The sequence below is a fragment of the Micromonospora sp. NPDC002717 genome (assembly GCF_040295705.1).
In the GTDB taxonomy this organism is placed as follows: domain Bacteria; phylum Actinomycetota; class Actinomycetes; order Mycobacteriales; family Micromonosporaceae; genus Micromonospora.
The window spans coordinates 110,815-165,466 of record NZ_JBEOVW010000009.1; the positions used below are offsets into that span (position 1 = coordinate 110,815).

Sequence of the window (54,652 nt, forward strand, 5' to 3'; positions counted from 1 at the left end):
CGACGCCGTCGTCGTCGCCGCCAAGGCCCCCTGACCCGCCTGGGCGGGTCAGACCTTGGCGAGGCGTTCGAGGGCGCCGCGGGCGACCTCCGGCCGGGTGGTGTACCAGAACGGCGGCAGCGAGCGGCGCAGGAAGGCTCCGTAGCCCCGCGCGGTCTCCAGCCGCGAGTCGAGCACCGCGACCACGCCCTTGTCGCCGGTCGACCGGATCAGCCGCCCCACCCCCTGCGCCAGCCGGACCGCGGCGATCGGCACGCTCACCGCGGCGAAACCGGACCCGCCGTTGGCGTCGACCGCGGCGGCCCGGGCCGCCGCGAGCGGCTCGTCCGGCCGGGGGAAGGGCAGCCGGTCGATGACCACCAACTGGCAGGAGTCGCCGGGCACGTCGACGCCCTGCCACAGCGACATCACCCCGAACAGGCAGCTCGCCTTCTCCTCCCGGAACCGGCGCACCAGCAGCGGCAGCGCCTCCTCACCCTGGAGCAGGACGGGCAGGTCGGTCCGCGCGCGCAGCAGCTCCGCCGCCTGCTGCGCGGCCCGTCGCGAGGAGAAGAGGCCGAGCGTACGCCCGCCGAGCGCGGTGACCAGCGCGAGCAGTTCCTCGCCGGCCGCGTCGGGCAGCCCGGAGACGCTGGGCCGGGGCAGGTGCGCGGCGACGTAGAGGATGCCCTGCCGCGCGTAGTCGAACGGCGAGCCGACGTCGAGCGAGCGCCACCCGGGCCCCGACGTCGCCGGCAGCCCCGGCGTGCCGGTCGCCTCGCCGCCACCCGTGGCCCCGACCGGGCCGGCCCCGGCGGCCGACGTGACCCCGGCGCGCCCCGCCGCGTCGGTGCGGCCGGCGGCGCGGGCGGCCAGGGCCGCGGCGGCCGGTGACGGCGGGTCGGCCGGGGGCGCCTCCAGCCCGAGCGCCCGGGCCACCGTGTCGAACCGGCCGCCGAGCGTCAGGGTCGCCGAGGTGGCGACGACCGTGCGCTCGTCGTACAGGTGGGTGGCGAGGGTGCCGGCGACCGACAGCGGCGCGACCACCAGCGCCCGGCGGCCGGTGTTGTCGTTCTTCTCCACCCAGGCCACGTCGTGGTCGGCCTCTTCCAGCAGCCGCTGGGCGGTGGCGGAGAGTTCGTCGAGCACCGCCTTGGCCTGCTGCTTGCGCACGGGATCGGGGTCGTCGGCCTTGATCTCGCCGATGCCGTCGAGCGCCGCCCGGGTGGCCGCGTCGAGCAGGGTGCACGCCTCGCGCAGCGCGGCCGGCAAGCCGGAGGTGATCCGCCCGGCCGGCGCCTCCGCCAGCCCGACCGCCAGGGCGTCGCCGGCCGCGGTGAGCGACTCGGCGGTCTCCGGGCGCAGCAGTGGGCGGGCCCGCTTCGCGGAGCGGTCGATCAGCTCCGGCACCAGCTCGGCCTGGGCGGCCGAGGAGACGCGGTCGGCCAGCTCGTGCGCCTCGTCCACGATGAGCAGCTTGTGCGGCGGCACGATGTGCCGGCCGGCGAGCATGTCCACGGCCAGCAGGCTGTGGTTGGTGACGACGATGTCGGCCTCGCGGGCCCGGGCGCGGGAGGCCTCGGCGAAGCACTCCGCGCCGAACGGGCAGCGGGCCGCGCCGACGCACTCCCGGGCCGGCATGGAGACCAGCCGCCACGCCTGGTCGTCGACGCCCGGGTCCAGCTCGTCCCGGTCGCCGGTGTCGGTCTTCTCCGCCCAGTCGCGCAGCCGCTGGATCTGCTTGCCGAGCCGCCCCGCCTCGCCGAGCCACTTCGTGCCGCCGCCGGGGCGCTCCGCCGGGGCGTCGAAGAGCGTGTCCTCCGGCTCGTCCTCGGTGGAGTTGTCCAGCCGGGCCAGGCAGAGGTAGTGGTGCCGCCCCTTGAGCACGGCGAAGGTGGGCCGGCGGCCGAGCACCGGCTCCACGGCGTCGGCGAGCCGGGGCAGGTCGTGGTCGACCAGTTGGGACTGCAACGCCAGGGTGGCCGTGGAGACCACCACCGGGCCGTCCACGGTCAGCGCCGGGGTGAGGTAGGCCAGCGACTTGCCGGTGCCCGTGCCGGCCTGCACGAGCAGGTGCTCGCGCGCCTGCACGCACTCCTCGATGGCGGTGGCCATCTGCTGCTGGCCCGGGCGCGCGGCGCCGCCGGGCACCGCGCCGACCGCGGCGGCGAGCAGCTCCGCCCCGCTCGGCCGGGAGCCCCGCCGGCGGCCTCCGGTGCGGGGCGAGGGGGCAGCGGAACCGGTGGCGAGGCGCGGAGTCACCGTGCGACGGTACCCGCCGGCGCCGACACCGGCTGCGCCGATCCGGGCGTGGCGTCGTCACGGTACGGAATCCCACGGGCCGAGTCCGGTAATTTCCGTGCGGCGACCGATGGGCGGTATCGGTTAGGGTGCGACTCATGCCGAGCGACGTGGTCCGCGTGATCTACCGCAAGTACGACGGCAGCGCCCACCGCGACTACCCGGCCCGCCGGTTGGCCGAGGACGACCTCGGCGTCTGGCTCGGCGTCACCGAGGGCACGAAGTCGGTCTACCACGGCCGCCCGTCGGTCGAGCAGATCCCGTTCGTGCTCCTGGTGCCCCACCAGGGCTGGTGGACCGGCATGTTCAACCCGCCGCCGCGCACCAGCGAGGTCTACTGCGACATCGCCAGCCCGGCCCGCTGGGAGGACGACCACACCGTCCACCTGATCGACCTGGATCTGGACGTGGTGCGCCGCCGGGCCACCGGCGCGGTCGAGCTGCGCGACGAGGACGAGTTCGCCGAGCACCGGGCCCGCTTCGGCTACCCGGACGACGTGGTGGCGGAGGCCGAGGCGGCGGCCCGGTGGCTCCTCGGCGCGCTCGGCGACGGCACCGAGCCGTTCGCCACGTCGTACCGGAAGTGGCTCGCCCTGGTGGTCTGAGCCGGCGCGGTCGCCGCGGCCGGGCGCGCCCGAGCGCCGCCACCGACACGGCGGCCCACGGGGCACCGACGCGGCGCCTGGATGTCGCCGCCGCAGCGCCGGGGGGTCACCAGCGTGGCGGCCAGCCGTCGTCGGCCCCCAGCGGCGGCACGTCGCGCAGCTTCTCGGGGTTGAGCTGGTGGAAGATCCCGGTCACCCGGCCGCCGTCCACGGCCAGGGCGGCGACCACCCGCAGCGGCCGGCCGTCGGAGTGCACCGTCTCCATCTGCATCCCCAGCGTGCCGTCGACGAGCACCGGGCGGGCGCGCAGCGTGGCGCCGTAGCGGCCGGCCCGGCCGAAGAGGCCCAGGACGAACCGGGCCACGGCGTCGACGCCGACCACCGGGCGGCGGGCCGCCGGGAAGTGGCCGCCGCTGTCGCCGATGAGGACCACGCCCGGGGCGAGCACCCGCACCAGCGCGTCCAGGTCGCCCGACTCGACGGCGGCGACGAACGCGGCGACGACCCGGCGCTGCTCGGCCGGGTCGGCGGTGTCCCGGGGCGCGTCGGGCGCCTGCACCGCCCGGCGGGCCCGGGAGGCGAGCTGGCGGGCGGCGGCGTCGGTCGTGCCGAGCGCCTCGGCGATCCGGGGGAAGGGCACGGCGAAGACGTCGTGCAGCACGAAGGCGACCCGCTGCTCCGGCGTGAGCCGTTCCAGTACCACCATGAGCGCCGTGCCGACCTGGTCGGTGCGGACCGCGCGCTCCGCCGGGTCGGGCGCGAAGCCGTCGGTGCGCGGGCCCTGGTCGAGCGGGGTCACCACGGGCTCCGGCAGCCACTGGCCGGGGTACGCCTCCCGCCGCACCCGCGCCGAGCGCAGCACGTCCAGGCAGATCCGGGCGCAGGCGGTGGTCAGCCAGGCGCCGAGGTGCCGGATCTCGGCGCGGGCCGCCGGGTCGGCGAGCGCGGCGGCGTACCGTAGCCAGGTCTCCTGCACGGCGTCCTCGGCCTCGCCGCGGCTGCCGAGCATCCGGTACGCGACCGCCAGCAGCCGCCCCCGCTCGGCCTCGAACTCCGTCGCCAGATCCCGCACCCGAACCTCCCAGCACCGGCCTTCGCCCATTCTCCCGCCGCCCCGACCCACCCGCCGTCCCGCCCTGACGGGCGGACGGGGCGGGGGCTGGTACGTGCTGCCGGCGGACCGCTGGTGGTACCGCGACCGGGCGGTCGCGCACCTGCTCAGGGAGACGTTCGGCACCCCTCCATCGGGGGTATCCGCCTGCCGGTTTCGACGTCCGGCGGGAACGGGAGCGGCTGCTGGGATCTGAGGGAAACGTCGTAGGTGAACGACAGGTGAACGACCGATGAATGTGGCCTGACCAGGGGGAGGCCGCGGAATTCCCGCTTCCGTCGTTTCCTAGCATTCCCAGTCGGGCATCCCTCCGGGCGGCCGTACCCTTCCACCGACACGACGAGGTCCGTGCTGTGAAGTTTTCCTTCCGCCCGAACGAGGGCGCCTTCTACGAGCTCTTCACCAGGGCCGCGCAGAACCTGGTGAAGGGCACCGAACTGCTCAACGAGCTGGCCCTGCCCGGTGTGGAGGTGCAGTCGGTCAGCGAGCGGCTCACCGAGGTGGAGCACGACAGCGACCAGATCACCCACGAGCTCTACAAGAAGATCAACTCCACCTTCATCACGCCGTTCGACCGGGAGGACATCTACCGGCTCGGCTCGCTGCTGGACGACGTGATGGACCACCTCGAGGCGGTCGGCAACCTGCTCTACCTCTACGGGCTCACCAAGATCCCGTCGCTGCCCCGGGAGATGCACGAGCTGATCAACGTCCTCGACGCGCAGGCGAAGCTGACCGCCGAGGCCATGCCGCGGCTGAAGTCGATGAAGGACCTCGAGGACTACTGGATCGAGTGCAACCGGCTCGAGAACGACGGCGACCAGGCGTACCGGATGCTGCTGGTCCGCCTCTTCTCCGGCGAGTACGACGCACTGACCGTGCTGAAGATGAAGGAGGTCGCCGACGAGCTGGAGGCCGCCTGCGACTCCTTCGAGCACGTGGCGAACACCGTCGAGACCATCGCGGTCAAGGAGTCCTGATCCTGTGAGCCCCGAACTCATCGCCGTGCTGGCGGTGATCGCGGTGGCGTTGGCGTTCGACTACACCAACGGCTTCCACGACGCCGCCAACGCGATCGCGACCAGCATCTCCACCCGGGCGCTCACACCCCGGGTGGCCCTGGCCATGGCGGCGGTCGGCAACTTCATCGGCGCCCACTTCGGCGCCGAGGTGGCCAAGACCGTCGGCAGCGGCCTAGTGAAACTACCCACCGGGCAGGCCAGCCTCGGCATCGTCTTCGCCGGCGTGATCGGCGCGATCGTGTGGAACCTGATCACCTGGTACTTCGGCCTGCCGTCGTCCTCGTCGCACGCGCTGATCGGCGGACTGGTCGGCTCGACCGTCGCCGCGTCCGGCACCGTGCTCTGGAGCGGCATCGGGGAGAGCGTGATCATCCCGATGGTCCTCTCGCCGATGGTCGGCTTCCTGCTCGGTTACATCGTCATGATCGCCGTGCAGTGGATCTTCCGGAAGGGGCACCCCGGCAAGCTCAACCGAGGCTTCCGCTGGGCGCAGACCGCGTCGGCCGCCGCGATGTCGGTCGGCCACGGCATGCAGGACGCCGCCAAGACCATCGGCATCGTGGTGCTCGCCCTCTACGTGGGCGGCTACCAGGACGACCCGAGCTTCATCCCGGAGTGGGCGTTCTGGACCTCGGCGGCCGTGCTGGCCGCGGGCACGTACGCCGGTGGGTGGCGGATCATCCGGACGCTCGGCCGGAAGATCATCGACCTGAAGCCGCCGGAGGGTTTCGCGGCCGAGACCGTGGCCAGCTCGGTGCTCTACTTCAACGCGCTGGTCCTCGGCGCCCCGATCTCGACCACCCACACGATCACCTCGGCGATCATGGGTGTCGGCGCCACCAAGCGGCTCTCCGCCGTGCGGTGGGGCGTGGCCGGCAACATCGTCGGCGCGTGGATCCTCACGTTCCCGGCCGCCGGCTCGATCGGCGCCCTGATGTACTTCCTGGCCCGCCCGCTCTTCAGCTGACGGCCGACCCGGAGGGCCCTCGCCGACCGGCGGGGGCCCTCCGCGCGTCCGGGGGCGTCAGGAGTAGTCGACGCCGATCCGGGCGCGGATCCCGTCGAGCAGGGCCATCACCTCCAGGGTGGCCGAGTGCGGGACCAGGGGGCTCTCCGGCAGGCCCTCGGCCAGGCAGCGCTGGACCTCGGCGGCCTCGTACTGGTAGCCGCCGCCGACCAGCTCGCCGGTGATCGTCTCCGGCTCGGCGCCGGCCCGGTGCAGGGTCACCGAACCCGGGCGGAAGAACGGCTCCGGCAGGTCGATCCGGCCGGTGGTGCCGGTGACCGAGGCGACCAGCGGGGTCGCCCCGACCATGCCGCAGCTCAGCGTGGCGACGGCGCCCGAGTCGTACCCGAGGACGACGCCGGTGTTCTCGTCGACCCCCTCGGGGCTCAGCTTCGCCCAGGCCCGGACGTGGTCGGGCACCCCGAGCAGCAGGTGGGCCAGGCTGACCGGGTAGACGCCGAGGTCGAGCAGGGCGCCGCCGCCGAGGGTGCGGGCGCGCATCCGGTGCTCGGGCGGGAACGGCCCGGCCACCCCGAAGTCGGCCCGCACGCCGGTCACCGTGCCGATCGCGCCGTCCGCCACCAACTCGCCGAGGCGGCGTACGAGCGGGTTGGTCCGCATCCACATCGCCTCCATCAGGAAGACCCCGGCCGCCCGCGCGGTCTCGACCAACTCGGCGCTGGTCGTCAGGTCGAGCGTGAACGGCTTCTCCAGCAGCACCGCCCGGCCGGCCGCGAGACAGGTCAGGGCCGCCTCGTGGTGCGCGGCGTGCGGGGTGGCGACGTAGACGACGTCCAGGTCGTCGTCCGCGGCGAGTTCCGCCCAGGAGGCGTACGCCCGAGGCACGCCGTGGCGGCGCGCGAACCGCTCCGCGCTCTCGGCGGTCCGCGAGCCGACCGCCGTCAGCTCGGCGCCCGGCACCAGCCGGAGGTCCTCGGCGAAGCGGGCGGCGATGTGGCCGGTGGCCAGGATGCCCCAACGAGTCATGGCGGCCACGCTAGTGCGGATCACCGGACCGCAGAGCGGGCGATCCACCGGTCGGGAACTAGGCTCGGCGCATGACGATCCACGCCGACGGCTTCCCCGCACCCCCGGCGCTGGTGGAGCACGCCCGCCGGTTCCGCGCCGAGGGTGGCGTCCCGGCGGCGCCCCGGGTCGCGGCCACCGTGCTGCTGCTGCGCCCGGCCGGCGACGACTTCGAGGTGTACCTGATCCGGCGGGTCGCCGCGATGGCCTTCGGCGGGATGTACGCCTTCCCCGGCGGTGGGGTCGACCCCTCGGACTCGCAGGCGCACCTGGACTGGGCCGGCCCGACGCCGGCCGGCTGGGCCGAGCGGCTGGGGCTGACCCCGGCGGCCGCCCAGGCGGTGGTCTGCGCCGCTGCCCGCGAGGTGTTCGAGGAGGCCGGGGTCCTGCTCGCCGGCCCCGACGCCGGGACCGTCGTGGGCGACGTGAGCGGCGACGACTGGGAGGCCGACCGGGTGGCGCTGGAGCAGCGCCGGGCCGGCTTCGCGGACCTGCTCGCCCGGCGCGGGCTCACCCTCCGGTCGGACCTGCTGCTGCCGTGGAGCCGGTGGATCACGCCGGAGTTCGAGCCGCGCCGCTTCGACACGTACTTCTTCGTGGCCCTCCTGCCCGAGGGGCAGCGGACCCGGGACGTCTCCGGCGAGGCCGACCACACCCTGTGGATCCGCCCGGCGGACGCCCTGGCCCGGGCGGAGGCGGGCGAGCTGACCATGCTGCCGCCGACCCTGGTGACCCTGGCCCAGGTGGCGGCCGGCGGCGACCTGGCCGGCGTCGCCGCGGCGGCGGCGACCCGGGACGCCGCCACCCCGGTCACCCCGCGCCTCGACCTGCCCGACGACGGCGAACCCCGCTTCGTGCTGGCCTGACCGCCGTACCCGCGCCGCCGTCTGCCGGCGCTGCCGTGCGCCCCGGTCGGGGACCGTCGGGGCGGGAGTCGGCCGACGGCTGACGCGGTCGGGAGCCGGGCCACAGACGCCGACGGCGCCCCGCCCGGGACGGGGGACGGGACGCCGGTGGGCGGGGACGGGGCCGGCTCAGCCGAAGCGGCCGGTGATGTAGTCCTCGGTCTTCTTCACCCCGGGGTTGCTGAAGATCTTCTGCGTGTTGTCGTACTCGATCAGCCGGCCCGGGTCGCCGGTCTTCTCGATGGAGAAGAAGGCGGTCCGGTCCGAGACGCGGGCGGCCTGCTGCATGTTGTGCGTGACGATGATGATGGTGAACTTGTCCTTGAGCTGGAACATCAGGTCCTCGATGGCCAGCGTGGAGATCGGGTCGAGCGCCGAGCAGGGCTCGTCCATCAGCACCACCTGCGGCTCGACCGCGATGGTCCGGGCGATGCAGAGCCGCTGCTGCTGACCGCCGGAGAGGCCGGCGCCGGGCTTGCCGAGCCGGTCCTTCACCTCGTCCCAGAGGTTGGCCGAGCGGAGTGCCTTCTCGGCCGCCTCGTCCAGGATCGACTTCTTGCGGACCCCGTTGAGCCGCAGGCCGGCCACCACGTTCTCGAAGATGCTCATGGTGGGGAACGGGTTCGGCCGCTGGAAGACCATGCCGATCATGCGGCGGACGGCGGTGACGTCGACGTCCCGGTCGTAGATGTCCTGGTCGTCGATGGTGAGGCTGCCCTCGACCCGGGCGCCGGGAAGCACCTCGTGCATCCGGTTGATCGACCGGAGGAAGGTGGACTTACCGCAGCCGGACGGGCCGATCAGGGCGGTCACCGTCTTCGGCTCGACGGTCAGGTTGATGTTCTCGATCGCCTTGAAGCCGCCGTAGTAGGCGGTCACGTTCGAGGCTTCGATGCGCTTGGCCATGGTGGTGGTACCTCCGGGGTTCATCGGCCGAGCCGGTTGCGGCGGGCCAGCAGCTTCGCCGCGACGGTCAGGATCAGCACGAGGGCGACCAGGGTGAGTGCCGCGGTCCACGCCCGCGCCGGCGCGTACCGGGACGCGTCGCCCGCCTGCTGGTAGACGAAGAGGGCCAGCGACGACTGGTTGTTCTCGAACGGGTTGAAGTTGATCGCCGCGCCGCCGCCGGCGACGAGCAGCACCGGGGCGGTCTCGCCGGCCGCGCGGGCGATGGCGAGCATGACGCCGGTGACGATGCCCGGCAGCGCGGTGGGCAGCACGACCCGCAGGATGGTCTTCCACTTCGGCACGCCGAGGGCGTACGCCCCCTCGCGCAGCGGCGCCGGGACGAGACGCAGCATCTCCTCGGTGGAGCGGACCACGGTGGGCAGCATCAGCACGCTCAGCGCGAGCGCGGCGGCGAAGCCGGAGAAGCTCGGCCGGCCGTCGTTGAACCACGGCGAGACGATCAGCACCCAGAACGCCAGCACGAACAGGCCGGCGACGATCGACGGGATGCCCGTCATGACGTCCACGAAGAACCGGATCGCGAAGGCGAACCGGCCCCGGCCGTACTCGACGACGTAGATGGCGCAGAGGATGCCGAGCGGGACGGTGATCAGGGCGGCGATGCCGACCTGCTGCAACGTGCCGACGATCGCGTGGTACGCCCCGCCGTTCGGGTCGCGGGCGCCGATGTTGTTCATCGAGGTGAGGAAGAAGTCGCCGTCCAGCCGCTCGGCGCCCTTGCTGACCAGCGTCCAGACCACCGAGGCCAGCGGCAGGACGGCCAGCACGAAGGCGGAGTGGATCAGCGCGCTCCAGGTGCGGTTGCGCGCCGACCGGCGCCCCTCGACCGCGTTCGCCGCCGCGAAGAGGCCGACCAGGTAGAGCACCGCGCCGAGCACCACGACCAGTACCGGGCCGCCGATGCCGGCGCCGTACACGACCGCGGCGGCGACCAGCAGCGCAGCCGCCGCGACGGCCGGCGCGGCGTACTTCGGCAGCCGCCGGGCCTTCAGGGTGGGCGGCTGGGCCGGTGGGCGGGTGCGGTGCGACGTGACTGTGGTGGTCATGCCGCCACTCCGCTTCGCTCCGTGGCGCCATGAGGCACCGATGCGCTGTGACGATGGTTCGCTCGCTGACGCTCGCTCATGCGGCCGACTCCGTGAACTCCCGGCGGCGGTGGATGATCGCCCGCGCCGTGATGTTGACGATCAGCGTGATGGCGAAGAGCACCAGACCGGAGGCGATCAGCGCGCCCCGACCCGTGTCGTTCGCCTCGCCGAACGTGTTGGCGATGTTGGCGGCGATGGTGTTGCCGCCGCTCTCGATGAGGTTGAACGAGATGTTGAAGGTGATGCCGAGGGTCATCGCCAGGGCGATGGTCTCGCCGAGCGCCCGGCCCAGCCCGAGCATCACCGCGGCGACGATGCCGGGGCGGCCGTACGGCAGCACCGCGGTGCGGATCATCTCCCAGCGGGTGGCGCCGAGGGCGAGGGCGGCCTCCTCGTTGGCGGTCGGGGTCTGCAGGAACACCTCGCGGGAGAGCGACGTGATGATCGGCAGCACCATGATCGCCAGGACCAGCGCGCCCAGCATGATGGACTTCCCGAACGGGCCGTCGCCGCCGAAGATCGGGATCCACCCGAAGTACGTGTTCAGCCAGGTGGAGAAGTCCCGGACCGGGTTGATGAAGACGTCCCGGCCCCAGAGACCGAAGACCACGCTCGGCACCGCGGCCAGCAGGTCGATCAGGAAGCCCAGCGTGGTGCCGAGCCGGCGCGGCGCGTAGTGGGACAGGTAGAGCGCGATCCCCAGGGCCACCGGCACCGCCATCAGCAGGGCCAGGGCGGAGCTGAGCACGGTGCCGAAGGCGAGCGCCCCGATGCCGAACTTCGGTTCCGCGTCGTTCGGGAACCAGCCCTCGAAGGTCCAGAAGCCCTCGGTGTTGGCCCGCAGCGCCGGCACGGCCTTGGCGATCAGGAAGACCGCGATCGCGGCGATGATGACCAGGACGGCGACGCCGGCGGCCAGGGTGAGGCCACGGAAGGCCCGCTCTGCGCCGAACGCCCGGGCCCGGGGCAGCGCGCCGCCGCCGCCCAGCCCGGCTCCGCCCGGGATGCGGGTGCTGACTGGTGGCTCGGCCAGACGCGCCGAGGCACCGGCGGGCCGCTCGTGACCTTCGGTCACGCGGGTCCCGCCGGTGCCGGCGTCGGCCGAGCGCTGAGGGGTTTCACCCATCTGCTCGCTCGCTTCGAGTTGAGGTGGTGGTGGTGATGGTGTCGGTGAGGCGGGTCAGGCGAGGTTCTTGACCGCGGCCTCGACCTTGGTGCGGACCGACTCGGGCAGCGGGGCGTAGCCCAGTGCGGTGAGGTCGGCCTGGCCGGCGGTGCTGGCGGCGTGGCCGAGGAAGCCCTTGACCAGCGGCAGCTTGTCGGCGGGCAGGCCCTTCGAGCAGACGATCTCGTAGGTCACCAGGACGATCGGGTAGGCCCCGGCCTCCTTGGTGTTGTAGTCGATCTTCATCTTGAGGTCGTCGCCCTGGCCGACCACCTCGGCGCCGGCGATGGTCTTACCGGCCGACTCGGCGGTCAGCTCGGCGAACTCGCCGGCACCGTTGCCGATCTTGGCGGTCTTCAGGCCACCGTTCTCGGCGTACGACCACTCGACGTAGCCGATGGTGCCGTCCTGGTTCTTGATGGCGCTGGCCATGCCGTCCGACTTGGCCGCACCGGTGCCGCCCGGGGCCTTCCACTCCTTGGCCTTGCCGAAGGTCCAGTCGGACGCGGCGGTCTTGGAGAGGAAGTCGGTGAAGTTGTCGGTGGTGCCGGAGGAGTCCGAGCGGTGCACCGCGTTGATGGCGGTCGACGGCAGCGTGGCGCCCGGGTTGTCGGCCTTGATGGCCGGGTCGTCCCACTTGGTCACCTTGCCGGCGAAGATCTTCGCCAGGGTGGCCGGCTTGAGCTGGAGGTTGTCCACGCCGTTGACGTTGTAGGCGATGGCGACCGGGCCGATGACCATCGGCAGGTTGATCGCGGCGCCGCCGACGCACTTGGCGTTGGCCTGCGGCTGCTCCTCCTCCTTGAGGGCGGAGTCCGAGCCGGCGAAGTCGGCGGTGCCGGCGATGAAGGCCTGGATGCCGGCGCCCGAGCCGGACGGCTCGTAGTTGATCTTCGCACCGGAGCACTTCTGCTGGTACGCCTTGATCCACTCGTCCATGGCGTTCTTCTGCGCCGACGAGCCCTGGGCGTTCAGCGTGCCGGTGGCGCAGTCGGCGGCGGCGGCCGACCCGGAGGCGGAGGCGCTGCTCGCGGGCTCGTTGTTGTCCGAGCCGCATGCGCTGAGAGCGAGCGTCGCGGTAAGAGCGAGGCAGGCGAGAGTGCCGTGCCGCTGGAGCTTCACCTGAGGGGTTTCCCTTCACGTCTGACTTCGCACCCGGATTGGGGGCCCGGGGTGCCGGCGCTGACCGGCTGGTCCAAAAGTTAGGAGTGCCAGGTAGCCGGTTCGCCGGTCGCACATGAACGCGAGGTGAACAGGTGCGGCAGTGCAGGTGACCGCTCGCTGAGGGTGAGTTGTCCGTTAAGTGAACTCGGATGCCCCTGTCGGACGTATGGGCATTTTTCCGGTAGGCCGTTATCTGGCCGACGCGCTGCCGTTATCCGCCGGTGACCCGCCGGCCCGGCCGTGTCGGCCCGGCCGGGTCGGCCCGGGGCCGTCGCCGGGGCGGCGGACCCGGGCCGGTGTCGGTCAGGCCGACTGGTAGTTCACGTGCGCGGACCAGCGGGCGAAGCCGAGCCGCTCGTAGAGGGCCACCGCGGCGGTGTTCGACTCGTCGACGTAGAGCATGACCCGGTCCAGGCCCCGTCGGTCCCGCAGGTACGCCAGGCCGGCCGCCGTCAGCGCCCGACCCAGTCCGCCCCGGTGCGTCGCCGGGTCCACCCCGAGGACGTAGACCTCGCCGATCCGGGCCGAGCCGGGGCGCTCGTGGACCTTCGTCCAGTGGAAGCCGACCAGCCGGCCGGTGGCCTCCTCGACGGCGAGCATGAAGCCGTCCGGGTCGAACCACGGCTCGGCGAGGCGCACCCGCAGGTCGGCGGGGGACCAGCGGCCCTGTTCGGGGTGCTCGGCGAAGGCCCGCGCGTTGAGGGCGAGCCAGGCGGCGTCGTCGTCGCCCGGCCGGAACGCGCGCAGCGTCACCCCGTCCGGCAGTCGGGGCTCGGGGATCGGCGCGGTCAGCGGCCGGCGCAGTTGCCAGAGCACCCGTGCACGGCGCAGGCCCAGGTCGACGGCGAGCGCGGCGGCGGACGGGTGGTCGCCGTGCGCCCAGACCCGCAGCGGGCCGCCGGCCGCCGCCAGCACGCCCCGGGCCAGCGCCCGTCCCGTCCCGCGCCGCCGGTACGCCGGGTGCACCGCCAACTCCACGCCGGTCCCGGCCTCGCCGTCGGTGGTGTCCAGGTGGGCGTACCCGGTCAGCGTCCCGTCGGCGGCCTGGGCGGTCAGGTGCACCGCGGCGGCGTCCGGGTCCCGCAGCCGGAGCAGGACGTGCTCGTCGAACGGGTCCGCCCCGTCGGCGTCGCCGGCGGCCCCCGCGAGGGCCAGCACGTCGGCGATCTGCGCGGGGCTGAGGCGGTCGGTCCGGGTCACCTGCTGGCTGGTCGGTGCGGCGCTGCTCATGTCGTCACCGTAGTCCGGTCGGCCGCCGGTCCCGCCGTCCTTCAGTCGGCCCGCCGGGCGGTGTAGCAGGGGTCACGTCGGCGGGCCGGGCGGGCGACCACGGGCGGTTCGCCGCGCCTCACGTCGCGCCGTTGGGCAGCGCCGCCAGCTTGAACCGGCTGGTCAGGGCCGGCAGGATCTCGTACAGCGCGTCCACTGTGCCCTGCCGGTCGCCGCCGGCGTCGTGCAGCAGCACGACCGAGCCGGGTTCGACGTTGGTGAGGACCATCCCGGCGATCCGGCTGGCCCCCGGCGTCTCCCAGTCCGCCGGGTCGACCGTCCAGTGCAGTGAGGTCATCCCGAGTTCCCGGGCCACGGACACCACCGAGTCGGTCCAGGCGCCGCCGGGTTGGCGGTAGTACGCGATCGGGGCGTTGGGCACCGCCGCCCGGATCGCCTCGCTGGTGCGCAGCAGGTCCGCCCGGATGGTCTCCGGCGACTGCTGGCCGAGGGTGACGTCGTGGTTCCAACTGTGGTTGCACAGGGTGTGCCCGTCGGCCACTATCGCCCGGATCAGGTCGGGGTGGCTCTGCGCGTTCTCGCCCACCACGCAGAAGGTGGCCCGGACGTGGTGCTCGCGGAGCAGGGCGAGCACCTGCGGGGTGTACTGCGGGTCCGGCCCGTCGTCGAAGGTCAGCGCGACCTGCGACGTGCCGCTGGTGGTCTGCGTTCCGTACGGCCCGTCGGTCGCGGTCGGGGTGCCGCTCGGGTCGGCTACCGCGGGCCCGGTGCTCCGGTCGTCGCCGGGCGTGGGCCGGTCGGGGTCGTCCGTCGGCGCCTGGTCGGCGTAGTGCTGGCCGGTGCTGGTCACGTCGGAGGCGGGCCGGTCGGGGATCAGGCTGCGGCCGAGCGCGTACGCCGTGCCGAGCAGGGCGATCACGATCAGCGCGACGATGCCGACGGTGCGCGCGGTGGAGGGGTCCCGGATCGTCGTGCCCGTCCGTGCCGAACCGTCGCCCCCGTGGTCGATGTGCACGCCGCCGCCCCCCTTTGTCAGCAAACCTGAGGGCCAGATTAGAACCGACAAGTCGGGCCAAAAGGGGCGTATGCGAAAGAGTCCCGGAAAGGGGGATCAGGGTCAGACGGGCAGCGGGGAGTGCTCCGACTCCGGCAGCGACCGGGACGGCGGCACGACGAACTTGTAGCCCACCTGCCGCACCGTGCCGATCATCGACTCGTACTCGGAGCCGAGCTTCGCCCGCAGCCGCCGGACGTGCACGTCGACCGTGCGGGTGCCGCCGAAGTAGTCGTAGCCCCAGACCTCCCGCAGGAGCTGGTCCCGGGTGAACACCCGGCCGGGGTGCTGCGCCAGGAACTTCAGCAGCTCGAACTCCTTGTAGGTCAGGTCGAGCGGCCGGCCCTTCAGCTTCGCGGCGTACGTGTCCGGGTCGATGGTGAGCTCGCCGGCGCGGATCGAGCCGCCGGCGCCGGACGTCGCGTTGCTCGGCCGGCCGACCGCCAGCCGCAGCCGGGCCTCCACCTCGGCCGGGCCCGCCGAGGCGAGGATGACGTCGTCGACGCCCCAGTCCGCGTTGAGCGCGATCAGCCCGGCCTCGGTGACCACCGCGACCAGCGGCACGCCGAGCCCGGTGGCGTGCAGCATCCGGCAGGTGGCCCGGGCCTCGCTCAGCTCGGAGCGGGCGTCGACCAGCACCGCGTCCGGGCTGGGGCCGGCCACCAGGGTGCGGACGTCGCGCGGCGCGGTGCGGACCGAGTGCGGCAGCAGGTCGAGTGCCGGCAGCACGGCGGATGCTTCGCCGGCGCGTGCGGTCACCAGCAGCAGGATCTCCACGATCACCTCCGTCCCGGCGGCCGTCGGCCGCGCGCGACCAGCGCTTTCCGCAGGGGGTGTGGCGCTGATGAACTTGCGTGGGTCCCGGCGTCGCTGACGGGCGGGTAGCGGCTTGAGCGTAACTGATGGCCCCGGCGTCACCTCCGCGTCCTTTCCCGTTTGCCCGGCTTGCCCATGATCGCGCCTCAGGTTTTAACGTTGCCGAAACCGTGACCTCCGCGCCGGCCGGCCGGTCTGGCACGATCGGGGCGTGTTTCCCTCCAGCTCGCCCGAGACCGGCCGCGACCCGTGGTCCGACGGGCCCCGCCCGGGGCCGTCGGGCCCGTCCCGTGGCCAGCCGCCGGCGCCGCGCACCGGGCCGGCCCCAGACGACGACGGCGCCCGCCGCGAGCGCGGCGGGCCGCGTCGCGCCCGTCGCGGTGGCGAGCCGCCGCGCCGGCCCGACGACGAGGCGGACGCCGAGCCGGACGAGGAGGTGATCGAGCCGGTCGAGGTGCGCCGACCGCTCGCGCTGGCCGTCGCCGGGTTCGCGGTCCTGCTCGGCATCGGCCTGGTGCTCGGGGCGCAGACCTCCGGCCCGGGCCACCGGCTGCCGTTCGCGGGCATCGTCCTCGGCGTGCAACTGCTCTTCGTGCTGGCCTGGACGATGGCCATGCGGCCGCCGGCGCTGCTGCTGGTCGCCCTGGTCAGCGTGGCCGCCGCGGTCGCGGCCGACGCCGCCGCCGTGCAGACGGACGTCGCCGGGCTGGCGCCGCTGGGCTACGTCGCGGCGGGCGCCTTCCTCCTCGGGGTGCTCGGCCAGCTCGTCCGGCGGGTCGACCGCGTGCGGGTGACCGACTCCCTGGGCGGCACCCTGCTGATCGTGGTGGGCGTCGTCGCCTTCGCCACCCTGATCACGCTCAGCCGGATCCCGGCCGGCACCCAGGCCATCACCGTCTGTCTCACCGCCAGCGGGGTCGCGCTCACCGTCGCCCGGCTCACCGACGCGGTGGCGCCCTGGCCGCGGCTGGCGCCGCAGGTGCCCCGGGGCGCGGCCGGCGTGGTCGGCGGCGCCATGGTCGGCACGCTGGTCAGCGCCGCCCTCGGCAGTTACCTGGTGGCACCCTTCACCCCGACCAGGGCCGCGATCATCGGGCTGGTCGCGGCCGTCGCCGCCGTGCTGGCCGACCTCGCCGTGGGGTACGCGGAGGCGGGCCGGCTGATGGCGGGGGAGCCGCCGACCATGTGGGTGGCCCGGCACATGCAGGGGCCGCTCGGCGGCTTCGCCCTCGCCGCGCCGGCCGCGTACGCCATGTGCAAGCTGGTCCTCTGACGCGCGGTTGAGGATTTCCCCGTCCGGGTAACCACCGAAAGGCCGCTTCGCGGCACCCCGGGCACTCACGACAGGAGGCGGCGTGGCGCAGGATCACACGTACGAGGAGCGGCCCCGTCGACGCGGGCGCAAGGTGCTCGTCACCCTCGTCGTCCTGCTCCTGGTCCTCGGCGGCCTGCTCGTCGTGGCCGACCGGGTCGCGGCCGGGGTGGCCGAGCGCGCCATCGCCGACCAGGTCCGGCAGGAGGTCGCCAAGCAGGGGGCGCAGTCCTCGGCGCCGGAGGTCGAGGTCGGCGGCTTCCCGTTCCTCACCCAGGTGCTCGACGGCCGGTACGAGCGCATCTCCATCGGGCTGCGCGACGTGCAGGGCTCGGTGCAGGGTGACGTGGTCGCGCTGCCGAAGCTCGACGTGGACGCCCGCAACGTCCGCGCGTCGCTGGACACGATCCGCTCCGGGCAGGGTGACGTGGTCGCCGAGACGGTCGACGGCACCGGCACCATCAGCTACGACAGCCTCGCCAAGCTGCTCGACCGGCCCGGGTTGACCCTCGGCGAGCAGGGCGGCCGGCTCGCCGTCACCGCCCCGGTCGACATCCTCGGCCAGCGGCTCACCGTGACCGGCACCGCCGACATCACCGTCGGCAAGGAGGGGCAGGTGGCGCTGCGCTTCAACGACCTGAACGCCGAGGGGCTGCCGAACGTGCCGCTGGCCCGGACGATGCTCAACAACTACGCCAGGAGCATCTCGGTCGACGTGCCCCTGCCCGAGCTGCCGTTCCAGCTCGCCGTCCGGGAGGTCCGGCCGCTGCCCGAGGGGCTGGCGGTGACCGCGGACGCGAAGAACGTGCCGATCAACTCCGCCGTCGGCTGAGCCGCCGGCGGTCCGCCGGTCGGCGCGAGCGCGGAGGCGACGCGACCGGGGGTGACGGGCCGGTGGCGCGGCGGCGCGTCCCGGATGCTGGTCGGGCCGGTGGCGTCATCGGGCGTGGCTGGTAGGCTCCCTGCTCATGGGGACGCTCCTCACCAAACGGCGCGCGGTCGACCTGTGCCGCGTGGCCACCTGCCTGTGTCGCCCCGTCATCTGACGGCGGGGCTGTCCTCGGCTGCCTGACGCAGCCAGTGGCACTCAGGGTCCGCGTACCCCCGGTGCTCTCCCACCGAACGCCCGGCAGCGGCGCCGTCGCACGAACCCGTGATCCGTTTCCTCGCTATGGGTCCCGCGCGTGGTGCGACAGTTATGTTCATCGATCTCCGCGCGCTGGCTCACCATCCATCCTCACCAGGGAGTGATCTGATGAGTCGCGACACCGCACTCGTCTCGGCCGAGTGGGCCGAGAAGAACATCGACGCCCCGGGCGTCGTCTTCGTCGAGGTCGACGAGGACACCTCGGCCTACGACACCGGCCACATCGCCGGCGCGATCAAGCTGGACTGGAAGACCGACCTGCAGGACCAGGTGCGCCGGGACTTCGTCAACAAGAGCCAGTTCGAGGCCCTGCTCTCCGAGCGCGGCATCGGCAACGACGACACCGTCATCCTCTACGGCGGCAACAACAACTGGTTCGCCGCGTACGCCTACTGGTACTTCAAGCTCTACGGCCACCGCGACGTGAAGCTGCTCGACGGCGGTCGCAAGAAGTGGGAGCTGGACGCCCGCCCGCTGGTGACCGACGCGGTGACCCGCCCGGCGACGCAGTACGTGGCGCAGGAGCCGGACACCTCCATCCGGGCCTTCCGCGACGAGGTCGTGGCCGCGATCGGCACCAAGAACCTGGTCGACGTGCGCAGCCCCGACGAGTTCGCGGGCCGGCTGCTCGCCCCCGCCCACCTGCCGCAGGAGCAGGCGCAGCGGGCCGGGCACATCCCCACCGCGATCAGCGTGCCGTGGTCGAAGGCGGCCAACGAGGACGGCACCTTCAAGTCCGACGACGAGCTGCGCAGGATCTACGCCGCCGCCGGGCTGGACGACAGCAGGGAGACCATCGCGTACTGCCGGATCGGCGAGCGCTCCTCGCACAGCTGGTTCGTGCTCCAGGAGCTGCTCGGGCACCGCAACGTGAAGAACTACGACGGATCCTGGACCGAGTACGGCTCGCTGGTCGGCGTGCCGGTCGCGCTCGGCGACGAGCCCGGGGAGGCCTGAGCCATGACCGCACCCACCGCTGCCGGCTGCGCCGCTCCCGACCAGGCCGCCCCGCTGCCCGCGAGCCTCGACCTGGAGAAGGAGACCGTGATCACCGGCGTCGTCCGGTCCGACGCGGGCGAGGCCGTGCCGGGCGCGTACGTCCGGCTGCTCGACTCGACCGGTGAGTTCACCGCCGAGGTGGTGACGTCGCCGGCCGGCCAGTTCCGGTTCTTCGCCGCGCCGGGGACCTGGACCCTGCGGGCGCTCTCCCGGCACGGCAACGGCGACACCGCCGTGACCGCCGGCCGGGGCATCAACGAGGTCGCCGTCACCGTCGCCTCCTGACCCACGCTCTGATCGGCCCGTGGCCCGCCCCCTCGCCGAGGGGGCGGGCCACGACCGTCTCCGGGTGCGTTCCACCGGCGTGACACGATGGCGTCGTGAACGGTGTCGTAGCGACGGGGCAGGCCCCGCCCACCGGTCCCGACCGGCCGGCGTCCCGGCGGTGGCTGCCCTGGCTGCTCGCCGCCACCGTGGCCTGGGCGGTGCTGCTGACGGTGCTCACCTGGGCGTCGGTGCGGGACGACCCGCCGACCGTCCGGGAGCAGCGCAGTCTGGCCGAGGCCGGCCCGGTCGTCGACCGCGCGGTCGGCGAGTTGGTCGCGGCGGCCGGCGACACCGCCGTGCTGACCCCGCCCGAGATCGAGCGGGGCTGCCGGGTCACCCCGTTCGCCGACGGCGCCACCCTGACCCGTGGGGTGGACGTGTTCGTCCCCGCCGGCCAGGAGCGGGCACTGCTGGAGCGGGTCGCGGAGCGGCTCCCGGGGCACTGGCGGGCCGGGGTCCGGGTGACCTCGGATGTCGGCCCGCGGCTGCGCGCCGACGCGGGCGAGTTCGTCACCGTCGAGGGCACGGTCGCCGGGGACGGCCGGGTCCGGCTGGCGGCCGACACGGGCTGCCGGCCGGTCGGCGACGGCTACGCCGCGCCGGCGACCGGCGCCACCGGCGCGGAGACCGAGGCCCTGGCGGCGGCGCTGCGGGCCCTCAGCGGCCCGGCCGGAGCGGCCCCCGAGGTGGTCGTCGCGCCCTGCCCCGCCGGCGGCGCCGCCCGCACCGCTCGCGCCGAGGTCGTCCCGGCCCCGCCGTCCCCGGCCGCCGCGCTCGCCTCCGTCGCCCGTGTCCCGCTGCTGAACACCTCCCAGGCGTACGCCTACCGGAGCGGCGGCGTCATGGTCGTCGCCGGTCTCTCGGGTGACCGGGTCGCCCTCTCCGCCACCACCGGTTGTCCGGCCTGAGGCCGGCGGTCAGTGGCCGGGGGCGTGGTCGTGCGGGGAGCGGCTGCGCCCGAGCGCGTCGACGTGCCCCCAGCGGCCGGGGATGTCGAGCAGCTCGACCCGGCCCATCCCCTCGGGCACGGCGGGATCGATGATCAGGTGCTCGCCCTGCGGCTCCAGCCCCAGCATCACCCGTAGCAGCAGCAGCGGGGTACCCGCCGACCAGGCCTGCGGGCTGCACGCGGTCGGGTACTCCACCGGGTACTCGGTGAGGCTCCGCTCGTAGCCGGCGAAGGCCTCCGGCAGCCGCCCCCCGAAGAACCGGGACGCGGCAAGCATCGCCTCGCAGATCTGGCTGGCCTCCCGGCGGAACCCGTACCGCCACAGGCCCCAGGCGATGATCGAGTTGTCGAACGGCCACACCGTCCCCACGTGGTAGCCGACGGGGTTGTACCGCCCCTGGTCGTCGGCGAGGGTCCGGACGCCCCAGCCGGAGAAGAGCCGCGGGCCCAGCAGGTGCTCGGCGACCCGGCCGGCCCGCGACTCGTCCACGATGCCGCTCCACAGCAGGTGCCCCATGTTGGAGCTGAGCGCGTCCACGTGCCGGCCGTCGGCGTCGAGGGCGAGCGCGTAGAACTCCCGCTCCGGGATCCAGAAGTCCCGGTTGAACCGCATCTTCAGCTCGGCCGCCTCCCGCTCCAGCCGGTCGGCGTACGCGGGGTCGCCCCAGAACGTCCGGGCCAGCCGCGCGCCGCGGATCTTCGCGTCGTACGCGTACCCCTGGAGTTCGCAGGTGGCGCGGGGGAAGCCGGGCAGCCGGCCGTCGTGGTAGGAGATCGAGTCCCAGGAGTCCTTCCAGCACTGGTTCTGCAGCCCCGTCTGCGGGTTGCGCGTCTGGTACCACAGGTATCCGGTCCCGAGCAGGTCGCCATACGTGTCGATCCAGGCGAGCGCGGCGCGGGTCTGGGCCTCCAGCTGCCGCACCAGCCCGGCGTCACCGGTCCACCGCTCGTACTCGTCGAGCAGGATGACGAACAGCGGCGTGGAGTCCGCCGACCCGTAGTACGGCGAGTGGGGCTGCTCCTCGAAACCCGCCGTCTCGCCGTAGCGCAGCTCGTGCAGGACCTTGCCCGGCTCCTCGTCCCGGAAGTCGTCGATCCGGTGACCCTGGAGGCCGGCCAGCATCAAGATCGTCGCCGGGATCAGCTCCGGCAGGAAGGGCACCACCTGGAGCGAGGTGATGATGCTGTCCCGACCGAACAGGGTCATGAACCACGGGAGCCCGGCGGCCATCAGCCGCACGCCGAGGGTGATCGACTCGTAGCGCAGCGCCGCCAGGTCGGCCACGCTCTGCCGGTACGCCCCGGCCAGCGGCTGGCAGTCGCAGCCGAGCTTCGGCGCCCGGGCGATCAGCTCGTCGTGCTCGGCCCGGATCGCGGCCGAGGTGCGACTGCCGCCGTACAGCGGCAGGTTGGCCCGGATGTCCTCGCCGCGCGCCCCGTAGATGACGGTGGCCACCTTCAGCCGGGTGCGCCACTCGCCGTGCGGGCCGAGGCGGATCCGGAAGGTCATACCGGACACCTCGACGTGCGCGGGCGCGCTGGAGCTGATCACCGTCTCGCGGTGGAAGTTCTCCCGGCGGTAGGTGAGGCGCAGCTCGCCGTCGCCGACGGTGGCGGTGCTGTGACCGTGCTTCTGCCGGACGTGCTTGATCTCGAACAGGTCCGCGAAGTCGGCGCCCATGTCCAACCGGACGGTGAACTCCGTCTCCTTCCCGGCGTGGTTGAGCAGCGTCAGTTCCTCCTCGAAGCTGGCGCCGATGGACCGGCGCCGGATCACCGACACCTTTGCGTCCAGGTAGTGGGTCGGCTCGCCGGGGACGAGGAAGAAGCGGGTGCGGAAGGACTCCGCGTCGTCGACGCTGAGCGCGTGCAGCCGCTCGCCGTCGAGGGTCAGCACCCAGGTGGAGAGGAACCGGGTGTCGAAGGAGAAGAGCCCCGTCGGGAAGTCGAGGGACTGCTCGATGTCGCCGTGCCGGTCGCTGACCAGGAAGGTGTTGCCGTCCAGGATGCTGACCGACTCCCTCACCGCAGCCGTCCGGCCTGCTCGCGGGCGACCTGGCGGGGATCCCGGGTGCCGGGCGGGTCGGGGAAGAACCGGCGGAACGCCAGGAAGAGCACGACGTCGCCGCTGAAGCTGCTCTCGTTGCGCAGCACGCTCGAGATCGCCTGGGCCCGGCCGGTGACGAGCCGGTCGAACAATTCCTCGCTCGTGTACCAGATCGCGTCGGCCGGCCCCCGGTTGCGGCTGACGTCGATCGCGCCCGGCTGAAGCCGGACCAGCCAGTGCGCCGTCTGGTTGCCCCGGGCGAGGTCGATCTGCATCGTCCCGCTGACCGGACTGCGCAGCACCTGCGGGGCGCGCGCCGGCAGCGATTCGAAGAACCGCTCCGTCGCCTCGGTCACATTCCGAATCGTAGGCATTCGCCCGAAGTGTCGGGACGGTATCGAGGGGCGAGGGTCAGTAGACCAGCGCCTGCGCCCCCTCGGCCATCGCCTCCTCGACGAAGACCGCCGCGCCGGCGATGCGGACGCCCGGCAGCACGTCGTCCGGGCCGATGTCCCGACGGGCGGCGCACTGGGTGCAGGCGGTCACCGTGCCGGTCGTGAGGATCACGTGCAGCAGCTCGGCCAGCGGGGCCGAGTGTGGCAGCTCGAACTCCTGCGCCCGGCCGGGCAGCGCGAACCAGGTCGACTCCCCGGTCAACCAGAGCGACACGTGCACCCCGGCGGCGGCCGCGGTGGCGGCGACGGTGAAGGCCTGGGCGCACCGCTCGGGGGCATCCGCGCCGGCGGTGGCCTTGACGACGAGAGTGCGGGCCATGGGGCCCAGCATAGGATGGTCGCGATGGTTACCGAGATCGGGTTCGTCAGCCTGCTGGTCGCCGGCCTGGGCGCGCTCGCCGGTGGCCTGGTCTACCTTGCCGTACGCATATCGAGAGGACGTTGGTGAGCGCGAGGAGTGAGCCGGTCCTGCGAGCCCCGCAGCCGCGAACGAAGGTGACACGGTGAGCGCGAGGAGTGAGCCGGTCCTGCGAGCCCCGCAGCCGCGAACGAGGAGAGGCGGAGTGAACCGGTGAGCGACGAGAACCCCCTGCAGCCGCCGCCGTGGCTGAACGCGCCGCCGGTCGACCCGTACCCCTACGAGGAGAGCCACGACCTGCGGGTCGGCCCGAAGCTGCACCCGTCGCTGGACGGCCTGCTGCCGTACGTCGGGGTGTGGCGCGGCCGTGGCCGGGGCGGCTTCCCCACGATCGAGGACTTCGACTACGCCCAGGAGATCCGGATCAGCCACGACGGCCGGCCGTTCCTGTTCTACGAGTCGCGCGCCTGGATCCTGGACGAGCAGAGCCGGCCGGTCCGCCCGGCGGGCCGTGAGGTCGGCTGGTGGCGGCCGGTGATGGACGGCGAGCGGGTCACCGACGAGCTGGAAGCGCTGATGACCACGCCGACCGGGGTCATGGAGCTGCACATCGGCAAGCGCAAGGGCACCCAGCTCGAGTTCGTGACCGACGCGGTGGTCCGGACGGCGACCGCCAAGGAGGTCACCGCCGGTCACCGCCTCTTCGGCATCGTCGAGGGCGCGCTGCTCTACGCCCAGGAGATGGCCGCCGTCGGTCACGGCCTCTCGCCGCACCTCTCCGCCCGCCTCACCCGCGTGGCCGGCTGACCCGCCCGACCCGCCCCCTCCCCGGTCAGGGGAGGGGGAAGCCCAGCAGGGCCCGGAGGGCCGGCGTGTGCGGGGAGCGGCGCAGCGGGACGGCGTCCAGGGTGCGGACCTCCGCCAGGCCACGGACGGACGAGGTGAGCCAGACGCCGTCGGCGGAGTGCAACTCGGCCGGGGTGACGAGGCGCTCGTCGGCGCGCAGGCCCAGTTCGTGGGCGTGGGCGAGGAGCCAGGCGGCGGTCACGCCCGGCAGCACGCCCGTCTCGGCGGCGGGCACGGTGCGGAGGGTGTCGCCGGCCAGCCAGACCAGGTTGGCGGTCGGGCCCTCCAGGGCGTACCCGTCGGTGGAGACCCAGAGCGCGTCGTCCACCCCGCTGCGGGCCGCCCAGCGGCGGGCGGCGGTGCTCACCGCGTACGACGTCGACTTGACCCCGGCGGGCAGCCAGTCGAGTGCGGCGCGGGCCCGCGCCGCGACGCCGAGCGGCAGGGTGGCGACGGTGATCCCGTCCCGGCGGGCCGCCCGGGTCGCCGCCGGCACCTCGCCCAGCGTGGCGTGGACGCTCGGCGGGCCGCCGCCCTCCGGGCCTCGGGTGCAGACCAGCCGCAGCGCGCCCTCGACCTCGGCCGGCCAGCCGGCGCTCACGGTCTCCAGCAGGCCGACCAGCACGTCGGTGGGGGGCAGGGGGAGCTCGACGGCCGTCGCCGCCCGGGCCAGTCGGGCCAGGTGGGCGTCGCGCAGCCACGGCCGCCCGCCCCGCAGGTGCATGGTTTCGAAGAGCCCGTCGCCGTGCAGCACCCCCCGGTCGTCGCCGCGCAGCACCGGCTCCCCGGGCGGCACCAGCCCGCGCCCCGGCACGGCGATCCTCGACGCCACCATGACCGCCGAGCGTAGCGGCGGGCCTGCGCACCCGCTGCCGCCCGGTGCGGGGAGGCCGTCGCCCGCCCGACGCCGTCACCGGTGGCACGGGAACTCGACGGGCCGTTCGACCCGGCGGCCGGGGCGGTCGGGCGAACTATGATCGGACGGTGTCCGAATCCTCCCTCGCGGAAATGCTCCGCGCCCGTGGGCTGCGGCTGACGGCGCAGCGGCAACTGGTCCTCCAGGCCGTGCTCGACCTGGGGCACGCCACCCCGGAGCAGGTGCACACGGCCGTCCGGGAGGTGGCCGCGGGGGTCAACATCACCACCATCTACCGCACGCTGGAGCTGCTGGAACGGCTCGGCCTGGTCACCCACACCCACCTCTCGCACGGCTCGCCGACCTACCACGCGGCCGGCGAGGACCAGCACGTCCACCTTGTCTGCCGGGAGTGCGGCGCGATCGACGAGATCGATCCGGAGCTGCTGCGCCCGCTGGCCGACCGGTTGGCGCAGCAGCGCGGGTTCCGGGTGGACATCGGCCACGTCTCCCTCTTCGGCGTCTGCGACCGCTGCGAGAACGGGGACCGGAAATGATCGACATCGCGGGCGCGGTGAGCGTCGAGAGCATCGACGAGGCCAGCCGGGACCAGCCCGAGCCGGCGCACGTGGCGGCCGGCGTCCGGGGGGTGGCCGCGCACTACGGCGACCCGATGCGCGAGCAGCGCAGCCTCGAGACCGCGGTCGGTCTGGTCGACCGCTCGCACCGGGGCGTCGTCGCGGTGCCGGGCGAGGAGCGGATCGGCTGGCTGCACACCCTCACCACCCAGCACCTGGCGCAGCTCGCCGCCGGTCAGGGCACCGAGCTGCTGGTGCTCTCGCCGCACGGGCACGTCGAGCAGCACGCCATGGTGGCCGAGGACGGCGTGACCACCTGGCTCGACACCGAGCCGGGCGCCACCACCGGCCTGCTGTCCTACCTGGAGAAGATGCGGTTCTTCAGCCGGGTCGAGCCGCGCGACGCGACCGCCGAGCACGCGCTGCTCTCGCTGGTCGGGCCGGAGGCCCCCGCCGCGGCCGGGACGCTCGGCGTGACCGGGCTGGCCGTACCCGACGTGGTCGCGGTGCCCGGCCCGAAGTTCCGCGCCGGCGAGGTGCCGCCCCGGCCGACCGCGCTGTACGACGTCAGGCCGCTCCCGGTCGGCGGGTGGGCGCGACGCGGCCCGTTGGGCGTGGACCTGCTCGTGCCCCGGGCCGCGATGGAACAGGTGGTCACCGAGCTGCGCGGCAACGGGGTGCCGGTGGCCGGGCTGTGGGCGTACGAGGCGGTGCGGGTGGCCGCCCGGCGGGCCCGGGTCGGGGTGGACACCGACCACCGCACGATCCCGGCCGAGGTGGACCTGGTCGCCCCCGCCGTGCACCTCGACAAGGGCTGCTACCGGGGCCAGGAGACCGTGGCCCGGGTGCACAACATGGGCCGGCCGCCGCGTCGGCTCGTCCTGCTGCACCTGGACGGGGTCACCACCGACCAGCCGCCGGTCGCCGGGACGCCGGTGACCCTCGACGGCCGGGCGGTCGGCTTCGTCGGCACCGCCGTGCACCACCACGAGCTGGGCCAGGTCGCCCTGGCCGTGGTCAAGCGCAACGTCGCCGACGACGCCCGCCTGCTCGTCGGCGAGACCGCCGCCGCGATCGATCCGGCCTAGCGCTCCGACGGCGAAAGAATCTCTCCTTTGCGGCGCTGAGGCCGGAAAAGTTCCGGTCGACTGGCTCCCTGACCTCGGTCTAGGATCCGGGCATGACGACAGGGACGTTGATCACGGTTGCCCCCACCGGCGCGGAGTCGGCCAAGGCGGAGGTGCCGGCGCTGCCGGTGACGCTCGACGAGCTGCTGCTCACCGCGAAGGAGTGCGAGGCGCTCGGCGCCGCCGTGATCCACGTCCACATCCGCGACGACGAGGCGAAGCCGACCCTGGACCAGGGGCGGCTGCGGGAGACCGTGGCGGCGCTGCGGGAGAGCACCGACCTGATCGTGCAGCTCTCCTCCGGCGGCGCGGTGACCGACCCGGAGGCCGACCGGCTCGCCGTGCTCGACGCCGGGCCCGACATGGCCTCCTGCACGATGGGCACGCTCAACTTCGGCGACGACGTCTTCCTCAACCGTTGGAAGTTCATCGTCGACCTGCACACCCGGATGCAGGAGCGCGGCATCGTGCCGGAGTACGAGATCTTCGACCTCGGTCACCTGACGGCCCTGCAGCGCCTGCTCGGCAAGTACGGCCTGCCGGCCGGCGGGCACGTGCACGTCGACTTCGTGATGGGCGTGCCGGGCGGCATGCCGGGCACCACCTCGGCGCTGGTCGCCGCCCACCAGGCGCTGCGCGACCTGCCCGAGGGCACGACCTTCTCGGCCACCGGCATCGGCCGCAGCACCATTCCGGTCATGCTGGCGTCGCTCTCGGCCGGCGGGCACCTGCGCGTCGGCATGGAGGACACGGTCACCTACGCCAAGGGCCGCCCGGTGGAGTCCAACATGCAGCTCGTCGCCCGGGCGGTCGGCTTCGCCCAACTCGCCCAGCGGCCGCCGCTGACCACCGCCGAGGCGCGTGGGCTGCTCGGCGTACCGGCCGCCGGGCGGTAAGCGGCGGCTCCGCCGGCACTCCTGTACGCCCGGACGCCGACTGCCTGGTCACCCGCCCGCCGGGGGTGGCCGGGCGGTCGGTACCGTCCACACCGTGGGAAAGACGTACGAGGGCGGCGTGCCGCTCGCCGAGGTGGTCCGGTCCGGGTTCGTCGAGGGCGTGCACCGGGGTTCGGTGGTGGTGCTCGACGCCGACGGCGCGTCGGTGGCCGGTGCCGGGGACGTGACCTCCCCGGTCTTCCCTCGCTCGTCCAACAAGCCGATGCAGGCGGTCGGGATGCTCCGCGCCGGGCTGTCGCTGACCGACCCGGCGGACGTGGCGATGGTCGCGGCCAGCCACGCCGGGGAGGACTTCCACCTGGCCCGGGTCGGCGCGCTGCTGGCCGGCGCGGGGCTGGACGAGTCGGCCCTGCACTGCCCGCCGGAGCTGCCGGTGGGCGAGGACGCGCGGGCCGCCGTGCTGCGCGCCGGCGGCGGTCCCACCCGTACGCAGATGAACTGCTCCGGCAAGCACAGCGGGATGCTGCTGACCTGCCTGGCGGCCGGCTGGCCGCTCGACGGGTACTGGCGCCCGGAGCACCCGTTGCAGCAGCGGCTCCGCGACGCGGTCGAGGAGTTCACCGGTGAGCGGGCGGCGGCGGTCGGGGTGGACGGCTGCGGCGCTCCCGTGCTCGCGGTGTCGCTGACCGGCCTGGCCGGGGCGTACCTCCGGCTGGTCTCGGCGGAGCCCGGCTCCGTGCCCCGGACGGTGGCCGACGCGATGCGCGCCCATCCGGAGATCGTCGGCGGCACGCAGGCCGACGACACCCGACTGATGCTCGGCGTCCCCGGGCTGCTCGCCAAGGTGGGCGCCGAGGGCGTCATCGCCGTCGCGGTGCCCGGGACCGGCGCGGTCGCCCTCAAGATCGACGACGGTGCGGGCCGGGCGCGGATGCCGGTGCTGGTCTCCGCCCTGCGCCGCCTCGGCCTGGACGCCCCGGTGCTGGCCGAGTACGCCGAGGTGCCCCTCTTCGGCGGCGGCCTCCCGGTCGGCGCCGTACGCCCCGTCTGGTAGCCGCCGCCGCTGCGGCGACCTGCCCCGCCACGCCGCGACCCCTGCTCGGCGGCGCCGCGACGCCCAGCCCGGCGATGCCACGACGGTCAGCGCGCCGACGGCCCGGCGCCGGGCGCCGGGCCGGGTCGGGCGTCAGGGCAGGAAATCGAGCAGGGCGGCGTTGACCGGGGCGGGACGCTCCAGCGGCAGCAGGTGGGCTGCGTCCGGCACGTCGGGCAGGCGGGTCGCGCCCGGCGCCTCGGCCGCGATCCGGTCGGCGAGCCGGTTGATGTCCGGCACGTCCGCGGCGCCGGCGGTGACCAGGACCGGCACCCGCAGCTCGCCGAGGCGCCCGATCGCGGGCGGGTCGAGCTCGGCGACGTCCACCGCGCTGAGGGCCTGCTCGGCGGCGAGCGCCCGCTGGTCCATCTCGACGGCGAACGCGACCAGCTCCTGGTCGACGTCCTCGGGGCGGCGTCCGGGGCCGACCACCCAGAACCGCACCTCACCGGCGGCGCTGGCGGCGAAGTCCTCAGGGTCGACCTCGCCCACCAGGGTGTCCCAGAGGCCGTTCGCCTCCTCGGACCACTCGTGTCCGGAGACGGCGCTGCCGAGCAGGGCGAGCGCGGTCACCCGGTCGGGGTGGGCCAGCGCGGTGTCGATGGCGACCGCGCCGCCGAACGAGCAGCCGACCAGGGCGGCCCGGGGGAGGTCGAGCGCGTCGAGCAGCCCCGCCACGTCGTCGTGGTGGGCGAACGGGGCGGGTGGCAGCTCCGAGTCGCCGTAGCCGCGCAGGTCCAGGGCGATCACCCGGTGCCGCTCGGCCAGCGGGCCGATCTGTCCCCGCCACATCCGGCGGTCCGCGATCCCCGCGTGCAGCAGGACGACGGGGGAGCCGCTGCCGGTGTCGTCGTACGCGAGCACCGCGCCGTTCACCTCGATCTTGGTCATCGCAGGAAGGTACGCAGGTGACGATCGGGCACGCAACTTGCATACGTGAGACCTCGCTAACTCCGGTTAGCACTTTGCTTGCAGGAGCTAGCAGGGCGGGCTACCGTCGGGGTATGGCCACTGGTAAAGACCTTCCCGACGTCGGCGGGTTCATTCGCGACCTGCGCCGCAACGCGAAGATCTCGCTCCGACAGCTCGCCGAGCAGGCGGGGGTCAGCAACCCGTACCTCAGTCAGATCGAGCGCGGCCTGCGCAAGCCGAGCGCGGAGGTGCTCCAGCAGCTCGCCAGCGCGCTGCGGGTCTCCACCCCGGCGATGTACCTGCGCGCCGGGCTGCTCGACGACAAGGAGGGCCAGGGTGTGCTCGCGGCCATCGCGGTCGACCCCGACCTGACGATGGCGCAGAAGCAGTCGCTCACCCAGATCTACGAGACGTTCCGGCGGGAGAACGCGCGGCTCGCCGAGGCGACCGCTGCGGCCGCCGGCGCCACGCCGGACGGTGCCGCCCCGGGCGCGCCCGGGGCGGCCGAGGCGCCGGACCTGGCCAACCTCGCCGCCACCGGACCCACCACGCCGGAGGGCACCCCGACCGAGGCCGTCCTCGAGTCGGTCGCCGTCACCGAGGCCGGCCCCGCCCCCGCTCCGACCGACACCCCCGCGAAGAAGGCCGCCCGCAGGGCGGTCCGGAAGGCCGCCGACGCGGCCGAAGAGGAGAAGTGATGACCCAGCCGAAGACCCACCGCATCCCGGCCCCGATCTACGCCGCCGCCGGCGCGGGCGAGCTGGCCCTCCAGCAGCTCCGCAAGCTTCCCGCCGTGGTGACCGAGGTCGTCGCCGACCTGGGCGGCAAGGCCGTCGTGACCGGCTTCGAGCTGCGGCAGAAGGCCAACGACACGTTGCGCACGGCGAACCTGACCGCCAGCGGCCTGCGCGAGAAGGCCGCCTCGTCCGACCTCGACCTGAAGCGCCTCCGCGAGGCGGCCGACCTCGACAAGCTGCGCGAGGTCGCGGACCTCGACAAGCTCCGCGAGGTCGCGGACCTGGACAAGCTGCGCGAGGTGGCGACCCGCAACGCCGCCGTGGTGGTCGCCGGCGCCCAGGCCGCGCAGGAGCGGGCGCAGGCCGCGTACGTCGCGCTGGTCGCCCGGGGTGAGCGGGTCGTCGGCGCCGGCGTGCTGGAGGCCGCCGAGACCGTGAACGCCGACATCGAGGCCACCGAGGCCGAGCTCGAGCCGGCCGGGACCGCCGCGACGACGCCGGCCGTCCCGACCGCCGCCGAGGTGCCGACGCCGGCCGCCCCGACCACCGTCGAGGTGCCGACGCCGGCCGACGTGGCCGAGGTTGTGGAGGCCAAGCCGGCCGCCGCCAAGACCGCCGCCAAGAAGGCGACCCGGGCGCCCCGGGCCACCAAGACCGCCGCCAAGCCGGCCGCCACGCCGTCGGCGAAGCTGCCCCGGGCCACCAAGCGGACCCGCCCGGCCGCCGAGTAGTCCCGCTGCGCCGGCGACCCCGGAGGCGTCCTGTCGGACGTTTCCGGGGTCGCCGGCATAAGCTTGCCGTCATGGCCCACGCCGCGCCGCTCTTCGCCTTCGAAGTCCGCTACGTGATCGAGCTGATCCTGCTCGTGTTCGCGTTGATCGTGCAGGGCGTCGCCCTGGTGCACGCCATCACCCAGCGCTCCGACGCCTTCGCCGCCATCGGCACCCTGCCCAAGGGCGGCTGGGTCGCCATCCTGGCCGTCTGCCTGGTGCTGACCCTGCTCGGCTTCGGGCCGATCAGCCTCTTCGGCCTGATCGGCATCGCGGCGGGCCTCATCTACCTGCTCGACGTCCGGGTCGGCCTGCGCGACCTGAGCGACGGCAGAGGGTCCTGGTGAGAGGTTTCCGCTGGCCGCCCCCGCCGGACGGCGGGCCCCGCACCTGGGGGCCCGGTCCCGGTGCCCCGCGCACCGGCAGGCCGGCCCTGCCCGAGCCGGAGACCGAGCTGGTCGCCACGCCGCACGGCGTACGGCTGGAGCAACTCGTCACCGGGGCGGGTGACCCGACCACCGTGTTCGCCCACGGGCTGGGCAACGGCATCGCCACCACCCGGCCGTTCGGCAGCGGGGTGACCGGCCGCAAGCTCTTCTTCCAGTTCCGCGGGCACGGCCGCTCCGACGCGCCGCCCGGCCCGTGGAGCTACCTGGACCTGGCCCGCGACCTGCGCGCGGTCGCCGACCTGGGCGGCGCCACCCGGGCCTTCGGCGCCAGCCTCGGCGCGGGTGCGCTCTGCCGGCTGCTCGCCGAGAGCCCCGAACGCTTCGAGCGGCTGGTCTTCTTCCTGCCGGCGGTGCTGGACCGGCCGCGCGGCGAGGTCGCCCGATCACGGCTGACCGAGCTGTTCGACGCCGTGGAGAGCGGGGACGCCTCCGCCGTCGCCGACGTGGTCCAGGCGGAGCTGCCGCCAGCGGTGCGCAACACCCCGGCCGGCTGGGCCTACCTGCGCCAGCGGCTCGACCAACTCCTCCGCGACGGGCTCGCCCCCGGGCTCGCCAGCCTGCCCGAGCAGGCGCCGCTGCGCGACGCCGGGTCGCTGGCCGCGGTCACCGCGCCCGCCCTGGTGATCGGCTGCGCCGGCGACGACCTGCACCCGGCCGAGGTCGCCGAGCAGCTCGCGGCCGCGCTGCCCCGGGCCACCCTGCACGTGTACGACCGGCCCGGCGTCCTCTGGACCGAACGCGCCGACCTGCGCAGCCGGATATCCGCCTTCCTCAACGAGTAGTGTGCCCTGACATGGGCGTCACACACCACGGTCGTACGCACCGGCTGGACCTCGCCGACCCGACGCTGCGGGAGTGGGAGTGCACCGTGTTGCACGCCGACCCGGAGCAGGGCATCGTGCTGGACCGGTCGGCGTTCTACCCGGGCGGTGGCGGACAACCGCCGGACCACGGCGTACTGCTCTGGCAGGGGGTGCAGACCCGGATCGTCGGCACCCGCAAGGGCGACGACCTCTGGCTGATCCCGGCCGAGGGCGACCCGCTGCCACCGGCCGGCACCGCGGTGACCGGTGCTGTCGAGGACGAGCGGCGCACCCGGCTGATGCGGACCCACTCCGGGCTGCACGTGCTCTGCGGAGTGGTGTTCCGCGACTTCGGCGCGCTCGTCACCGGCGGCAACATGGAGCCGGGCGAGGCCCGGATGGACTTCAACCTGCCCGAGGTGCCGCCCGACTTCAAGAGCCGCATCGAGGAGCTGGTCAACGCCGAGGTGGCCGCCGACCGGGCGGTCGCCGTGCGGGTGCTGCCCCGGGCCGAGGCGCTCGCCCTGCCGGACATCATCCGGACCCAGTCCAACCTGATCCCGCCGGACGAGCAGGAGGTCCGGATCGTCGACATCGTCGGGCTGGACGTCCAGGCCGACGGCGGCACGCACGTCGCCTCCACCGCCCAGATCGGCAAGGTGCAGGTGGTCAAGGTGGAGAGCAAGGGCCGCGCCAACCGCCGCGTCCGCGTACGGCTGACCGACTGACCCGGTGGCTCCCGGCGCCGGACACCGACGCCGGGAGCCGAGCCGTCACACCAGGTCGATCCGTTCCCGCTCGATCGGATAGCCCGCCCTGGCGAAGGTGGCGGCCATCGGGTGGTTCGTCTGGTCGGTGGCCGCCACGATCCGGTCCACCCCCTCCTCCACGAGCAGGTGGGTGGCCTCGACCAGCAGGTACGCGTACCCGTGCCCGCGCTGCTCGGGCACCACGCCGACGAAGCCGACGATGGGGTCGCTGTGGTTGCGGGCCGGCACGGTGACGCCGACCAGTTCGCCGTCGGGCGTCCAGGCCAGCCGCCACCAGTCGCGCGGGCTCGGCAGCCAGCGCAACAGGTCGAGTTCCTCCTGCGCCGCCGCGTCCGGCCCGTGCTCGGCGGTGGTGTGCCGGGTGTGCGCGTCGAGGCTCTCCTCGCCCACCCGGCGCAGCACGTCGAGGATCACGGCGTCGTCCGGCTCCGGTCGGAACTCCAGCCGGCCGGGGCGGGCGGGCAGCCCGCACTCCGGCCTCCAGCGGTAGCGGTACCGCTCGACGAGCACCGACATGCCGGCTGCCGTCGCGGCGTCGATCCGGGCCCCGGCCTGGGCGCGGACTGCCGGGTCGTCCCGCCAGCCGGGCGGCACCGAGAGCGAGTACTCGGCCCGCAGCGGCGCGGTCCGGAGCAGCCGGACCGCCGCCTCCCGGTCGGTGAAGTCGAACCAGTCGAGGGCCAGCGGCGCGACGTCGTCCGGCCCGCCCCACCAGGCGGCGCGGGCCACCACCACGTCGCCGCGCAGGGCCACCCAGCTCCACTCGGGACGGTACTGGCCGTCGGCGGCCATGTCGGAGTAGTTCTCGCCGAACGCGGCGCGGCCCACCAGCCCGGGGTCGGGCAGCGAGTCGAACAGTTCTTCCTCGCCCACGGTGAGCGGGCGGATGACCAGGTCGGTCATGGGGATCCTTCCGGGTGCGACGTGCTCCCGGGTCAGGACCGTGGCGTCCTCGCGGCCGGGTGGGAGCACAGCGATGTCGTGATGGACACGGTGCCCACCTCCCTTCCAAGATCGAGGACGCCCGAGCAGACTAACAGCGCGCTCCGGCCGGCCCAACCGTATTGCGGCCCGGTCCGGTGGCCGGCCAGATCCTCCGTGCGGCGGGGTTTTCCGGTGGGGCTCAGCGCGGGGCGCGGTGGTCGGCCAGCTACGCAGACCCGTCCTGCCGCGCGCCCTGTCGAGCTGCCCCACGAACGGGGGCAGGCCCGGCGGCGCATCCAGGTCGTCGATCCGCCGCCCGCCGACCTTTCAGGGCGCGGGTCAGGGCGCGGTCAGCCCGGGCGGCAGGTGGGCGGCGCGGACGTCGAGCAGCCAGCGTTCCACGGTGGCCTCGTCCGGGCGGTCCGGCAGCGGGGAGCGGGCACGGTCGAAGTCGCGTTCCGCCTCGGCGAGCAGCGTGCGCGCCTCCTCCAGTTCGCCGTCGGCCACCCGATCGCCGAATGCCCGGAACCACCCGGGGTCGGCGAGCCGGATCTCCAGCACGCCGGTCGTGTAGAGCAGCCGGCCCTGGTGCACCAGCCGGGCCAGGTGCCGGGCGTGCTTGGCGGTCCGCCGCCGCGTGTCGGCCGAGAACGTGCCGTCGCCCCGGGACTCCAGCTTGCGGAACTGCTGGCCGGCGTAGCCGAGGTAGGCGTCGCGGACGCGGGGTGCGCTGAGGAACGCCGACCGGATGGCGATCAACCGGTCGCCGAACTCCGTCCGGGTCTCGTAGCAGTCGTCCGGCAGCCAGGCCAGCTCGGTGGCGGTCGGGTTGCCGCTCAACGCGAGCCGGCACCATTTCGCGGCCTCGTGCAGGGTCGTGTCGGGGTCGGTGGTCACCACCGACTCGCGGGGCGGGCGCAGGCCGTGGAACGCGACGGTGGGCGCGGCGAAGACGCCGATCCGGTCGACGTCGGAGCCAGGACCGGCCAGCCCGTACGCGACCGAGCCGACGATGCCGGAGAGCAGCAGGTGCATGCCGTCGAGCATGACGCACGGCCCGGGTGCGGAAAACCGGACTTCCGCTGTCAGGTATCGCTGACAGGCTGGCGGGCATGACGACACCGCTGACAGGGAAGATCGCGCTCGTCGCCGGGGCGACACGGGGCGCCGGCCGGCAGATCGCCGTCCAGTTGGGCGCGGCCGGCGCCACCGTCTACGCCACCGGCCGCAGCACCCGGGCCGGCCGCTCCGAGATGGACCGGCCGGAGACCATCGAGGAGACCGCCGAGCTGGTCACGGCGGCCGGCGGCACCGGCATCGCCGTCCGGGTCGACCACCTCGTCCCCGAGCAGGTGCGCGACCTGGTCGCCCGGATCGACGCCGAGCAGGGCCGGCTCGACGTGCTGGTGAACGACATCTGGGGCGGCGACCCGCTGATCACCTGGGAGAAGCCGGTCTGGGAGCAGCCGCTGGACGCGGGCTTCCGCACCCTGCGGCTGGCGGTCGACACGCACATCATCACCAGCCACTTCGCCCTGCCGCTGCTGGTCCGCCGCCCCGGTGGCCTGGTGGTGGAGGTCGGCGACGGCACCAGGGAGTACAACGACGCCAACTACCGGCTCTCGGTCTTCTACGACCTCGCGAAGGTCTCGGTGAACCGGCTCGCGGCGAGTTGGGCGCACGAGCTGAAGCCGCACGGGTGTACCGCCGTCGCGCTGACCCCGGGCTGGCTCCGGTCGGAGGCGATGCTGGAGCTCTTCGGGGTCACCGAGGAGAACTGGCGGGACGCCCTGGAGAAGGAGCCGCACTTCGCCATCTCGGAGTCGCCGGTGTTCGTCGGGCGCGCGGTGGCCGCCCTGGCCGCCGACGACGACCGGGCCCGCTGGAACGGGAAGTCCGTCTCCAGCGGCGAGCTGGCCAAGGTGTACGGCTTCACCGACCTCGACGGCAGTCGCCCGGACGCCTGGCGGTACATAGTCGAGGTGCAGGACGTCGGCAAGCCGGCCGACGTCACCGGCTACCGCTGACCGTCGGCGTCGGTCCGCGCCGTCCCGGGCTGGGGCCGTGTCGCGTAGAGCGTGGCGGCGCGGGACGTGGCCTCGGCCAGTCGCGCCCGCAGCCCCGGCGGGTCGAGTACCTCGACCTCCGGCCCCAACCCCAGCAACTGGCTGTACGCCACGTCGACGGACTCGACGGGCAGCCGGGTCGTCACCCAGCCCTGCCCGTCGGGACCGTCGGCGGCGGCGACCGCCTCGTCGTACGCGAAGGGGGCGTCGGCCAGGTGCCGGAGCTGGCGCAGGCCGGCGGGGCTCAGCCGGACGGTGACCCGGTCCCGCAGCATGCCCCGGAGGAACGCCTCGGCCTGCTCCCGCCAGTACCGGGCCAGGTCGAAGCCCTCGTCCCGGGCGAAGGTCTCCCCGCTCACCGCGACGTCGGTCACCCGGTCCACCCGGTACGTGCGCACGTCGTCGCCGACCCGGCCCACCAGGTACCAGACGCCGCTCTTGAGCACCAGGCCGTACGGGGACACCTCCCGGGTGACCTCGCGGTCCCCGCGCCGGTAGCGCAGCTCGACCACCCGGTCCCGCCAGACCGCCCCGGCCAGCTCGGTCAGCCACGGCGGCGGCCCCACCTCCCGGAACCAGCCCGGCACGTCCAGGTGGAACCGCTGCCCGGTGCGGGCCGGCGCGTCGCGCAGCGCGGGCGGCAGCGCGGCCAGCACCTTCAACTCGGCCGAGGCCACCGCGTCGGCGAGCCCCATGTCGCCGGCCGGCCCGCGCAGTCCGGCCAGGAAGAGCGCCTCCGCCTCGTCCCGGGTCAGCCCGGTCAGCCGGGTCCGGTAGCCGCCGAGCAGCCGGTAGCCGCCGGCCCGCCCCCGGTCGGAGTAGACCGGCACCCCGGCGGCGGAGAGCGCCAGCACGTCCCGGTAGACGGTCCGCTCGGACACCTCCAACTCCCGCGCCAGCTCGGCCGCGGTCATCGTCTCCCGCGCCTGGAGCAGCAACACCAACGAGATCAACCGGGCCGCCCGCACCCGTCCATCCTGCCCCGATGCCGTACGGCCGCTGTCGGGGCGTCGGCCGACGGCGACCACTAGGCTCTGCGGTCGTGAACGCACCCCGCATCGCCGCGCCCGTGACCAGCGCCGCCGGCCGGTTCTTCACCGGCGTGGGCCTGCTCCTGCGCGGCCTCGGCCTCTACGTCCGCAGCCCGGGGCTGATGCTGCTCGGCATCGTGCCGGCGCTGATCTCCGGTGTGCTCTTCGTGGCCGCGTTCGCCACCCTGGCGTACTTCGTCGACGACCTGGCCGCGCTGGTCACGCCGTTCGCCGACGACTGGTCGGCCACCTGGCGCAACCTGGTCCGGGTGGTCGCCGGGCTGGCCTTCCTCGGCATCGGCGGCCTGCTCGCGGTGGTCAGCTTCACCGCGGTCACCCTGGTCATCGGCGACCCGTTCTACGAGAAGATCTCCGAACGGGTCGAGGAGCGCCTCGGCGGCACGCCCGGCGCGGTCGACGTGCCGTTCTGGCCGTCGCTGCGGCGCAGCCTCGCCGACTCGGTACGGCTGGTGGGCCTGTCGGTGCTGTTCGGCATCCCGCTCTTCGCCGCCGGGTTCGTCCCGGTGGTCGGCCAGACCGTGGTGCCGGTGATCGGTGCGGCGGTCGGCGGCTGGCTGCTCGCCGTGGAACTGGTCGGCGCCCCCTTCTACCGGCGCGGGATGCGGCTGCCGGAGCGCCGGTCGATCCTCAAGGCGGACCGGCCGACCACGCTCGGCTTCGGGGTGGCGGTCTTCGTCTGCTTCCTGATCCCGCTCGGCGCGGTGCTGGTCATGCCGGCCGCCGTCGCCGGGGCGACCCTGCTGGCCCGCCGCGCGCTCGGCCAGCCCATCACGGCGGGCTGATCCACCGGCGGGGCCGTCAGGGCAGCTCGCGCAGGCAGGACCAGCTCGATCCGACCGGGCGGTAGCCGAGCCGGACGTTGACCGCCAGCATCGGCGCGTTCGCCTCGTCGTTCGAGGTGTAGGCGACGCGTACCCCGGTGGCGGCGGCGCGGTGCAGCGCCGCCGTCTTGGCCAGGCGGGCGAGCCCGCGCCCCCGGTGCGCCGGCAGCGTGCCGGTGTAGTCCGACCACATCCGGTCGCCGTCCCGCTTGACGAGGCTGAACGCCACCACCTCGCCGCCGGCCTCGGCCGCCGTGCTGGCCGCGCGGTCCAGGCCCAGGTTGTCCCAGACCTCGGAGCGCCAGCTCTCGTAGCTGATCGAGTCGGCCGGCACGTCCCCCGGCTCGTCGGCCGCCGCCGCCAGGTTGGCCAGGTGCACCCGGCGCGGGTCGACGTCGGTCAGCGGGAGCAGCCGTACGCCCGGCGGCGGCTCCGGCATAGGTGGGGCCGGTCGCAGGTCGAGTGCCGAGTAACGCAGCTCCCGGCTCGGCGTGAACCCGTGCCGGCGGGCGAACGGCAGGGACTCCGGCAGCGACCAGGTACGCACCCGGCGCGCCCCGACGGCCCGGAGGTGCCCCAGTGCGGCGGTCAGCAAGGCGGTGCCGGCGCCCCGGCCCCGGTGCCCGGGGTGGACGTGCAGCGTCGAAACCTCCCCGACGTCCGGTTCCGACGTCCGGTCGTTGCGGTACGCCGACACCCAGCCGACCACCGTGTCGTCCACCTCGACGACGTACGCGGTCCAGTCCTCGCCGGGCGGAGGCTGGGCGATCATGCGCCGGGTCGAGTCGACGCCGCGCACCAGGTAGGGATGCACGAGCGCGCGCAGCGCCACGACGGCCGACGCGTCGTCGGGGCGGGCGGTCCGGACCCGCACCTCAGGCCGCTCCGCGTACGGCGGCGACGGCCTCGACCTCGACGAGCTGGTCGGTGTAGCCGAGCACGGCCACCCCGAGCAGGGTGCTGGGCGGCTCGTGGTCGCCGAACGCGTCCCGGACCACCTCCCACACGGCCACCAGGTCGGCCTGGCGGGACGACGCCACGTAGACGGTGGTCCTGACGACGTCGGTGAGCCGGGCGCCGGCCGCCGCGAGGGCGGTCTCCAGGTTGGCCATCACCTGCCGGGCCTGCCCGACGGGGTCGCCGGGCGCCACGGTCCGCCCCTCGGCGTCGAGCGGGCAGGCGCCGGCGGTGAAGACGAGCCGGGCCGGCGGCTCGACCGTGGCCGCGTACGCGTACTCGGCGACGTCGGAGAGGGCGGGCACGGGGATCAGCCGGGTCGGTGAGGTCACGGCCGCGACGCTACCGCCGGATTCCGGGCGGCTCGACCGGATATTCGCCGACCGGTCAGGCCGACTCGCGGACCACCAGCTCGGTGGGGAGCACGACGGCCCGCTCGATCGCCTCCCCGGCGGCCAGCCGCAGCAGCAGCCGGGTCATCCGCCGGCCGAGTTCCACGATCGGCTGGCGGACGGTGGTCAGCGGGGGCTCGGTGTACGCGGCCGTCTCGATGTCGTCGAAGCCGATCACCGCCACGTCGTCCGGCACCCGCCGCCCCGCCTCGCGCAGCGCCCGCAGGGCGGCGTGCGCCATCAGGTCGGAGGCGGCGAAGACCGCGTCCAGGTCGGGGTGCTCGGCGAGGAGCTGCCGCATCGCCGTCGTCCCGGACTCGCGGGTGAAGTCGCCGGTCGCCACCAGCTCCGGCAGCCCGGCCTCGGCGACCGTGTTCCGGTAGCCGGTGAGCCGCTCGATGCCGGCCACCATGTCCTGCGGGCCGGCGATGGTGGCGATCCGCCGGCGACCGCCCGCGATCAGGTGCCGGACCGCCGTGGTCACCCCGCCGACGTGGTCGACGTCGACGTACGGCACGTCGGCGCCGTCGAGCGGGCGACCGCTGCACACCACCGGGATGCCCAGCCGGGCGAGCCGGCCGGGCAGCGGGTCCTCGCCGTGCAGCGAGGCGAAGAGCACCCCGTCCACGTGCCGCCCGGTGGTGTAGCGCTCCACCCGGTCGTGCCCGGCCGGCGAGCCGGCCAGCATCAGCACGAGCTGCTTGTCGGCGGCCTCCAGCTCCTGGGCGGCGCCCCGGATGATCCCCGGGAACACCTGGTCGTCGGAGAAGACCCGGGTGGCGGCCTCCGGCAGCACCAGGGCGACCGAGTCGGTCCGCTGGGTGACCAGGCTGCGGGCGGCCAGGTTCGGCACGTACCCCAGCTCGGCCACCGCCCGGCGGACCGCCTCCTGGATCGGCTCGGCGACGGTCGTGGAGCCGTTCACCACCCGGGAGACGGTCGCCCGCGAGACCCCCGCCCGCCGGGCCACCGCTTCCAGTGTCGGCCGCTGCGCCGTCGTCATCCCCGTTACCACCGCCTCGTCACAGCCCGTTCCGGGAGATCACCTCCTGGTACCACCGGGCGCTGGACTTCGGTGTGCGGCGCTGGGTCAGGTAGTCGACGTGGATGATCCCGAACCGTCGGCGGTAACCCTCGGCCCACTCGAAGTTGTCCAACAACGACCATACGAGATAGCCCCGCAGGTCCACCCCTCGGGAGATCGCCTCGTGCGCGGCGCGCAGGTGCCCGTCGAGGTAGGCGATCCGGTCGGCGTCGACCACCTGCCCGGCGCCGTCGGGGGCGTCGGCGCCGGCCTTGTCGGGAAACGCGGCGCCGTTCTCGGTGATCAGCAGCGGCACGCCGGGGTAGTCGGTGGCGAGCCGCTCCAGCAGCCGGGTCAGCCCGGCCGGCTCGATCATCCAGCCCATGTCGGTCAGCGGCCCGACCGGCGGTAGGAACTCGACGGCGCCGTCGGTGCCCGGGTACGCGCTGCCGCCCGCGCCGTCCGGCCGGCCGGCGACGTAGGTGGGTGCGTAGTAGTTGACCCCGAGCAGGTCGATCGGGGCGGCGATCAGCTTCTCGTCGCCGTCCCGGACGAACGTCGGCTCGACGATCCGGGCCACGTGCTCCAGCACGTCCTCCGGGTAGGCCGCCCGCAGCAGCGGGTCGAGGAAGATCCGGTTGTGCAGGCCGTCCACCAGGCGGACCGCCGCCGCGTCGGCGGCGCTGCCGGGGTCGGCGGGGCGCACGTCGGCCGGGTTGAGGGTGATCCCGACGGTCTCCGCGCCGGCCGCGCGCAGCGCGCGGGCCGCCAGGCCGTGCCCGAGCAGCAGGTGGTGTACGGCGGCGAAGGCCGCGCCCGGGTCCCGCTCGCCGGGGGCGTGCACCCCGTTGCCGTAGCCCAGGTACGCCGAGCACCACGGCTCGTTGAGCGTGGTCCAGGTGCGTACCCGGTCGCCGAGCCGGGCGTGCACCGCCGTGGCGTACGTGGCGAGGTGCTCGGCGGTCTCCCGGTTGGTCCAGCCGCCCCGGTCCTGGAGGGTCTGCGGCAGGTCCCAGTGGTAGAGCGTGACGATCGGGTCGATGCCCCGGTCCAGCAGCGAGTCCGTGAGCCGGTCGTAGAAGTCCAGGCCGCGCGGGTTGACCGGGCCGGTGCCGTCGGGCTGGATCCGCGGCCAGGCCACCGAGAAGCGGTACGCCCGCAGCCCCAGCTCCGCCATCAGCGCCACGTCGTCGGCGTACCGGTGGTAGTGGTCGCAGGCCACGTCGCCGGTGTGCCCCTGGTGGACCATGCCCGGCGTACGGCTGAAGGTGTCCCAGATCGACGGGCCGCGACCGTCGGCGGTGGCCGCGCCCTCGATCTGGTACGCGGCGGTCGCCGCGCCCCAGACGAAGTTCTCGGGGAATCGCAGAGTGCTCACGACTTGACCGCACCTTCCATGATGCCGCCGATGATCTGGCGGCCGAACAGGACGAAGACCAGGAGCAGCGGAAGGGTGGCGATGGCCGTCCCCGTGAACACCTGGGACATGTCGGTGTAGTACCCGTCGGAGAGGGTGCGCAACGCGAGCTGCACGGTCGGGTTCTCCGGATCGTTGAGGACGGCGTACGGCCAGAGGAAGTCGTTCCAGGTCGTCATGAAGGTGAGCAGCCCGAGCACGGCGGCGGCCGGGCGCAGCGCCGGCAGCACCACGTTCCAGTAGATCCGCGCGGTGTTGCAGCCGTCCATCCGGGCCGCCTCGATCAGCTCGTTGCTGACGGCCTGGCCGGCGTACTGCCGCATCATGAACACCCCGAAGCCGGTGACCAGGGCCGGCACGATCACCGCCGGCAGCCGGTCGTTCCAGTTCAGCCTGGTCATCAGCAGGTAGAGCGGGATGACGCCGAGCTGGGTGGGCACCATCATCGTCGCGATGATCACCATGAGCAGCGCGTTGCGGCCCCGGAACCGCAGCTTGGCGAAGGCGAACCCGGCCAGCGTGGAGAAGAAGACCACCGAGACGGTGACCGTGGTCGCCACGATCGCCGAGTTGACCAGGCCGGTGACGAAGTACGCGTCGGTGTTGCCGAGCAGGCGGGAGACGTTCGCGCCCAGGTTGCCGCCGGGGGTGACCGGGGGCGGGAGCTGGCCCATCGCGTCGTTGGAGCGGCTCGCCACCACGAACATCCAGTAGATGGGGAAGATCGACAGAACCCCGGCGGCGATCAGCGCGGCGTAGGTGAGCCGGCTGGCGGCCCAGAGGCGGGTCATCGGGGTTCCTCCTTCGGCCTCGCGTCCACCTTCGGGGGTCGTGCGGCGCCGAGCCGGCGCAGGAGCAGCACGTTGACCGCCGCGACGACCGCGATCAGCGCGAAGAGCAGCCACGCCACCGCCGAGCCGTACCCGAAGTTGTAGTGGGGCGCGAAGGCGTTCTCGAACATGTACATGGTCACGGTCTGCGACTCCCGTAGCGGTCCCCCACGGATCGGGTTGGTCCCGGAGTGGAAGAGCCGGGGCTCGGTGAAGAGCTGGAGCCCGCCGATGGTGGAGATGATGACGGTGAAGATGATTGTCGGCTTGAGCAGCGGCACGGTGATCGACCAGAACTGCCGGGCCCGGCCGGCGCCGTCGATGGCGGCCGACTCGTACAGGTCGCGTGGGACGGCCTGCATCGCGGCCAGGAAGATCAGCGCGTTGTAGCCGGTCCACCGCCAGTCGACCATCGCCGAGATGGCCACCCAGGACGCGAACCGGTTGGACTTCCACTCGACGGCGTCGATCCCGACCAGGTCGAGCAGCCAGTTGACCATGCCGAACTCGCGGCCGAAGAGCACCCCGAAGACGATCGCGACGGCGGCGGTCGAGGTGATGTTGGGGATCAGCACCGCCATCCGGAACGTCGTCCGGGCCCGCAACCGCCGGTTGAGCAGGTTGGCCAGCCAGAGCGCGGCCAGCAGCTGCGGGACGGTGGAGATGACGAAGATGCCGAGGGTGTTGACCACCGCGTGCCAGAAGTCGGTGTCCGCCAGCAGGCGGCTGTAGTTGTCGAGGCCGACGAACGGGTGGTCGCTGCCGAGCAGGTCCCAGTCGTGCAGCGAGACCCAGAACGTGTAGGCCAGCGGGTAGACCCCGAACACCGCGAAGAGCACGAAGAACGGGGCGATGAACAGGTAGGGCGAGAACCTCGTGTCGAGGCGGCTGAGCCGCATTCCCGGCGTACGCCGGCCGGTGCGGGGCGCCGGTGCCACCGGCGGGCGTGCGTCGAGCTGGGCGGTCATGCCCGAACCACTCCTTTCCCGGGTGCGGGCGGGACCGGCGCCCCGGCGCCCACCCGCCCGCAAATCCCGGCCCGGGCTACTTGGCGGCGGCCTTCTTCGCGTTGTTCACGGCGTCCGTCCAGCCCTGTTCGGGGCTGCGCTGACCGAGTTCGACCGTGCGGACGGCGTTCTCGACCTCGGTGCGGACGGCCTGGTTCTTCGGCCCCATGTAGACCGGCTTGAGGGTCTTGGCGCCCTCGCCGAAGATCCGCCCCACCGGGGCGTCCGAGAAGTACGCGTTCGTGGCGTCGACGATCGCCGGGTCGGCCAGCGCCTGCGGCGAGGAGGGCAGCGGGCCCTTGGCCTTGAACGCCCCGATCTGGCCCTTGGCGCTGGTCAGGAACTTCGCCAGCTCGATCGCCTCGGCACGGTGCTTGCTCTGGGCGGGCACGGCGAGCCACGACCCGCCCCAGTTGCCGCCGTTGCCGGGCACCCGGGCGATGTCCCACCTGCCCTTGGCCTCGGCGCCCGCGTTGCCCTCGATGACGCCGGTCATCCACGCCGGGCAGGCGATGGTGGCGAACTTGGCCTGCTTGAAGGCCGAGACCCACTCCTCGGACCAGGAGCCGTACCTGCCGGACAGCCCGGAGTCGACGATGTCCATCGTGGTGTCCCAGGCCTGCCGGACGGCCGGGTTGCTGTCCACCACCAGGTTGTCGGCGGTGTCGTAGTAGTGGTAGCCCTGCGCGTTGCCCGCCGTCTGGAGCACGATGGTGTTGAAGATGTTGGTCGCGGCGTCCAGGAACGAGGCGCCGGTGTTCTTCGCCTTGAACTGCTCGCCGACCCTGATGTAGTCCTGCCAGGTCGGCCAGAGCTTCGACACCTCGTCGCGCTCGGTGGGCAGGCCGGCCTTGGCGAACAGGTCCTTGCGGTAGCACATCGCCATGCCGCCGACGTCGGTGCCCAGGCCGATCAGCTTGCCGTCCTGGGTCATCCCGCCCTTCCACTTCCACTCCAGGAAGTTGCCCTGGAGTTCGGCCCCGCCGTGGTCGAGCAGGTTGACGAAGTTGTCGGGGTTGGCCTTGTACTCGACCATCAACCCCTCTTCGATGGCGACGACGTCGCCCGCGCCCTTGCCGGCGGCGAGCCACTGGGTCAGCTTCGGTGAGTAGTCGTCGAGGTTGGTGCCGGTGCCCCGCTCGACGATCTTCACGCCGGGGTGGCTGGCCATGTACTCCTTGTAGAGCTCCTCGTAGCCGAACTGGCTGAACACGTCGACCGTCAGCGTGATCTGGCCGTCGTCGGCGGGTTCGTCGCCGCCGGCGCAGCCGGCGGTGGCGAACAGCGCGGTGGCGGCGACGAGAGCCACCGCCGCCAGGCGGCGGCGCGGAAAGACACCCATTTCTGTCGGACCCCTCTCAGGTCGTCTGAGGTGGTGAGGCAGGTGGTGGAACGGAGCTGAGAGAGCGCTCTCACGACAGGGTGGTGCCTGGTGGGGGCGGTGTCAAGAGAGCGCTCTCAACGCCGTGCGGAGACCGCCGCCGCCGGGCCGGCCACGGACCGGGCGGCCGGGACGGAGCTGGCCGCCGACCGGAGCCGGCGAGGGCTGCGACGCCAGTGGCCGCCCCCGGGACGGGGACGGCCACTGGCGGACGTGCGGCGGGACCGCGCGGAGCCCTCGGGCCCCGGCTCCGCGTGGCGGTCAGCCGACGCGCAGACCCTCGAGCAGGGCGGGATCGCCGGCCACGTCGAGCGTGTCGAAGCTGACCCGGCCCCAGAGCGCGAGCAGCAGGTCGCTCGCCGTGCCGCTGACCTGCGCCCGGGCGTGGTGGTCGTCGTGGTCGAAGATGGTGGCGGTGTCCAGCAGGGCCACCCCCTCGCCGCGCAGCCGGAGGAACCACTGCTGGGCGGCGTCGACCGCGGAGAGCTGCACCACCCCGTGCCACCGGCCGGCGGTGCGGCGCCGGCCGGCGGGCAGCCAGGTGTCCAGCACCTCGCTCACCCCGTCGGCGGCGAGCTTGGCCTCGACCGGCTCACCGGCGGCGATCGCGAGCTGGGCGTCCCAGCGGTGCACCGCGGTCTCGTGCGCCATCCGGCGCGGCCAGAAGCCCGCCTTCTTCGGCTGGGGGGCCCAGTTCCAGGCCGGGGCCTCCGGGTCGAGGGCGTCGAAGAGGGTCATCAGCTGGTCGTACTCCTGCTGCCAGAGCCGGAGCGGGGCGACGCCGGCCTCCGGCTCGATCCGCTCGGGCCGGCCCGGCGGCCGGGTGGCCGCGCCGGCGCCCGCGAACGAGCGCACCCAGCGGTAGATGGCGGCGAGGTGCAGGGTCAGGTCGGCGACGGTCCAGCCGGGACAGGACAGCACCGGGGTCTCCGGTGGCGCCTCCGCCACGGCCGCGGCGAACGCCGGGCCCTCCGCCCGGAGCGCACCGATCCAGAAGTCCTTCGTGCCGTGCAGTCTGCTCATCGCCATCCTCCCGGGGGTGACCGGGCCACCAGTGGGCGCCGCGGCTACCCCTCAGCCTAGGGTGAATGGCGTGTCTGACGTCTACGCCCAGCCGACAACCGGCACCGAACCCGCCGCCACGTGCGAACTGGCGCGATACACCACATTGCGCCTGGGTGGACCGGCCGGACGCGTCGTGGCCGGCACCGACGCGGACGAGATCGTCCGGGCGGTGCGGGAGGCGGCCGAACGGGACGAGCCCGTCCTGGTCCTCGCCGGCGGCAGCAACGTGGTCATCGGCGACGCCGGCTTCCCCGGCACCGTGGTCCTGGTCCGCTCCCGGGGCCTCCGGGTGGTCGACGAGGACGCCGCGACGGTCACCGTACGCGTCGAGGCCGGCGAGCCCTGGGACGACCTGGTCGCCGCCACCGTGGCCAACGGCTGGTCCGGCCTGGAGTGCCTCTCCGGCATCCCCGGCTCGACCGGCGCCACCCCGATCCAGAACGTCGGCGCGTACGGGCAGGAGGTCGCCGAGACCATCACCGGCGTGCGGGTCCACGACCGGGTCGACGGGACGGTCGGGCGGATCGCCGCCGCCGACTGCGGCTTCGCCTACCGCTCCAGCATCTTCAAGTACAGCGACCGCTGGGTGGTGCTGTCGGTCGACTTCCGGCTGGCCCGCTCGCCGCTGTCCGGCCCGGTGCGCTACGCCGAGCTGGCCCGGGCGCTCGGCGTGGAGGTGGGGGACCGGGTGCCGCTGGCCGACGCCCGGGCCACGGTGCTGCGGCTGCGCGCCGGCAAGGGCATGGTGCTCGACGCGGCCGACCCGGACACCCGATCGGTCGGCTCGTTCTTCACCAACCCGGTGCTGGACCGCGCGGCGTACGAGCTGCTGCGTGAGCGCGCCGCGGAGCTGGGCGAGCCGCCGTCGTGGCCCTGCCCGGGGGACATGGTGAAGATCAGCGCGGCCTGGCTGATCGACAAGGCCGGCTTCGGCAAGGGCCACCCGGGCCCGGAGGGCACCGCCATCTCCGGCAAGCACACCCTCGCCCTGACCAACCGCGGCGGCACCGCCAGCACCGCCGCCCTGGTCGAGCTGGCCCGGGAGATCCGCGACGGCGTCCACCGCCGCTTCGGCGTCACCCTCCACCCCGAACCCGTCCTCGTCAACTGCACCATCTGATGCTCGCCCCCGGCGGCTGGAGAGGTCAGGTGGGGGAGACGGCGGGCCAGGGGAGGGTGAGTTCGCCGTGGCGCCAGCGGCGGGGGCCGTCGAGGACGGGCCAGCCCGCCCCGCGTACGGCGGACACCGCGTGGAGCCAGCGCTGGCGGGGGCCGAACGGGGCGTAGCCGGCGGCGGCGTGCCAGGCGTCGTCGAGCGCCCCGATCAGGTCGTGGATCCGCTCGCCGGGGACGTTGCGGTGGATGAGCGCCTTGGGCAGCCGTTCGGCCAGTTCCGCCGGGGTACCCAGGGTGGTGAGCTTCGCGGCCAGGGTGAGCGTCCGGGGGCCGTCCGCGTCGAGCAGCACCCAGCCGCCGAGCCGGCCCAGCTCGTCGCAGGTGCCCTCCACCAGCAGCCCGCCCGGGGCCAGCGCGGCGGTCATCGTCCGCCAGGCGTCGGCCACCTCGCGCTCGTCGTACTGGCGCAGGACGTTGAACGCGCGGACCAGGGCGGGACGCAGCCCGGCCAGCTCGAACCCGCCCCGGGCGAACGTCAGCCGGGGCGGGTCGGCGGCGGGCTGGGCGGCGGCCACGCGGACGGGATCGATCTCCAGCCCGACCACCCGCACGTCGGCGCGGACCCCGGCGGCGAGCCGGGCGCGCAGCTCGACGGCGGTGACCGGGGTGGCGCCGTAGCCGAGGTCCACCACCAGCGGGTCGGCGGCGTCGCGCAGCGCCTCCCCGCAGGTCTCGACGATCCAGTTGTCCACCCGGCGGAGCCGGTTGGGGTTGGTCGTCCCCCGGGTCACCACGCCGAGCGGCCGGTGCCGCGCCGTGCCCGCCATCGTCGACCGCCGGCCCGGCTCAGCCGACCCGGTGCACCTTGTGCTGGGCGGCCTGCGCCAGCGGGCGCACCACGAGGCGGTCGACGTTGACGTGCTGCGGGCGGGTCGCGCACCAGGCGACGCAGTCGGCGACGTCCTCGGCCACCAGCGGCTCGGCGACCCCGGCGTAGACCGCCGCCGCCTTCTCGGCGTCCCCGCCGAAGCGCACCAGCCCGAACTCGTCGGTCTTCACCATGCCGGGGTCGATCTCCACCACCCGGACCGGGCGGCCGCACAACTCCAGGCGCAGGGTGCCGGCGACGGCCGTCTGCGCGTGCTTGGCGGCGGTGTAGCCGCCACCGCCCTCGTACACGGTGAAGCCGGCGGTCGAGGAGACGATCACGATGGTGCCGGCCCCGGACGCCTCCAGCGCGGGCAGCAACGCCTGGGTGACGCGCAGCGTGCCGAGCACGTTGACGTCGTACATCCACTGCCAGTCGCCGACCGACCCGGACTCGACCGGGTCCAGGCCGCGCGCGCCGCCGGCGTTGTTGACCAGCAGGGTGACCGGCCCCGGCGCCGCGGCCGCGGCCTCGGCGAGCCCGGCCACCGACTCGTCGGAGGTGACGTCGCAGGGCACGGCGGTGGCCGCGCCCCCCGCTGCCTCGATCTCCGCGATCAGTCCGGCCAACCGGTCGGTACGCCGCGCGGCGGCGAGCACGTGGAACCCCTCGGCGGCGAGCCGGCGGGCGGTGGCCGCGCCGATCCCGCTGGACGCTCCGGTGACGACGGCGACAGAGGTCATCCGGCCATTCTCACCCGGCCGGCCGCGCCGGGCGCCCTCGGCGCGGTGATGAGGTCCGTCACGCCCGGGGGTCGCCCCCGCGCATCAGCGGGGCGGGATCGGGAAGATGACATCCGGCGAGGACGTTGTCCGAAAAGCGCCGGGCGTGCGGGACGGCATAAACCGTGACAGAGGGAGCGGACGTGGCGGAAGTGCACACCGGTGTGGGTCGTCAGCGCGGTGCGCGTCCGTGGCCCCGCCCCCGGCGGATCGCCACGCTCTCGGTGCACACCTCGCCCCTGCACCAGCCGGGCACCGGCGACGCGGGCGGCATGAACGTCTACATCCTGGAGGTCGCGCGGCGGCTCGCCGAGGCGGACGTCGAGGTGGAGATCTTCACCCGGGCGACCTCCGGCGACCTGCCCCCGGTCGTCGAGACGGCCCCCGGCGTGCACGTCCGGCACGTCACCGCCGGCCCGCTCGAAGGGCTCACGAAGGAGGAGTTGCCGGGTCAGCTCTGCGCCTTCACCGCCGGCGTGCTGCGCGCCGAGGCGTCCCGCCCACCGGGCCACTACGACCTGATCCACTCCCACTACTGGCTCTCCGGCCAGGTCGGCTGGCTGGCCAAGGAGCGTTGGGGCGTGCCGCTGGTGCACACCGCGCACACCCTGGCGAAGGTCAAGAACGCCCAGCTCGCCGCCGGGGACCGGCCGGAACCCAAGGCCCGCGTCATCGGCGAGGAGCAGGTGGTCACCGAGGCCGACCGGCTCGTCGCGAACACCGCGGTCGAGGCCCGAGACCTGATCGACATGTACGACGCGGACCCGACCCAGGTGGCAATCGTCGAGCCCGGCGTGGACCTGGACCGGTTCCGTCCCGCCCCCGAGGGGCGGCACAAGCGCGCCGCCCGTCGCCGGCTCGGGCTGCCCGCCACCGGGTACGTGGTGGCCTTCGTCGGCCGCATCCAGCCGCTGAAGGCCCCGGACGTGCTCGTCCGCGCGGTGGCCGCGCTGCGCGAGCGCGACCCGGCGCTCGCCGACGAGGTGACCGTGGTGATCTGCGGCGGCCCCAGCGGCAGCGGCCTGGACCGGCCGACCGCCCTGATGGAGCTGGCCGCCACGCTCGGCGTCGCCGACCGGGTGCGGTTCCTGCCGCCGCAGACGGGTGACGACCTGCCCGCCCTGTACCGGGCGGCCGACCTGGTGGCCGTGCCGTCGCACAACGAGTCCTTCGGGCTGGTGGCGCTGGAGGCCCAGGCCTGCGGCACGCCGGTGGTGGCCGCCGCCGTCGGCGGGCTGGTGACCGCGGTCCGGGACCAGGTCAGCGGCCTGCTCGTCGACGGCCACGACCCGGTCGACTGGGCCCGTACGCTCGGCCGCCTGCTGCCCGACCGGCTCCGCCGGGCCGAGCTGTCCCGGGGCGCGGCCCGGCACGCCCGCGCGTTCTCCTGGCAGCGGACGGCCTCGGGGCTGCTCGCCGTCTACGGCGAGGCGATCGCCGAACACCGGGCCCGGCTCGCCTCCGAGCTGGCCGGCGACGCGGCGATGTCCTGCTCCTGGTGACCGGCCCGGTCGCCGGTGGCGGGCCGTCCGCCGCCACCCCGTGCCGGCGCGTGGGCGGCCGTAGAGTGGGCCGATGAGCGCGAAGGACGATCTGGCGGCCCTGATCGAGGCGGTCTGCGACGAGCGGGAGCTGGCCTGGGAGTCGACCGGCCCGGGCTCGTACGCGGTCACGCTGCCGGGCACCCACAAGCTGAAGACGGTCTGCAACCTGATCGTCGGTGAACACGCGCTGCGGATCGAGGCGTTCGTGATGCGCCAGCCGGACGAGCGGCGCGAGGAGCTGTGGGCCTGGCTGCTGCGACGCAACGCCCGGATGTACGGGGTGTCCTTCTCCGTCGACGCGGTCGGCGACGTCTACCTGACCGGCCGGGTCAACCCGGCGGGGATCGACGCCGACGAGCTGGACCGGCTGCTCGGCGCGGTGCTGACGTATTCCGACGAGTCCTTCGACACGATGCTGGAGATCGGCTTCGGCAGCTCGATCCGCCGGGAGTGGGAGTGGCGGGTCAAGCGGGGCGAATCCACCGCGAACCTCGCGGCGTTCGCGCACCTCTTCGAGCCGTCCCCGGCCGCCGCCGGCGCGGGGGCCGCCGGCACCGGGGGCGGCGCTCCCGGTGCGGGTGCCCCGGCGGGAGGTTCGGACCGGTCCTGACGGGTATGCCGCACCGCGCGGCGCGGCACTGGGACCCGCCGCGCGCCGAGGACCAACTGTCGAGGAGCGTGAGCGTCCCATGGCTCAGCGGAACAGCTCAGGTCGCGGCGGGACTGCGACCAGGACGAAACGGCAGGCGGGCAACCAGACCCCGAACACGCCGGGGATCTCCGAGTCCGACATCTCGCGGATGAAGGTGGACGAGATCCGGGGGCAGTTGCGCCGGCGCGGGGTCTCCGGGATCTCCGCGCTGCGCAAGCCGGAACTGGTGAAGACGCTGGTGCGGACCCTGCGTGCGGAGCGCCCCGCGGGTGGCGCCGCCCGCCGCAGCACCGGGCCCGCCGGCCGCGCGACGGGGACGAAGGCATCGGCCGGCCGGGCCGCCGCCACGAAGAAGGCGGCTGCCGGACGGGCCGCGGGCAAGGCCGCCCCGAGCCGGGCGAAGGCCGCGAACAAGACCGCGCCGGCCAAGAAGGCCCCGGCCCGGAAGGCCGCCGCGAAGGCGGCCCCCGCCAAGAAGGCGGCCCCTGCCAAGAAGGCGGCCCCCGCCAAGAAGGCGGCGGCGAAGAAGACCGCGCCCGCGAAGAAGGTCGCGCCGGCCCGGAAGACCACCACGGCGGCGGCCCGGAAGACCACGGCGGCGGGGAGGACCGCGCCGGCTCCGTCGCGTGCCGGCGCGGCGCGCGGCGGTACGGCGACGCAGGCCACCCCCGTCCGGACCGGCCGTGCCACCGGGCGGTCGGTACGTTCGTCGCAGGCGATCACCTCGACCGCCGACCGGCCCGAGCGCCCCGGCCGCAGTCTGGTCACCGCGAACCACGACGTGATCCGGCGCTGGGCGCGGGAGCGCGGCGCGAAGCCGGCGACGATCGCGGGCACCGAGCGGGAGGGCCGGGCCGGCGTGCTCACGTTCAACATCCCGGGCTACCGGGAGAGCAGCCGGATACGCGAGATCACCTGGGACGAGTGGTTCCGCACCTTCGACGATCGCAAGCTGAACCTGATCTACCAGGAGCAGCTCCGCGACGGCCGGCCCAGCAACTTCTTCCGTACGGAATCCCCGGATCGTGAGGACGCCTGACGTGTTTGGGGGAATGGCCGACGGGTATGCGCTGTTGGCGACGACGGAGGACCGAGACAGCGACATCCGGGTGGGACACCGGGTGCTGTGACCGGCGAGACAGCCGATCCAGCTTGAATCGGGAATCCGGGCGAACTAACTTTATTGCACCGCGCCACGCTCGGAAACGTTCGGGGGAGCGGCGGATCGATCAGATCCGTGCACCGAGCGAGGCGCAGGGGACGGGTGGAACAACACCGTTGGGGGACGGTGGCCACCTGTTTGGACCGGCGGCGCGAGCGGGCGACGCCTACGGGGGTGGGTATCGCCCGCCGCCGCCGGTCATACCGTGCGAGCGCCCATCACGACCACAAGTCGTGATGGGCGCTCGGCTTTCCCCGGGAGCGCCCGCCCGCCTAACGCCGGGACACGGCTGCCGGCCTTTCTGACCGCCGCCGGCCGTACGGGTCAGCGCGCCGGCGCGGGAGCCCGGACGGGGGTCGCGGGCCGGAGGCGGGCCTCGGTGTGGGCGGCGCGGAGGGCGGCCACCCGGCGGTCGCGGGACGGGCCGGTCAGCAGATGGCAGCCGGCCGCCAGCAGCCCCAGCCCGCCGACGACGAGCCAGTGCCCGTCCCCGAGGTACTGCAGGCTCATCCCGCCCAGCGTGGGCGCCACGAACGACGCAGCCGGGAACGCCAGGTAGAACACCGACTGGTAGCGGGCGCGCAGCTCGGGCGGGGCGAGGTCGGCGTTGATCTGGGCGTTCGGCGGGGCGGCGAGCATCTGGCCGACCGTCCAGACCACCGCCGCGGCCAGGTACACCGCCAGGTCGTCGGCGACGGCGAGGACGGCGAAGCCGGCCGCCAGCAGCACGGTCGACACGGCCAGGACGTGGTGCTTGCGGTGCCGCTCGATCAGCCTCGGCACGAAGAGCTGCCCCACCACGATCAGCACCCCGCCGAGCGCCACCACCACGCCGTACGCCGACGGGCGCAGCCCGTCCGTCCGCATCGCCAGCGGCATGATCGTCGAGGTCTGCATGGTCAGCACTGCCAGCACGAAGGTCAGGCCCACGAAGGTGAGGAAGGTGCGGTCCGTCAAAGCCGTGTGCAGCCCGGGCGGGCGCGGACGCCCCCGCCGCCGTGCCGCCCGCTCCCGGTGGCCCGCCACCGCGGCGGCACCCGCGGCCCGGCCGACCCGCACCCGCGCAAGCGTTTCCGGGACCTTCCAGGCGATCACCAGGGCCGCGACCAGGGTGGCGGCGGCGTCGACCAGGAAGAGCGCGAGGAAGCTGGCCTCGGCGAGCAGGCCGGCCAGCAGCGAGGCCACCGCCATGCCGAGGTTGAACGCCCAGAACTGGAGGTTGAACGCGCGGGCGCGGCGCCGCTCGGGCACCACGTCGACGATCGCCGCGACGAAGGCGGGGCTGGGCATCGAGTGCGCCACCCCGACCAGGGCGGCGAGCGCGGCGATCACCACCAGGTGCCGACTGAAGGCCAGCGCGACCATGAGCCCGGCGGTGACCAGGTGGGCGGCGAGCAGGGTGGATCGGCGTCCCCACCGGTCGGCCAGCACCCCGCCGAGCAGCACGCCGCCCGCCCCGCCCAGCCCGTACGCCCCGACCACCGCGCCCGCCAGCGCCTCGCTCGCGCCGCGCGCGTCGGTCAGGTAGAGCGACAGGAAGAGCATCGCGAAGGCGCCGGCCCGGTTGATCAGCAGGCCGGCCCAGAGGTACCAGAAGGTGGCGGGGAGGCCGCCCGTGGTGTCGTCCAGCCAGCGACGCAGGGCCCGCACCCGTCCCTCCAGACAGTTGTGTTTGTTAACAGTTCAGGCTCGACCGTAGGAAGCCGAGGTCCGGCGCGCCAGCGTGTCGCTGATCACCACACTCCGGGTCGGGCCCACCCAGGCTCGACTCACCGCACGCCGGTCGACTCGGCTGCCCGCCGCGGGCCGGTGGGCGGGCCGGCGTCGACGCCGGGCGCCAGCGGCTCGGCGGGCGCGGTGGCCGCCGCCTCGGCCGCCTCCGGCGCGGGCGGTCGGACCGCCACCACCGGCACGACGGTCTCGGTGGCCCCGCGCAGGGCGACGGCCCGCCGCTCCCGGGCCGGGCCGGAGACCAGGTGGGCGATCGCCATCAGCCCGCCGATCAACGCGCAGCCGAGCCAGAGCTGGCCGTTGCCGGCCTGCTCACGGACCAGGCCGCCGAGGACCGGCGCGACGGCGCCGGCGACCTGCCAGGAGAGCGAGAACACACCCTGGTAGCGGCCGCGCAACTCGGCGGGGGAGAGCTCGGCGATCAGGGTGGCGTTGGACGGCGAGTTGAGCATCTCGCCGACGGTCCAGATCAGCACGGTCAGGCCGTAGAACCAGGCCGCGTCCGCGAACGCGGTGAGACCGAACCCGACGCCCATCACCACGGAGGCGAGGGCTAGCACGTGCGACCGGCTCCGGCCCTTGATCAGCCGGGGTACGAAGAGCTGGCCGACCACGATCAGCACCCCGTTGAGCGCGATCACCGAGCCGTACGTGGCGGGGCTCAGGCCGGAGTCGCCCATCGCGATCGGCAGCATCGAGATGTGCTGGAGGAAGACCAGCGCGCCGAAGAGGTTGAGCGCCACGAAGCCCAGGTAGACGCGGTCGGTCAGGATGGTGCGCAGCGCCCCGGCCGGCGCCCCGGGGCCCTTGTGGCGGGCGCCGACGGCGGGGGCCCGGCGGGTCTCGCCGACCTTGGCGAAGATGATCAGCGCGGTGATCACGGTGGTGGTCGCGTCGACCACGAAGAGCAGCAGGTAGCCGGCCTCGGCGGCGAGGCCGGCGAGGACCGCGGCGCAGGCGAAGCCGAGGTTGATCGCCCAGTAGTTCAG

General features: G+C 74.0%; 58 protein-coding genes (2 of these 58 running past the window's edge). 28 read left to right on the forward strand and 30 right to left on the reverse strand.

Annotation, left to right across the window (positions count from 1 at the left end):
* Window positions 1–34, forward strand: the final stretch of a protein-coding gene (locus tag ABT006_RS15800) for an AI-2E family transporter (protein ID WP_350706904.1). The gene continues 1,271 nt to the left of window position 1, outside the view; the window shows 34 of its 1,305 coding nt (coding positions 1,272–1,305); the start codon falls outside the window, past its left edge; it ends in the stop codon at window positions 32–34.
* Window positions 35–48: 14 nt separating this feature from the next.
* Here the strand turns inward: ABT006_RS15800 and ABT006_RS15805 are convergent, their stop codons facing one another.
* Window positions 49–2,241, reverse strand: a complete 2,193-nt coding sequence (locus tag ABT006_RS15805; protein WP_502890973.1) for an ATP-dependent DNA helicase — start codon at window positions 2,239–2,241, stop codon at window positions 49–51.
* A gap of 137 nt (window positions 2,242–2,378) precedes the next feature.
* On the opposite strand from ABT006_RS15805, the gene ABT006_RS15810 reads away from it, so the two are divergent.
* Window positions 2,379–2,885, forward strand: a complete 507-nt coding sequence (locus ABT006_RS15810; protein ID WP_350706906.1) for a DUF402 domain-containing protein — start codon at window positions 2,379–2,381, stop codon at window positions 2,883–2,885.
* Between the two features lie 106 nt (window positions 2,886–2,991).
* On the opposite strand, the gene sigJ is transcribed toward ABT006_RS15810, so the two are convergent.
* On the reverse strand, window positions 2,992–3,957 hold the full coding sequence (gene sigJ, locus ABT006_RS15815) for an RNA polymerase sigma factor SigJ (protein ID WP_350706908.1): 966 nt from the start codon (window positions 3,955–3,957) through the stop codon (window positions 2,992–2,994).
* 392 nt (window positions 3,958–4,349) lie between these two features.
* Between sigJ and ABT006_RS15820 the strand changes: the two genes are divergently transcribed.
* Entirely contained in the window at window positions 4,350–4,976 is a 627-nt protein-coding gene (locus ABT006_RS15820; protein ID WP_350706910.1) for a DUF47 domain-containing protein, read from the forward strand.
* Between the two features lie 4 nt (window positions 4,977–4,980).
* Complete coding sequence (locus ABT006_RS15825; RefSeq protein ID WP_350706912.1) at window positions 4,981–5,985, forward strand: inorganic phosphate transporter; 1,005 nt, start codon at window positions 4,981–4,983, stop codon at window positions 5,983–5,985.
* A gap of 57 nt (window positions 5,986–6,042) precedes the next feature.
* Here ABT006_RS15825 and ABT006_RS15830 read toward each other — a convergent pair whose 3' ends face one another.
* A complete protein-coding gene (locus ABT006_RS15830; RefSeq protein WP_350706914.1) occupies window positions 6,043–7,011 on the reverse strand; it encodes a Gfo/Idh/MocA family protein in 969 nt (322 codons plus the stop codon).
* Between the two features lie 71 nt (window positions 7,012–7,082).
* Here ABT006_RS15830 and ABT006_RS15835 point away from each other — a divergent pair, with 71 nt between their 5' ends.
* A complete protein-coding gene (locus tag ABT006_RS15835; RefSeq protein ID WP_350706916.1) occupies window positions 7,083–7,916 on the forward strand; it encodes an NUDIX hydrolase in 834 nt (277 codons plus the stop codon).
* 168 nt (window positions 7,917–8,084) lie between these two features.
* On the opposite strand, the gene pstB is transcribed toward ABT006_RS15835, so the two are convergent.
* The 7 genes from pstB to ABT006_RS15870 all read right to left on the reverse strand — a co-directional run bounded on the left by pstB (window position 8,085) and on the right by ABT006_RS15870 (window position 15,408).
* Window positions 8,085–8,861: a phosphate ABC transporter ATP-binding protein PstB gene (pstB, locus tag ABT006_RS15840; protein WP_350706918.1), complete on the reverse strand. Its 777-nt coding sequence runs from the start codon at window positions 8,859–8,861 to the stop codon at window positions 8,085–8,087.
* A gap of 20 nt (window positions 8,862–8,881) precedes the next feature.
* Window positions 8,882–9,970 (reverse strand): phosphate ABC transporter permease PstA, encoded by a 1,089-nt coding sequence (pstA, locus tag ABT006_RS15845; RefSeq protein WP_350706920.1) that lies wholly within the window; start codon window positions 9,968–9,970, stop codon window positions 8,882–8,884.
* Between the two features lie 76 nt (window positions 9,971–10,046).
* Complete coding sequence (gene pstC, locus ABT006_RS15850) at window positions 10,047–11,138, reverse strand: phosphate ABC transporter permease subunit PstC (protein WP_350706922.1); 1,092 nt, start codon at window positions 11,136–11,138, stop codon at window positions 10,047–10,049.
* Window positions 11,139–11,192: 54 nt separating this feature from the next.
* A complete protein-coding gene (gene pstS / locus ABT006_RS15855; RefSeq protein ID WP_350706923.1) occupies window positions 11,193–12,299 on the reverse strand; it encodes a phosphate ABC transporter substrate-binding protein PstS in 1,107 nt (368 codons plus the stop codon).
* 345 nt (window positions 12,300–12,644) lie between these two features.
* The gene (gene mshD, locus ABT006_RS15860) at window positions 12,645–13,571 is read right to left on the reverse strand and encodes a mycothiol synthase (protein WP_350706924.1); all 927 of its coding nucleotides are present in this window, start codon (window positions 13,569–13,571) and stop codon (window positions 12,645–12,647) included.
* A gap of 118 nt (window positions 13,572–13,689) precedes the next feature.
* Window positions 13,690–14,586 carry a polysaccharide deacetylase family protein gene (locus ABT006_RS15865; RefSeq protein ID WP_502890975.1) on the reverse strand — a complete coding sequence of 299 codons (897 nt, stop codon included), beginning with the start codon at window positions 14,584–14,586 and terminating at the stop codon, window positions 13,690–13,692.
* Window positions 14,587–14,688: 102 nt separating this feature from the next.
* On the reverse strand, window positions 14,689–15,408 hold the full coding sequence (locus ABT006_RS15870) for a winged helix-turn-helix transcriptional regulator (RefSeq protein ID WP_350706926.1): 720 nt from the start codon (window positions 15,406–15,408) through the stop codon (window positions 14,689–14,691).
* Window positions 15,409–15,652: 244 nt separating this feature from the next.
* Here ABT006_RS15870 and ABT006_RS15875 point away from each other — a divergent pair, with 244 nt between their 5' ends.
* The 6 genes from ABT006_RS15875 to ABT006_RS15900 all read left to right on the forward strand — a co-directional run bounded on the left by ABT006_RS15875 (window position 15,653) and on the right by ABT006_RS15900 (window position 20,134).
* Window positions 15,653–16,714 (forward strand): hypothetical protein, encoded by a 1,062-nt coding sequence (locus ABT006_RS15875; protein WP_350706928.1) that lies wholly within the window; start codon window positions 15,653–15,655, stop codon window positions 16,712–16,714.
* Between the two features lie 82 nt (window positions 16,715–16,796).
* A complete protein-coding gene (locus tag ABT006_RS15880) occupies window positions 16,797–17,585 on the forward strand; it encodes an LmeA family phospholipid-binding protein (protein WP_350706930.1) in 789 nt (262 codons plus the stop codon).
* Window positions 17,586–17,721: 136 nt separating this feature from the next.
* Entirely contained in the window at window positions 17,722–17,799 is a 78-nt protein-coding gene (locus ABT006_RS15885; RefSeq protein WP_311202345.1) for an Ms5788A family Cys-rich leader peptide, read from the forward strand.
* Window positions 17,800–18,008: 209 nt separating this feature from the next.
* The gene (locus ABT006_RS15890; RefSeq protein WP_350706932.1) at window positions 18,009–18,857 is read left to right on the forward strand and encodes a sulfurtransferase; all 849 of its coding nucleotides are present in this window, start codon (window positions 18,009–18,011) and stop codon (window positions 18,855–18,857) included.
* A 3-nt stretch (window positions 18,858–18,860) separates the two neighbouring features.
* Window positions 18,861–19,184: a DUF1416 domain-containing protein gene (locus ABT006_RS15895; protein ID WP_350684595.1), complete on the forward strand. Its 324-nt coding sequence runs from the start codon at window positions 18,861–18,863 to the stop codon at window positions 19,182–19,184.
* A gap of 95 nt (window positions 19,185–19,279) precedes the next feature.
* On the forward strand, window positions 19,280–20,134 hold the full coding sequence (locus ABT006_RS15900; RefSeq protein ID WP_350706934.1) for a hypothetical protein: 855 nt from the start codon (window positions 19,280–19,282) through the stop codon (window positions 20,132–20,134).
* A 9-nt stretch (window positions 20,135–20,143) separates the two neighbouring features.
* Here the strand turns inward: ABT006_RS15900 and ABT006_RS15905 are convergent, their stop codons facing one another.
* Genes ABT006_RS15905 through ABT006_RS15915 form a run of 3 tightly spaced genes read right to left on the reverse strand, consistent with a single transcriptional unit; the run spans window position 20,144 to window position 23,008 of the window.
* On the reverse strand, window positions 20,144–22,201 hold the full coding sequence (locus ABT006_RS15905; protein WP_350706936.1) for an amylo-alpha-1,6-glucosidase: 2,058 nt from the start codon (window positions 22,199–22,201) through the stop codon (window positions 20,144–20,146).
* Entirely contained in the window at window positions 22,198–22,578 is a 381-nt protein-coding gene (locus tag ABT006_RS15910) for an SCP2 sterol-binding domain-containing protein (protein ID WP_350706938.1), read from the reverse strand. The genes ABT006_RS15905 and ABT006_RS15910 overlap by 4 nt, the downstream gene beginning before the upstream one ends.
* 55 nt (window positions 22,579–22,633) lie before the next feature.
* Complete coding sequence (locus tag ABT006_RS15915) at window positions 22,634–23,008, reverse strand: DsrE family protein (RefSeq protein ID WP_350706940.1); 375 nt, start codon at window positions 23,006–23,008, stop codon at window positions 22,634–22,636.
* Window positions 23,009–23,020: 12 nt separating this feature from the next.
* Between ABT006_RS15915 and mtfM the strand changes: the two genes are divergently transcribed.
* Both mtfM and ABT006_RS15925 read left to right on the forward strand, forming a co-directional pair.
* Window positions 23,021–23,125 (forward strand): small membrane protein MtfM, encoded by a 105-nt coding sequence (gene mtfM / locus ABT006_RS15920; RefSeq protein WP_267897534.1) that lies wholly within the window; start codon window positions 23,021–23,023, stop codon window positions 23,123–23,125.
* A 123-nt stretch (window positions 23,126–23,248) separates the two neighbouring features.
* A complete protein-coding gene (locus ABT006_RS15925) occupies window positions 23,249–23,842 on the forward strand; it encodes a heme-binding beta-barrel domain-containing protein (RefSeq protein ID WP_350706942.1) in 594 nt (197 codons plus the stop codon).
* A 25-nt stretch (window positions 23,843–23,867) separates the two neighbouring features.
* Here ABT006_RS15925 and ABT006_RS15930 read toward each other — a convergent pair whose 3' ends face one another.
* A complete protein-coding gene (locus ABT006_RS15930; RefSeq protein WP_350706944.1) occupies window positions 23,868–24,716 on the reverse strand; it encodes an aminotransferase class IV in 849 nt (282 codons plus the stop codon).
* Window positions 24,717–24,865: 149 nt separating this feature from the next.
* On the opposite strand from ABT006_RS15930, the gene ABT006_RS15935 reads away from it, so the two are divergent.
* The 4 genes from ABT006_RS15935 (at window position 24,866) to ABT006_RS15950 (ending at window position 28,392) form a co-directional block, all read left to right on the forward strand.
* Window positions 24,866–25,294, forward strand: coding sequence for a Fur family transcriptional regulator (locus ABT006_RS15935; protein ID WP_350706946.1), 429 nt, complete (start codon window positions 24,866–24,868; stop codon window positions 25,292–25,294).
* Window positions 25,291–26,403: a CAF17-like 4Fe-4S cluster assembly/insertion protein YgfZ gene (ygfZ, locus tag ABT006_RS15940; RefSeq protein WP_350706948.1), complete on the forward strand. Its 1,113-nt coding sequence runs from the start codon at window positions 25,291–25,293 to the stop codon at window positions 26,401–26,403. Before ABT006_RS15935 ends, ygfZ begins: the two co-directional genes overlap by 4 nt.
* A 92-nt stretch (window positions 26,404–26,495) precedes the next feature.
* On the forward strand, window positions 26,496–27,338 hold the full coding sequence (locus ABT006_RS15945) for a beta-keto acid cleavage family enzyme (protein WP_350706950.1): 843 nt from the start codon (window positions 26,496–26,498) through the stop codon (window positions 27,336–27,338).
* A 94-nt stretch (window positions 27,339–27,432) separates the two neighbouring features.
* The gene (locus tag ABT006_RS15950; RefSeq protein ID WP_350706951.1) at window positions 27,433–28,392 is read left to right on the forward strand and encodes an asparaginase; all 960 of its coding nucleotides are present in this window, start codon (window positions 27,433–27,435) and stop codon (window positions 28,390–28,392) included.
* A 132-nt stretch (window positions 28,393–28,524) separates the two neighbouring features.
* On the opposite strand, the gene ABT006_RS15955 is transcribed toward ABT006_RS15950, so the two are convergent.
* Window positions 28,525–29,322: an alpha/beta fold hydrolase gene (locus ABT006_RS15955; protein ID WP_350706953.1), complete on the reverse strand. Its 798-nt coding sequence runs from the start codon at window positions 29,320–29,322 to the stop codon at window positions 28,525–28,527.
* A 113-nt stretch (window positions 29,323–29,435) separates the two neighbouring features.
* Between ABT006_RS15955 and ABT006_RS15960 the strand changes: the two genes are divergently transcribed.
* The 5 genes from ABT006_RS15960 (at window position 29,436) to ABT006_RS15980 (ending at window position 32,830) form a co-directional block, all read left to right on the forward strand.
* Entirely contained in the window at window positions 29,436–30,041 is a 606-nt protein-coding gene (locus ABT006_RS15960) for a helix-turn-helix domain-containing protein (protein WP_350706955.1), read from the forward strand.
* A complete protein-coding gene (locus ABT006_RS15965) occupies window positions 30,038–30,811 on the forward strand; it encodes a hypothetical protein (protein ID WP_350706957.1) in 774 nt (257 codons plus the stop codon). The genes ABT006_RS15960 and ABT006_RS15965 overlap by 4 nt, the downstream gene beginning before the upstream one ends.
* Window positions 30,812–30,882: 71 nt before the next feature.
* A complete protein-coding gene (locus ABT006_RS15970; protein ID WP_350706959.1) occupies window positions 30,883–31,197 on the forward strand; it encodes a DUF2516 family protein in 315 nt (104 codons plus the stop codon).
* Window positions 31,194–32,081 carry an alpha/beta fold hydrolase gene (locus ABT006_RS15975; protein ID WP_350706961.1) on the forward strand — a complete coding sequence of 296 codons (888 nt, stop codon included), beginning with the start codon at window positions 31,194–31,196 and terminating at the stop codon, window positions 32,079–32,081. The genes ABT006_RS15970 and ABT006_RS15975 overlap by 4 nt, the downstream gene beginning before the upstream one ends.
* Before the next feature lie 11 nt (window positions 32,082–32,092).
* Window positions 32,093–32,830: an alanyl-tRNA editing protein gene (locus tag ABT006_RS15980; protein WP_350706963.1), complete on the forward strand. Its 738-nt coding sequence runs from the start codon at window positions 32,093–32,095 to the stop codon at window positions 32,828–32,830.
* Between the two features lie 45 nt (window positions 32,831–32,875).
* Here ABT006_RS15980 and ABT006_RS15985 read toward each other — a convergent pair whose 3' ends face one another.
* Together ABT006_RS15985 and ABT006_RS15990 are read right to left on the reverse strand one after the other, a co-directional pair.
* Window positions 32,876–33,775, reverse strand: a complete 900-nt coding sequence (locus tag ABT006_RS15985) for a GNAT family N-acetyltransferase (RefSeq protein WP_350706965.1) — start codon at window positions 33,773–33,775, stop codon at window positions 32,876–32,878.
* A 360-nt stretch (window positions 33,776–34,135) separates the two neighbouring features.
* On the reverse strand, window positions 34,136–34,831 hold the full coding sequence (locus ABT006_RS15990) for a nucleotidyltransferase domain-containing protein (RefSeq protein WP_350707183.1): 696 nt from the start codon (window positions 34,829–34,831) through the stop codon (window positions 34,136–34,138).
* Window positions 34,832–34,908: 77 nt separating this feature from the next.
* Between ABT006_RS15990 and ABT006_RS15995 the strand changes: the two genes are divergently transcribed.
* Window positions 34,909–35,823, forward strand: coding sequence for an SDR family oxidoreductase (locus ABT006_RS15995; protein ID WP_350706967.1), 915 nt, complete (start codon window positions 34,909–34,911; stop codon window positions 35,821–35,823).
* Here the strand turns inward: ABT006_RS15995 and ABT006_RS16000 are convergent.
* Window positions 35,814–36,830: a helix-turn-helix transcriptional regulator gene (locus ABT006_RS16000; protein WP_350706969.1), complete on the reverse strand. Its 1,017-nt coding sequence runs from the start codon at window positions 36,828–36,830 to the stop codon at window positions 35,814–35,816. The genes ABT006_RS15995 and ABT006_RS16000 overlap by 10 nt on opposite strands.
* Window positions 36,831–36,904: 74 nt before the next feature.
* Between ABT006_RS16000 and ABT006_RS16005 the strand changes: the two genes are divergently transcribed.
* A complete protein-coding gene (locus ABT006_RS16005) occupies window positions 36,905–37,696 on the forward strand; it encodes an EI24 domain-containing protein (protein ID WP_350706971.1) in 792 nt (263 codons plus the stop codon).
* A 16-nt stretch (window positions 37,697–37,712) separates the two neighbouring features.
* Here the strand turns inward: ABT006_RS16005 and ABT006_RS16010 are convergent, their stop codons facing one another.
* From ABT006_RS16010 to ABT006_RS16045, 8 genes are all read right to left on the reverse strand, one after another.
* Complete coding sequence (locus tag ABT006_RS16010; RefSeq protein ID WP_350706973.1) at window positions 37,713–38,609, reverse strand: GNAT family N-acetyltransferase; 897 nt, start codon at window positions 38,607–38,609, stop codon at window positions 37,713–37,715.
* 1 nt (window position 38,610) lies between these two features.
* Complete coding sequence (locus ABT006_RS16015) at window positions 38,611–39,024, reverse strand: RidA family protein (protein WP_350706975.1); 414 nt, start codon at window positions 39,022–39,024, stop codon at window positions 38,611–38,613.
* Window positions 39,025–39,079: 55 nt separating this feature from the next.
* Entirely contained in the window at window positions 39,080–40,087 is a 1,008-nt protein-coding gene (locus tag ABT006_RS16020; RefSeq protein WP_350706977.1) for a LacI family DNA-binding transcriptional regulator, read from the reverse strand.
* A 19-nt stretch (window positions 40,088–40,106) separates the two neighbouring features.
* Window positions 40,107–41,486, reverse strand: a complete 1,380-nt coding sequence (locus ABT006_RS16025; RefSeq protein ID WP_350706979.1) for a GH1 family beta-glucosidase — start codon at window positions 41,484–41,486, stop codon at window positions 40,107–40,109.
* Window positions 41,483–42,316: a carbohydrate ABC transporter permease gene (locus tag ABT006_RS16030; protein ID WP_350706981.1), complete on the reverse strand. Its 834-nt coding sequence runs from the start codon at window positions 42,314–42,316 to the stop codon at window positions 41,483–41,485. Before ABT006_RS16030 ends, ABT006_RS16025 begins: the two co-directional genes overlap by 4 nt.
* The gene (locus ABT006_RS16035; protein ID WP_350706983.1) at window positions 42,313–43,323 is read right to left on the reverse strand and encodes a carbohydrate ABC transporter permease; all 1,011 of its coding nucleotides are present in this window, start codon (window positions 43,321–43,323) and stop codon (window positions 42,313–42,315) included. Before ABT006_RS16035 ends, ABT006_RS16030 begins: the two co-directional genes overlap by 4 nt.
* Before the next feature lie 76 nt (window positions 43,324–43,399).
* Complete coding sequence (locus ABT006_RS16040; RefSeq protein WP_350706985.1) at window positions 43,400–44,704, reverse strand: ABC transporter substrate-binding protein; 1,305 nt, start codon at window positions 44,702–44,704, stop codon at window positions 43,400–43,402.
* A gap of 300 nt (window positions 44,705–45,004) precedes the next feature.
* Window positions 45,005–45,766: a maleylpyruvate isomerase family mycothiol-dependent enzyme gene (locus tag ABT006_RS16045; protein WP_350706987.1), complete on the reverse strand. Its 762-nt coding sequence runs from the start codon at window positions 45,764–45,766 to the stop codon at window positions 45,005–45,007.
* A gap of 70 nt (window positions 45,767–45,836) precedes the next feature.
* On the opposite strand from ABT006_RS16045, the gene ABT006_RS16050 reads away from it, so the two are divergent.
* On the forward strand, window positions 45,837–46,928 hold the full coding sequence (locus tag ABT006_RS16050; RefSeq protein ID WP_350706989.1) for a UDP-N-acetylmuramate dehydrogenase: 1,092 nt from the start codon (window positions 45,837–45,839) through the stop codon (window positions 46,926–46,928).
* A 25-nt stretch (window positions 46,929–46,953) separates the two neighbouring features.
* On the opposite strand, the gene ABT006_RS16055 is transcribed toward ABT006_RS16050, so the two are convergent.
* Together ABT006_RS16055 and ABT006_RS16060 are read right to left on the reverse strand one after the other, a co-directional pair.
* Window positions 46,954–47,751 (reverse strand): class I SAM-dependent methyltransferase, encoded by a 798-nt coding sequence (locus ABT006_RS16055; RefSeq protein WP_350706991.1) that lies wholly within the window; start codon window positions 47,749–47,751, stop codon window positions 46,954–46,956.
* A 19-nt stretch (window positions 47,752–47,770) separates the two neighbouring features.
* Entirely contained in the window at window positions 47,771–48,535 is a 765-nt protein-coding gene (locus tag ABT006_RS16060; RefSeq protein ID WP_350706993.1) for an SDR family NAD(P)-dependent oxidoreductase, read from the reverse strand.
* Window positions 48,536–48,717: 182 nt separating this feature from the next.
* Here ABT006_RS16060 and mshA point away from each other — a divergent pair, with 182 nt between their 5' ends.
* The 3 genes from mshA (at window position 48,718) to ABT006_RS16075 (ending at window position 51,809) form a co-directional block, all read left to right on the forward strand.
* Window positions 48,718–50,076, forward strand: coding sequence for a D-inositol-3-phosphate glycosyltransferase (gene mshA, locus ABT006_RS16065; RefSeq protein ID WP_350706995.1), 1,359 nt, complete (start codon window positions 48,718–48,720; stop codon window positions 50,074–50,076).
* Between the two features lie 73 nt (window positions 50,077–50,149).
* Window positions 50,150–50,728, forward strand: coding sequence for a type III secretion system chaperone family protein (locus tag ABT006_RS16070; RefSeq protein ID WP_350706996.1), 579 nt, complete (start codon window positions 50,150–50,152; stop codon window positions 50,726–50,728).
* A gap of 190 nt (window positions 50,729–50,918) precedes the next feature.
* Window positions 50,919–51,809, forward strand: a complete 891-nt coding sequence (locus tag ABT006_RS16075) for a hypothetical protein (protein ID WP_350707185.1) — start codon at window positions 50,919–50,921, stop codon at window positions 51,807–51,809.
* Between the two features lie 447 nt (window positions 51,810–52,256).
* Here ABT006_RS16075 and ABT006_RS16080 read toward each other — a convergent pair whose 3' ends face one another.
* Together ABT006_RS16080 and ABT006_RS16085 are read right to left on the reverse strand one after the other, a co-directional pair.
* Entirely contained in the window at window positions 52,257–53,582 is a 1,326-nt protein-coding gene (locus ABT006_RS16080) for an MFS transporter (RefSeq protein WP_350706998.1), read from the reverse strand.
* 119 nt (window positions 53,583–53,701) lie between these two features.
* A protein-coding gene (locus tag ABT006_RS16085; protein WP_350707000.1) for an MDR family MFS transporter crosses the window boundary here: on the reverse strand, window positions 53,702–54,652 show its 3' portion. Its footprint extends 432 nt past the window's final position; 951 of the gene's 1,383 nt are visible here — the last part of the coding sequence; its start codon lies off the right edge, out of view; its stop codon occupies window positions 53,702–53,704.

What these genes read in the sequence shown, in the direction of transcription:
- ABT006_RS15810 (WP_350706906.1), top strand. Translation starts at nt 2,379, where the DNA reads ATGCCGAGCGACGTGGTCCGCGTGATCTACCGCAAGTACGACGGCAGC.
- ABT006_RS15830 (WP_350706914.1), bottom strand. Translation starts at nt 7,011, where the DNA reads ATGACTCGTTGGGGCATCCTGGCCACCGGCCACATCGCCGCCCGCTTC.
- ABT006_RS15835 (WP_350706916.1), top strand. Translation starts at nt 7,083, where the DNA reads ATGACGATCCACGCCGACGGCTTCCCCGCACCCCCGGCGCTGGTGGAG.
- pstB (WP_350706918.1), bottom strand. Translation starts at nt 8,861, where the DNA reads ATGGCCAAGCGCATCGAAGCCTCGAACGTGACCGCCTACTACGGCGGC.
- pstA (WP_350706920.1), bottom strand. Translation starts at nt 9,970, where the DNA reads ATGACCACCACAGTCACGTCGCACCGCACCCGCCCACCGGCCCAGCCG.
- pstC (WP_350706922.1), bottom strand. Translation starts at nt 11,138, where the DNA reads ATGGGTGAAACCCCTCAGCGCTCGGCCGACGCCGGCACCGGCGGGACC.
- mshD (WP_350706924.1), bottom strand. Translation starts at nt 13,571, where the DNA reads ATGAGCAGCGCCGCACCGACCAGCCAGCAGGTGACCCGGACCGACCGC.
- ABT006_RS15885 (WP_311202345.1), top strand. Translation starts at nt 17,722, where the DNA reads ATGGGGACGCTCCTCACCAAACGGCGCGCGGTCGACCTGTGCCGCGTG.
- ABT006_RS15890 (WP_350706932.1), top strand. Translation starts at nt 18,009, where the DNA reads ATGAGTCGCGACACCGCACTCGTCTCGGCCGAGTGGGCCGAGAAGAAC.
- ABT006_RS15895 (WP_350684595.1), top strand. Translation starts at nt 18,861, where the DNA reads ATGACCGCACCCACCGCTGCCGGCTGCGCCGCTCCCGACCAGGCCGCC.
- ABT006_RS15915 (WP_350706940.1), bottom strand. Translation starts at nt 23,008, where the DNA reads ATGCTGGGCCCCATGGCCCGCACTCTCGTCGTCAAGGCCACCGCCGGC.
- mtfM (WP_267897534.1), top strand. Translation starts at nt 23,021, where the DNA reads ATGGTTACCGAGATCGGGTTCGTCAGCCTGCTGGTCGCCGGCCTGGGC.
- ABT006_RS15930 (WP_350706944.1), bottom strand. Translation starts at nt 24,716, where the DNA reads ATGGTGGCGTCGAGGATCGCCGTGCCGGGGCGCGGGCTGGTGCCGCCC.
- ygfZ (WP_350706948.1), top strand. Translation starts at nt 25,291, where the DNA reads ATGATCGACATCGCGGGCGCGGTGAGCGTCGAGAGCATCGACGAGGCC.
- ABT006_RS15945 (WP_350706950.1), top strand. Translation starts at nt 26,496, where the DNA reads ATGACGACAGGGACGTTGATCACGGTTGCCCCCACCGGCGCGGAGTCG.
- ABT006_RS15955 (WP_350706953.1), bottom strand. Translation starts at nt 29,322, where the DNA reads ATGACCAAGATCGAGGTGAACGGCGCGGTGCTCGCGTACGACGACACC.
- ABT006_RS15960 (WP_350706955.1), top strand. Translation starts at nt 29,436, where the DNA reads ATGGCCACTGGTAAAGACCTTCCCGACGTCGGCGGGTTCATTCGCGAC.
- ABT006_RS15970 (WP_350706959.1), top strand. Translation starts at nt 30,883, where the DNA reads ATGGCCCACGCCGCGCCGCTCTTCGCCTTCGAAGTCCGCTACGTGATC.
- ABT006_RS15980 (WP_350706963.1), top strand. Translation starts at nt 32,093, where the DNA reads ATGGGCGTCACACACCACGGTCGTACGCACCGGCTGGACCTCGCCGAC.
- ABT006_RS15985 (WP_350706965.1), bottom strand. Translation starts at nt 33,775, where the DNA reads ATGACCGACCTGGTCATCCGCCCGCTCACCGTGGGCGAGGAAGAACTG.
- ABT006_RS15990 (WP_350707183.1), bottom strand. Translation starts at nt 34,831, where the DNA reads ATGCACCTGCTGCTCTCCGGCATCGTCGGCTCGGTCGCGTACGGGCTG.
- ABT006_RS15995 (WP_350706967.1), top strand. Translation starts at nt 34,909, where the DNA reads ATGACGACACCGCTGACAGGGAAGATCGCGCTCGTCGCCGGGGCGACA.
- ABT006_RS16020 (WP_350706977.1), bottom strand. Translation starts at nt 40,087, where the DNA reads ATGACGACGGCGCAGCGGCCGACACTGGAAGCGGTGGCCCGGCGGGCG.
- ABT006_RS16030 (WP_350706981.1), bottom strand. Translation starts at nt 42,316, where the DNA reads ATGACCCGCCTCTGGGCCGCCAGCCGGCTCACCTACGCCGCGCTGATC.
- ABT006_RS16035 (WP_350706983.1), bottom strand. Translation starts at nt 43,323, where the DNA reads ATGACCGCCCAGCTCGACGCACGCCCGCCGGTGGCACCGGCGCCCCGC.
- ABT006_RS16040 (WP_350706985.1), bottom strand. Translation starts at nt 44,704, where the DNA reads ATGGGTGTCTTTCCGCGCCGCCGCCTGGCGGCGGTGGCTCTCGTCGCC.
- ABT006_RS16045 (WP_350706987.1), bottom strand. Translation starts at nt 45,766, where the DNA reads ATGAGCAGACTGCACGGCACGAAGGACTTCTGGATCGGTGCGCTCCGG.
- ABT006_RS16055 (WP_350706991.1), bottom strand. Translation starts at nt 47,751, where the DNA reads ATGGCGGGCACGGCGCGGCACCGGCCGCTCGGCGTGGTGACCCGGGGG.
- ABT006_RS16060 (WP_350706993.1), bottom strand. Translation starts at nt 48,535, where the DNA reads ATGACCTCTGTCGCCGTCGTCACCGGAGCGTCCAGCGGGATCGGCGCG.
- ABT006_RS16070 (WP_350706996.1), top strand. Translation starts at nt 50,150, where the DNA reads ATGAGCGCGAAGGACGATCTGGCGGCCCTGATCGAGGCGGTCTGCGAC.
- ABT006_RS16075 (WP_350707185.1), top strand. Translation starts at nt 50,919, where the DNA reads ATGAAGGTGGACGAGATCCGGGGGCAGTTGCGCCGGCGCGGGGTCTCC.